The following is a 56,848-nucleotide window of genomic DNA, read 5'->3' as shown; positions in this document are numbered from 1 at the left end:
AACGCCGCGCTGCGCACCTCGCCGACGCGGCCCGCGCTGGAGCGCTACACCGGCGTGCTCTACGACGCGCTCGACGCGCGCTCGTTCACCAAGGCGCAGCGGGCCAAGGCGGATGCCCGGCTCGGTATCGGCTCCGCGTTGTTCGGCGCGGTCCGCGCCGGTGACCCGATTCCCGCATACCGTCTGTCCGGCGGCTCGAAACTACCCGGTCTGCCGACTCTTTCGGCCGTCTGGCGCGACGAGCTCGCGGCGGCGCTGCACGCCGAGGCGGCGGGCGAACTCGTCGTCGACCTGCGCTCGGGCACCTATCAGCAGTTGGGGCGGGTGCCCGGCGCGATCACCGCCAACGTCCTCACCGAGCATCCGGACGGGTCGCGCACGGTGGTGAGTCATTTCAACAAACACCACAAGGGTCTGCTGGCGCGTGCCCTCGTGCTCACCAGAGCCGAACCAGCCGACGTGCGGGGCGTCGCACGGGTGGCGGCCAAAGCGGGGTTGCGCGCCGAGATCGCCTCTGCCACCGAACTTCTGATCATCACCTGAACGCGTCCGGCGGTTCCGTGGTGAGCGCGGCCAGTTCGGCCGCGAGGTTGGCTCGGGCCGCCTCTGAGCCGTTCGTAGAGGGTGGGGCGGCTGCGCGCCCGTGCGGTCGGCACGCCGTCGGCGCGCAGGATCAACCGTCCCCAGCGCTGCGGGTGCGGGCCGACGGCCACCGCGTTCCAGTCGTCCGGCAGCAAGCGGGAGGTGGCCTCCCAGTTCTCCAGCACCGCCGAGGCGGACGCGTGGCGCGCGGGCAGGGCCAGCACCCGGTGGACCAGGTCCTCCAGCACCACCGACGCGTCGAGCATCGCCGCCGCGGTCTGCACGATCTCGGCCAGCGCGGCGCGGCGCACACTCGGCTCCGTGAACGTCTCGTGCACGGTGCGCGCGAACTCCACTGCGGCGTACTGCTCGGCGACGATCACCCTGTGTACCGCCTCGGTGATCTCCACGAATCGGGTCACCCGGTGCAGCGCGATCAAAGGAAGCCCCAGCGCGTCGGCCGTCGCCGCGACAGCGGGCGACACCCCGGGCACGACGAATCGTAATACTCGCTCACGAATTCCTTACTGATCGTCGGCACACCGAGAAGGGTGTATGCCGGACAGTGGTAGTCAGGCCGCGTTCTCGCCCCCCGATCCGGTCCAGGCGGGAGCCACGGCACCGCCGATGCTCACCGATCGAATCGAGGAGACATGCAAACCATCGCGCACTGGCTCGACGGCAAAGCTTTCGCGGGCACCGGCGAGACGACGGCGCCGGTGACCAACCCGGCGACCGGCGAAGTGACCGGGCAGGTCGCGCTGGCGACTGTCGCCGATACCCGCGCGGCCATCGATTCCGCCGCGAAGGCCTTTCCGGCTTGGCGGGACACCTCGCTGACCCGGCGCACCCAGATCCTGTTCCGCTTCCGTGAGCTGCTGAACGAACGCAAGCAGGAGCTGGCCCGGCTGATCACCGCCGAACACGGCAAGGTCGTCGCCGATGCCGTCGGCGAGGTGAGCCGCGGCCTGGAAGTCGTAGAATTCGCCTGCGGCATACCGCATCTACTCCAGGGCTGCTACACCGAGAACGCCTCGACCAAGGTCGACATCTTCTCCATCCGCCAGCCGCTCGGGCCGGTCGCGATCATCTCGCCGTTCAACTTTCCCGCGATGGTGCCGATGTGGTTCTTCCCGATCGCCATCGCGGCGGGCAACACGGTGGTGCTCAAACCGAGCGAGAAGGACCCTTCCCCGTCGCTGTGGCTGGCGCGGCTGTGGGCCGAAGCCGAACTGCCCGCGGGCCTGTTCACCGTGCTGCAAGGCGACAAGGTGGCGGTCGACGAACTGCTGGACAACCCGGGCGTCAAGGCCGTCTCGTTCGTCGGCTCGACGCCGATCGCCCGGTACGTCTACCAGCGCGGCACCGCCGCGGGCAAGCGGGTGCAGGCGCTCGGCGGCGCGAAGAACCACATGGTGGTACTGCCGGACGCGGACCTGGATCTGGCCGCCGACGCCGCGGTGAACGCCGGGTTCGGCTCGGCGGGCGAGCGGTGCATGGCGATCAGCGTGGTGGTCGCCGTTGGCGGGGCGGGCGACGCGCTGGTCGGCAAGATCGCCGAGCGGGCGGGGACCATCAGGACCGGCGACGGCACCCGGGGCGCCGACATGGGTCCGCTGGTCACCCGGGCGCACCGCGACCGGGTCGCCGAGTACATCTCGGCGGGTGAATCCGCCGGAGCCACCGTGGTTCTCGACGGCCGGGGCGTCGAAGCGGACGGCGCGGCCGACGGCTTCTGGCTCGGTCCGACGATTCTGGACCGGGTCACCACCGACATGAGCGTCTACACCGACGAGATCTTCGGACCCGTGCTGTCGGTGGTGCGCGCCGACAGCTACGACGACGCGCTGGCGCTGATCAACGCCAATCCCTACGGCAACGGCACCGCCCTGTTCACCAACGACGGCGGCGCCGCGCGCCGCTTCCACAACGAGGTCGAAGTCGGGATGGTCGGCATCAACGTGCCGATCCCGGTTCCGATGTCCTACTTCAGCTTCGGCGGCTGGAAGAACTCGCTGTTCGGCGACGCGCACGCGCACGGCACCGACGGCGTGCGGTTCTTCACCCGCACCAAAGCGGTCACCACCCGCTGGCTCGATCCCAGCCACGGTGGACTGAACCTCGGCTTCCCCCAGAACAGGTAGGCGGAGACCGAGGCGAAGGAGGGGCTGGCGATTCTGGACCACGCGTTGGCGGCGGCGGACCGGCACACCGTCTGAGTGGCAGCGTCTTTCGCGGCCGACGGGAATGCGGTGCCGTCTCGCGCTGTTCGCTCAGAGCGTGACCATCACCGCAGAGTTCTCCGACGAACTGAAGAAGTACCTGGACGAAGAGAAGGTCTTCGCCACCGCGGCCACGATCGGTCCCAACGGGCAGCCGCACCTGACCGTGATCTGGCTGAAGCGCGACGGCAACGACCTGCTCTTCTCCACCACCACAGATCGCCAGCAGGGCAAGAACCTCGCGCGCGACCCGCGCATCACCGTGCTGATCAATCCGCCGGACAACCCGTACGTCTACGCGGAGATCCGGGGCAGCGCGACCCTCACGCCCGATCCGGAGAAGACGCTGCCCAACGAGCTGTCGGCGAAGTACACCGGACAGAAGTACGTGGATTTCAATCCCGCCTCCGTCAACGACGGCCCGCGCGTCATCGTGCGCGTGACACCCCGTCGAGTAGCGGGGAGGTTCTGAGTTCAGGCCTGCTGGGCTTCTTCTTGGGCGTGCTGGGCCATGGCCAGTTGCTGCGGGGTGAAGCGCAGGGTCAGGGCGACCAGCCCGGCCGCGAATGCGGCGAAGGCGCAGACGAACAGCACCAAGGTGTAGCCGTTGCCGAGCGCGGCGATCTCCGCGGACGTCATCCCGGCCACCTTCTCGGTGCGGCCGCCGAGTGAGAGGGTGCGGGAGGCGGCGATCGGGGTGAGCAGGCCGATGGCCACGGGGGTGGCCAGGTTCATGAACATCTGCCCGACCGCGGCCAGCGGGCCGATATTGGCGGGCGGCACGCCGACCAGCACGCACAGCGGTGCGAGCACCATGGCGATGCCGACGCCGAAGCCGATCACCACCAGCAGCGGCAGCAGCGTGGCGAAATACATGACCTCGCCGTCGAGGGTCGAGCCGAACAGCAGACCGACGCCGAGCACCGCGGCCGCGCCCGCGAGCAGCCAGCGCGGCGCGATGTAGAGCGCCGCCTTGGAGGCCACCGCGCCGCCGATGCCGATGCCGACGGTGAACGGGATCGCCGCGACGCCCGCTTTGAGCGGCCCGTACCCGATGACGTTCTGCATGAACTGGGCGACGAAGAAGGTCATCGCGCCCAGGACCCCACCGGCCAGGAAGATCAGGAGGAAGGTGGCGACGCGGTCACGGCTGTCGAACAGCGACCACGGCAGCAGCGGGTCGTCCACCCGCCGTTCCAGCGCCACGAAGACGATCAGCAGCACGACGCCCGCGATCAGCGAACCGATGATCGCCGGGTGCCCCCACCCCATCTCCGGTCCCTCGGTCGCGCCGAACACGATCGATGCGCAGGCGAAGGTGCCGAGCACCGCGCCGGGGATGTCGAGGGCCGAACGGTGATGTTCGGTATCGGCGAGCTTGTAGGCCGCGCCGAGGATGATCAGCGCGCCGATCGGGACGTTGATCAGGAAGATCCACCGCCACGACAACTGGGTCAGCGCGCCGCCGACCACGAGGCCGCCGACGGAGCCGATGCCGACCATCGACCCGACGATCGCGATCGCCTGGTTGCGTGCCTTGCCCGGCGCGAAGGTCGTCGCCACGAGCGCGAACGCGGTCGGTGCCGCGACGGCCGCGCCCGCGCCCTGGAAGGCCCGCGCGGCGAGCAGCATCGCCTGGTTCTGCGCCAATCCGCACAACAGCGAGGCCAGCGTGAACACCGCGACACCGACCACGAGCATGCGCTTGCGGCCGAACGCGTCACCGAGCCTGCCGCCGAGCAGCATCAGACCCGCGAAGGTGAGCCCGTAGGAGGTCACCGTCCACGCGCTGCCCGCGCTGGACAACCCCATCTCCTCTTGCAGCCGCGGCAGCGCGAAGATCACGACCGTGCCGTCGAGCACGACCATGAGCTGCAATCCGCTCAGGACTAGGATCGCGAGCCCGAAGGCCCGCTGCGTCACTGGATACTGCATCGTCGCAGCGGGGTTCCGAAGCACAGTGAGTCACTGTAATTGATGCCGCTGCCGTATTTGTCCGCCCACCGACCCGACCGCACCCCACGACGAGGAGCTGACCCTGTGATCCGGGCGGGCCGGATGGTCTCCGGCTCGTCCGCTCCACTGCCGGCCCTCGGCCGACTGGGCGACCTGCTGTGCGGCACGTCGCGGGGCGGATCGGGGGCCCGCGAGCGACGACGCGCACTCAGCGGGCGGCCACCGGCACGGGTGCCACCGGGACCGGGACGGGCGGCGGTCGATGTGGCCATGGTCTCGCGGAATCGGATCGCCGCACCGCCGCGGACGCTAGCCCGCCGCGGAGTCGGCGTGCGGAACGAGCGCGTCGGCGGAGAAACCGGCGGTCGGGCCGATCACCACGATCGCGGGTGGGCGGATGCCCTCGGCGCGCACGCCGGCGGCCACTGTGCCGAGATCGGCGCGCAGCACGCGCTGCGTGCGCAGCGTGCCCTCCTGGATGACGGTGGCGGGGGTACCCGCCGGACGACCGCCCTCCAGCAGCGCGGCGGCGAATTGTTCGATCCGCTCCACCGCCATCATCAGCACCAGGGTGCCGCGCAGCCGGGCCAGTGCGGGCCAGTCCACCAGCGAATCCGGGTGATCCGGCGCGACGTGCCCGCTCACCACCACGAACTCGTGGGTGACGCCGCGATGGGTCACCGGGATACCCGCCGCGGCCGGCACCGAGATGGGACTGGTGACGCCGGGCACCACCGTGACCGGGACCCCGGCGGCCATACAGGCCTCCAGCTCCTCGTACCCGCGCCCGAACACGTACGGGTCGCCGCCCTTGAGCCGCACCACGAACTTGCCCGCCTTCGCACCTTCGATCAGCGCGTTGTTGATCGCCTCCTGCGCCATCGCCCGCCCGTACGGGATCTTGGCGGCGTCGACCACCTCGACCTCGGGCCCGAGCTCGGCGAGCAGTTCCGGCGGCGCGAGCCGGTCGGCCACCACCAGATCCGCCCTGGCCAGCAGCCGCCGTCCGCGCACGGTGATCAGGTCCGGATCACCGGGGCCACCGCCCACCAGGGCGACACCGGGCGCGATCGGCGTCGAGTCGTCGCTCACGACACCGGATTGCAGCGCTTCCAGCAACGCGTTGCGCACGGCCGCCGAGCGCCGGTGCTGCCCGCTCGCGAGCACACCGAGGGTGAGCCCGTCGTAGCGTGCGGTGGCCGGGGTGACCGCCGTGCCCAGCCGTGCCGTGTCGGCCCGCACGCAGAAGACCCGCCGCCGGGTCGCCTCGGCCACCACCGCCGCGTTGGTCTCGGGTTCGTCGGTGCACGCGATCGCGTACCAGGCGCCGTCGAGGTCGCCGTCGGCGTAATCGCGCAGCGTGACCGTGATCTGCCCGGAGCTCGCCATTCCCTCGACCGCGGGCGTGACGGCACGACTCACCACGTGGACGTCCGCGCCGGAGGCGATCAGCAGGCCCAGCCTGCGCTGCGCCACCGACCCACCGCCGACCACCACGACACGCCGTCCGTGCAGATCGAGCCCGACCAGGTAGTTCGGGTCGCCGGTGGGCTGATCTTGCGTTGCGTCTGACGTGTTCGGCACAAGTTTCGAGCCTACGGCGTGACCGTCGGGCACCGGCAATCGACCGGCACGCCCGCACGGACGACGCAACGACCACGCGGCCGGGCAAACCTACTGTGACCAGCGGTAACAAGCGATTCGGTGGTCCGCGGCGGTAGGTTGCGGTGTAGTCGTCCAGCTCGGAAAGGCGGACCGATGAAGCAGCCGACACCGGCACGACTGCTCGACGTGGCCTACGACGAGGCGCTGCGCGGGCTCGCCGAGGGCGGGATCCCGATCGGCGCCGCCCTCTTCGACGCGGGCGGCGCCCTGCTCGGGCGTGGCCGCAACCGCCGGGTGCAGTCCGGCGACCCCAGCATGCACGCCGAGACCGACGCCTTCCGCGCGGCGGGACGTCGTCGCGATTGCCGCGACACCATCATGGTCACCACGCTCTCGCCGTGCTGGTATTGCAGCGGCCTGGTCCGTCAGTTCGGCATCGGCTCGGTGGTGGTCGGGGAGTCGCAGACCTTCTCCGGCGGGCACGAATGGCTCGCCGGGCACGGCGTCGCCGTCACCGTCCTGGAAGACCGGCGCTGCATCGAACTGATGACCCGCTTCATCGCCGAGCATCCCGCGCTATGGCACGAGGACATCGGATTCGCCGACGATCTCGAGGCTTGACCCGAGCCGAGGGCGGCTCAGCGAAAATACGGATATTCCTGCACCCAATGAAAACCCCGGCTGCGCAACGGGAAGTCCTCGAGCGCGACCGAGGTCAATGCCACCGAGACCGGCTGCCCGGCGAACGTGCCCGTCAAGGTCAGCCGCTCGGGCGCGGGCCGGTCGAAGCCGAAACTGCCCAGCGGTTGCGGTCCCGCGCCGACGGCCGTCGGCGGCGCGGCCATGACAAGCGTGCGCGCGCCGGGATCGACCATGGCGAGCACCGGGACCAACTGACCGTCCATTCGTTGCACGGTCGCCCCGTCCCGGTCGAAAACGATTTTCTGCCAACGTAATTGATCGGTGCTCAACGGTGGAAGCGGTTTGCCGTCCACGCTGAAGTCGGTGACCGCCCAGATGCCGTACAGCGGAGGTTCCGGCCGCCCGGCTCCCTGTTCGTTCCACCTTTCCCAGGCGGTGTAGGCGTTCGAGAACACCAGCCACACCCCGAGCGCGATCTGCACCGCGGCCGCGATCCGGCGGGCCCGGGGCGAATGCAGCAACGGCGGTGTCGTCGACGGTCCGGTGGGCCGGTCAAGTACGAGCACGTTCGCCAGACGCCCGGCCTCCGGAACGAGCAGCACCAGGCACAGCAGCATCAGGTGGAACGACAGGATTTTCGCGGGCACGTCGTAGGTCATGTCCAGCACGAACACCTGTGTCGTGCACACCAAGGCGAGCATCGCGCCCACCAGCGCGGTGCGCGGCACGAACAGCAGCACACCGGCGAGCAGTTCTGCCGAGCCCAGCAGGATCTCGTACTGCGGCGACACCCCGATGTGGTTCCAGAGCACCGCCATCGGACTGAAGTTCCCGTAGGGCTCGAGCAATCGGCTCAGCGGTGTGGGCGGCATCTGGGTCGGGACGGCCTTCGCCATGCCGTAGGAGATCAGCTGCCCCGCCAGACACAAACGCACGAACAGCAGGAACCACGGTTGCACGGCGCGGTAATGCGGCCGCTGCCGATCCAGCACGCTCCAGAGCAGGGTTCCGAACACCGCGGCCACCAGGACGACGAACACCAGCACCCAGAAGTACGCCTGGTCACCGCTGATCGAAGCGGTGTTCGCCGCGACGGACGCGCCGAACACGCGCGTCCCGGCCCCCTCCACCACCGGACGCAGCGCGCGGGCTGCGCCGTAGTTCACCCAGTCCGGCAGCCATTCGCGGGTCAGTCCGAGGAACTCCGGGACGATCGACGGAAACACCAGGCAGAACAGTCCGAAGTACAGGAAGCCGAAACGGAACGTCACCCGGGTCGCCCCGCTCCACGGCCGGACCCCGGCGTCCTCCGCGCCGGCGGCGGCGTCTGTCCGATCCACGATCGCTTCGGTCACGGCGGCCCTCCAGTCCGAGTCGATGCAGACCGAAGGTATCGAAAAGAGCCGTGGCCGTACGGGATTTCAGCGGAAGTACGGGTATTCCTGAACGAAGTGGAATCCCCGGCCGCGCAGCGGGAAGGAATTCAGGTCCATCCGGTCCAGCGACAAGGTCACCGGCGTTCCGTTCAGCTCACCCGTCAACGACAGCGTGTCCGTACCGGGCCGGGTGAAGGTGAAGGCGCCGAGGCGGGCGGGCGGAGCGCCTGCCGACTCGGGAGCCTCCGACAGAACAATGGTGTGCGCGGCCTCGTCGACCACCGCCACGACGGGCACGAACGAGTCGTCCATCTTCTGCACGGTCGTGCCCTTGCGGTCGAAGACGAGCCGCCGCCAGCGGCCCTCGTCGGTGAGCAACGGCGGCGCCGGATGCCCGTCCCTGGTGAACTCGCCGACGGTCCAGATGCCGTAGAGCGCAGGCTTCGGCGCGCCGTCACCCGACTCGCGCCAGGTGTGCCAGCCGATGTACACACCGCCGATCAGCACCCACAGGCCCAGCGCCACTTGCGCCACCGCCGCGATCCGGTTCGCGCGGCGGGAACCGAACAGCGGCGGCTGCGCGGCCGGTTCGGACGGACGTTCCAGCACGAGCAGGTTCGCCAACCGCCCGGCCTGCGGCGCCAGCACCACCAGCGAGAGCAACAGCAAGTGGAACGAGAGAATCTTCACCGGCACGTCGTAGGTCATGTTCAGCACGAAGACCTGCGCCATGCTCACCACACAGAGCAACGCGCCCGCCGTCGCGGTGCGCGGGAGGAACAGCAGCAGGCCACCGAGCACCTCGGCCGTACCGAGGAGGATTTCGTACATGGGCGCGGCGCCGACCTGGTTCCAGAGCACCGACGCCGGGCTCATCGTCCCGTACGGTTGCAGCAGCGCGGTCAGCGAAGGCGCGGGCATCTGCGACGGAATCGCCTTGGCCAGACCGTAGAAGAGCATTTGGCCGCCCAGGCACAGCCGGATGAACACCAGGAACCAGTTGCGCAGGGCCGTGTAGTCCCGACGGCGGCGGTCGAGGATCGACCAGGCGATCGTGATCAGCGCCGCGGCGACGAGTTCGCAGAAGATCAGCAGCCAGATCGCGGCCTGGTCGCCACTGCCCGAATTCTCGTGCAAGACGGCTTCGACTCCGAAGACATGCTCGCCGACCCACCCGACCAGCGGGCTCGTCATGCGCATCTGCCACAGGATCGCGCTCTCGGGCAGCCACTTGCTCAGTATCCCGGTGAAGACGAAGAGGATCTGGGCGAACAGCAGGCAGAACAGACCGAAGTAGGCGAAGACGAAGCGGAACGCGATCCGGGCCGGCAGGCTCCACGGCCGCCGCTCGTCACCGGTTCGCGCCTCGCCGCTCGTCAGGACTTCCATTTCGACGGTACGCACACCGCTCCCCTCACAGGCCGACAGATTGGCCAGCCGAAAGTATCCGACCAGGTCATGGGATGACCTCCGGGAAAACCCTGGATTTCCGAGTACTTCTTTCGGCCTACATGCCGCCGCACCGAGCGGCGCCGGGATTCGTTCCCGGTTCCGGCCCGTCAATAACTAGAACGCGTTACAGTCGCGTATCCCGGCGCACCGCCAGCGGTGCACCCGGGCCGCACGTGTCAGGAGGACAATGATGACCGACGATCCGGACCCGGCACAGCGACAGCAGCTGACCGTCAGCGAACGCGACCTGGACACGCTCGCCGGATCTTTGGCGCGCTGGCTGAACACGAAGGTCGCCGCGGACGAGTTGCCGCGCATCTCGGATCTGTCGCGTCCGCAGTCCGGCGGCATGTCCAGCACCTCGATCCTGTTCGACGCCGAATGGAGCACCGGGGGTCGGGCGGAGCGCGGGTCGTTCGTGGCGCGGATGGCGCCCGAGGCCGGATCGTTCCCGGTCTTCGAGACCTACGACCTGACCACCCAGTACCAGGTGATGGCCGGCGTCGCCGCGGCCACCGACGTGCCGGTGCCGGGCCTGTGCTGGCTGGAGAACGACGAAAAGCCGCTCGGCGCACCGTTCTTCGTCATGCGCCGGGTGGACGGACGGGTGCCGACGGACAACCCGCCGTACGTGTTCATCGGCTGGCTGTTCGATGCCGATCCCGCCGACCGCCTTCGGCTCACCCACAACACCGTCGAGGTGATCGCGAAGGTCCACGGCATCCCCGACCCGGCGGCGCACTTCCCGATGCTGAGCGGGCCGGGCGACTCGCTGCGCAGGCATGTCGCCGCGCAGCGCTCCTGGTACCGGTGGGGGCTCGCGGACGACGGCTACGAGATCCCACTCATCGAGCGGAGTTTCACCTGGCTGGAGGAGCACTGGCCCGCCGACCCGGGCCCGGATGTGCTCACTTGGGGCGACGCCCGCCCGGGCAACATCATCTACCGCGAATTCGACCCGGTGGCGGTGCTGGACTGGGAGATGGCCGCCCTCGGGCCGCGGGAACTCGACCTGGGGTGGGTGATCTTCATCCACCGGTTCTTCCAGGACCTGGCCACCCGCTTCGGGCAGCCGGGGCTCCCCGATTTCCTCCGCCGCGACGACGTGGTGTCGAAATACGAGGAGCTGACCGGCTACTCGGTGCGCGATCTCGATTTCTACATCGTGTACGCCGCGCTGCGGCACGCGATCGTGATGGCGCGGGTGAAACGCAGGATGATCCACTTCGGCGAGGACACCGACACGCCGGACCGCGACGACTACGTCATGCACCGGGCAAGCCTGGAAGCGCTGCTCGACGGAACCTACGAATGGGACTGATCATGCCTGTGCCCTTGGACGAGTACCCGATCCACCAGACCCCGTTGTCGCTGGCGCGGGTGGCCAGTAGCGATCGGAACTTCTACGACCGCAGCTACTTCAACGCCCACGACCGCGACGGCGGCACGTTTTTGATCACCGGTCTCGGCGTGTACCCCAACCTCGGGGTGACCGACGCCTACGCCGCCGTCCGGCGCGGCGACACGGTGCGCGCGGTGCGCTTCTCCGACGCGCTCGGCGACCGGAGCCTCGACCAGCGCGTCGGCGGCTACCGGGTCGAAGTGATCGAACCGCTGCGGCGCATCCGGGTGGTCTGCGAGCACGACGATCTCGGCTTCGACCTGACCTGGAGCGGGGCCTTCCCCGCCGTGCAGGAACAACCGCACCTGATCCTCGCGGGCAACCGGCCGATCATCGACGCGTCCCGATTCGCACAGGTCGGGTCGTGGGCGGGAACGCTGCGTGTGGACGGCGACGACATCACGGTCGACCCGGCGGTGTGGACCGGGACCAGGGATCGCTCGTGGGGCATCCGCCCGGTCGGCGAGACCGAGCCGCCAGGACGCGCGGCCGCCGAGCCCCCGGGCGGATTCTGGTGGCTGTACGTGCCGCTGCGGTTCGACGACTTCGCCGTCGTGGTCATCGTGCAGGAGGAGCCGGACGGCAGGCGCACCCTCAACGACGCGACCCGGATCTGGCCGGACGGACGCACCGAACAGCTCGGCTGGCCCCGCATCGCCATCGACTATCGTTCCGGCACCAGGCTTCCCGTCGGGGCGCGACTGGAGCTGACCACGCCGGACGGCAAACCCCTGGAGATCGAGATCACGCCGGGCACGGGCGTTCCCTTGCACGTCGGCTGCGGCTACGGCGGCGATCCCGATTGGCAGCACGGCCAGTGGAAGGGCCGCGACTGGTCCTCCTCCAGCCGCTACGACCTCACCGATCCGGGGATCGCCGCCCGCATCCCCTACGGCGTCACCGACCACGTGGCCCGCGCCCGCTGCGGCGACGCCGAAGGCTGGGGCCTGTTCGAGCACGCCAGCATCGGCCGCCACGACCCGACCGGCTTCGCCGACTGGGGCTCGGTCGCACCCTGAAACAGGGGCCGGAGCGGCCCTCGCGTGGGTGCTGCGCGCCGCCGCGTCAACGGACCGGGACGGCGGTCGCCTCGCCGCCGGAGCATCCCGAGCACCTTGTGGGATCTTCCGCCAGGAGCGAGTGTTCAGCGGTGCCGGCGCCGCATTCGCGCAGTGACCGGCCTGCGGGGCGACCATCCCAATGACCCCGTCCGGAGGTCGTTCATACGTCGAGACGCGGGCGGACCTCGCGATCCGTGAGTTCCACTCGCGCGGTCGGCCGCGCAGGCGCATCGGGGCTGACGAGGTGCAGTCGGTGCACATCGCTCGGTCGGGAGCCAAGTAGACGGCCCGCATCCATGCGGCGATCGTGCGGAAGTCCGTGCAACCGGTCGAACGGCTCTACCGCTCGTACAGCGCTGCCGCGAGCACCACGCCGTGCAGGACGTGCTTGGGCAGCACCAGCGGCCCGCCTTCGGCGGCGAGCAGCGCCGCGGCCTCCGCGACGCTTGCCGTGCCGATGGCGGCACGCGTCCGGTCTCCCGGGTTCGGGACGGTGATCGCCGCCAGTTCGTCGGCGGAGTAGGACCGTAGCGGCACCCGGAGGTCAGCGGCGACCGTGCGCAGTCCGGGTTCGGCGGAGCGCTGCGTGATGGTGGCGAGGCACACGATCCGATGGTCGCCCACGCCCTCGTGCAGTGCAGCGCGAATCGTGCGGGCCGAAGTGAGCGGTCGCAGGCCGATGCCGACGACGACCTCAGCGGACGGCACGGGAACTCGCGAAACGGGCTGTCTCCGTGACGAATCGACGTACCGCCCGGGGATTCCCCGCCGGATGGGTATGCAGGTACGAGGCATGCACGTTGCCGCTGAGGGCCCCTTCCTGGACGCGTTCTCCCGCGCTTCCGCGCCATCCCCACGCCGGATTCCGTGGGGGCGCGGACACCAGGCGCGTGCGGTGGAATTCGTGCCCACGGACCCGTTCCCCGGCCCGCCACAACGGCGAGTCGGCGAGCGCGACGGCGTCTCGGTAACCGAGCGTCAGGCGCGGCCCGAACGCGGCGTCGGCCTCCACCACCCCGGCCATCGGGTGCCCGTCCAGCGAACGGGTCAGATACAGCAGCCCGGCGCATTCGGCATGAACCGGCATCCCGTCGCGGGCGGCTTCGGCCAACGCCCGCAACAGGCCGGAATTGGCGGCCAGCGCCGCGGCGTGCTCCTCTGGGAAGCCACCTGGCAGCACCAATCCCGCTGTCCCGGCGGGCAATTCGTCGTGCAGCGGATCGAAGACGACCACTTGCGCCCCCGCGGCCGTCAGCAACTCGCGGTGCTCGGCATAGCCGAACGTGAACGCCGGGCCACCCGCCACGGCGATCAGCGGACCCTCCCGATCGGCGGGGCCACCGATGACGATCGCGCCGTCCGCGCTTTCGACGGCTCGCGAGAAACCACCAGGCTCCGTGGAGACGCGCGAGTCCCGATCACCGGCGGCAAATGTCGACGCCACCATGTCACCGGCTTCACCGAGCGACGCCGCGGTGTCCTCTACCCCTTCGAGCCCACGCACGGCCGCGACGGGATCCCACGCGGGTCCCGCCACCGACGAGCGAGCAAGTGCGGCGACGGCGCGCAGGTCCACATGCGCGGCGACGAGGTCCGTCATCGCCGCCACCGCCGCTGTCGCGGCCGAACCGTGTTCCACGGCCGGGATCAAGCCGAGATGCCGGGAGGGCACCTCGAGTTCGGCTAGGCGCGGCAACGACCCGAGCACCGGCAACCCGACGCGATCGCAGGCGGCGCGCAGCACTTGCTCGTGCCGTTCGCTGCCGACCCGATTCAGGATCACACCGCCGAGCCGGACGCCGCTGTCGAAGGTCGCGAATCCGTGCAGCAGCGCCGCCAGGCTCTGGCTGTGCCCGCGCGCGTCGACCACCAGCACCACCGGCGCCCCGAGCAGGGCCGCGACCTGCGCCGTCGAACCCTCCGCCACCGCACCGGAATAGTGTTCGTCGATCCGCCCGTCGAACAGCCCCATCACGCCCTCGACCACGGCGAGATCGCACCCCCGCGCGCCGTGCTGGTACAACGGCACAACCCGTTCCTCCCCCACCAGCACCGGATCCAGATTTCTCCCCGGCCGCCCCGCCGCCAACCCGTGATATCCCGGATCGATGTAATCCGGCCCCACCTTGAACGGCGCCACCCGATGCCCCACCCGGCGCAACGCCCCCACCAATCCGGTCGCCACCGTCGTCTTCCCGCTCCCCGACGCCGGCGCCGCCACCACAACGGCTCTCATCCCCGCCTCCGCTTCGCGAATGGCACACCCTCGTGCGGCCCTCTCGCGATTCGCCGCGGCCATGTGCCACTCGCGGAAATCACCATTCGATGCCTCGTTGGCCTTTGCGGCCCGCATCCATGGGGTGTTTGAGTTTGGTCATTTCGGTGACCAGGTCGGCGGCTTCGAGGAGGGGTTGGGGAGCGTCGCGGCCGGTGATGACGACGTGTTGGTTTCCGGGGCGGGTGCGGAGGGTTTCGACTACTTCGGCGGTGTCCACCCAGCCCCATTTGAGGGGGTAGGTGAATTCGTCGAGGACGTAGAAACGGTGTTGTTCGGTTTTCAGGCGGCGGGCGATCTCCTGCCAGCCCGCCAGCGCGGCCGCGGCGTGGTCGTCTTCGGTGCCCTGCTTGCGGGTCCAGGACCAGCCCTCGCCCATCTTGTGCCATTCGACCGGCCCGCCCGCGCCGGTCTGCTCGTGCAGTGTGCCGAGAGCGCGGAAGGCGGCTTCCTCCCCGACCTTCCACTTGGCGCTCTTCACGAATTGGAACACCGCGACGTCGAAACCTTGGTTCCAGGCCCGCAGCGCCATCCCGAACGCGGCCGTCGACTTGCCCTTGCCCGGCCCCGTGTGCACGGCGAGCACCGGCTGGTTGCGCCGCTGCCGCGTGGTCAGCCCGTCGTCGGGAACGGTCTCGGGAACACCCTTGGGCATCGAAACTCCTTGCTCTCGGATCACTCCGACCTACAGCGTGTCCTGGCCGGAAGCCACGACCTCACGCAACCGGCACGAACCGAAGGGGCGCGTGCTCGTTCGACCGATCGCGCCGCCCACCAGGCGAGTGCCGCCGAGCGGCTCGCAGCGGACACACCGATCGAAAGTCGTGCTCACGCCGCTCGAGCCGCACCGCTCGGGCGTGCGGAACTCGACCGCACGACATCGGCGACCGAATCGTCGGTCAGCTCGGCCAACCGCAGATATCCGCCGCGCAGGTCGCGAGCCAGATCCGCGGCGAGACCGAGGCGGATCATGCCGCGTTCGCAGTCGACCACGATCGAGGTGACCGCGTCCCTGGCGAGCAAGCGGGCCGCGGCGCGGGCGCGGGGAACCGGGTCCGCGCCGCCGGTGGCGCGACCGTCGGTGAGCAGCACCAGCATGGGCCTGCGGCGCGGATCCCGCACCCGCTCGCGCAGCACGATCTCGCGCGCCTTCAGCAGGCCGGCGGCCAGCGGCGTCTTCCCGCCCGTGCGCATCCCGGACAACCGGCGCACCGCGATGTCGACCGACGAGGTGGGCGGCAGCACGAGTTCGGCCTCCGCACCCCGCACGGTGACGACGGCGACCTTGTCACGGCGCTGGTAGGCATCGCGCAGCAGCGTGACGACCGCGCCGGTGACCGCGGACAACCGGTCGCGGGCGGCCATCGAGCCGGACGCGTCGACGACGAACACGACCAGATTCCCCTCGCGGCCTTCCCGATACGCACCACGGAGGTCCTCGGCGGCCAGCCGCAACGGCCCGGCGGCCCGCCCGCGCGCATGCTGATGCGGCGCGGCCGCGAACACGGTGCCGAGCAGGTGCAGCCCCGAGGCGGTGTCGGTGCTGGAACGCACCGCTCGCCCGTGCCGGGACTCCGCGCGTGAGCGGCGCCCCGGAGCGCCCTCGCCGACTCCGGGCACTTCCCAGCGCGGTGTCCGCGCACCAGCGGAAACCGGTGTGCCGGTGCGGCCTTCACCCGAACGGCCGCCGCCCGGACCGTCCGGCGGCGACGGGTCTTCATGACCTCCGCCAGGACCTTCCGGCGGTAGGGGGTCGTCCGGGTCGTCCCCCGGATGAGCCCGTCTTTCGTCGTCCGTCACCGCACCGTCGGCCTCCCCGGTGTCCTGCTGCGCGGACGACGGCTGCTCGCGTTGCGCCTCCGCGGCGGCGTCGCGCATGGCGTCGTCGAGCTGTTGCTCGCTGATGCCGGGCTCGTCGAACGGATCGCGCCTGCGCCGGTGCGGCAACGCCAGTTCGGCGGCCACCCGCACGTCGTCCTCGGTCACCGCGTCGCCGCCGCGCCATGCGGCATGCGCTGTCGCGGTGCGCGCGACGACCAGGTCGGCGCGCATGCCGTCGACGTCGAACGCGGCGCACAGCGCGGCGATCCGGCGCAGCTCCACATCGTCGAGCGCCACCTGTCCCAGCCGGTCGCGAGCGGCGAGAATCCGTTCGGCCACTTCCCGGTCGGCCTCGGCGTACCCCGCGGCGAATCGGGCCGGGTCGGCCTCGTAGTCCAGCCTGCGGCGCACCACGGCCATGCGCACGTCCACGTCCCGGGAGGCGGCCACGTCCACGGTCAGGCCGAATCGGTCCAGCAGCTGGGGACGCAGCTCGCCCTCTTCTGGATTCATGGTGCCTACCAGAACGAATCGCGCGGGGTGCGAATGCGACACACCGTCGCGCTCGATGTGCACCCGGCCCATCGCCGCGGCGTCCAGCAGCACGTCCACCAGATGGTCGTGCAGCAGATTGACCTCGTCGACGTACAGCACACCGTGATGGGCGGCGGCCAGCAGGCCGGGACGGAACGCCTGCTCCCCGTCGCGCAGCACTCGCTCCAAGTCCAGCGAGCCGACCACGCGGTCCTCGGTCGCGCCCACCGGCAACTCCACCAAGCGAGCGGGCCGTGCGCCGGTCTCGTCCACCACCGGCGGCAGCAACTGCGCCAGCGCGCGCACAACGGTCGATTTCGCGGTGCCCTTCTCGCCGCGCACCAGCACGCCGCCGATACCGGGATGCACCGCGCAGAGAATCAGCGCCAGTTGCAGCCGTTCCTGCCCGACCACCGCCGAGAAGGGAAATCCCGCCTCACCGTCCGAGGTGGAAAGTGTTCGGCCGCGCTGATCGGACGTAGGCACTGTTTCGGCATGGGACAGGGACACGCCCCAACTCTAAGGGCGCGCCCGCACCCATCCGACAGGGCCCTTCGATTCAGAACCGATGCGGGCGGGCCCCGAAAGCGCCGCACCCGCCCCGGAGACTTCCGGAGCGGGTGCGAATGGCGGATGGAGTGGCTACTCGCCTCCCCTGCGCATCGGCACGTGCGCGATGCCGTCTTCCTCGAACTCCGGGCCGTCGACCTTGAAGCCGTGCTTGGTGTACAGGTCGATCAGGTAGCTCTGCGCGCTCAGTCGCACCGTCGCCGAGCCCACCTCGGCCAGCGCCGCCTGCAGCAGTCGCGTGGTGTACCCGTGTCCGCGAGCGGGAGCCGCGGTGCAGAGCCTGCCGATGCGGAAGCTCTTCACACCGTCGCGGTGCTCTTCGCACAACCGCAGCGTGGCGATGACCTCGCCCTCGTCATCGAGCCAGAAGTGCCGAGTCTCGGGAAGCAGGTCCTTCCCGTCCAGTTCGGGGTACGCGCACTTCTGTTCGACGACGAAGACTTCGACGCGAAGTTTCAACAGCTGGTAGAGCGTCGCGGTATCGAGATCCTGCGCCCAGGAGCGTTTGAGAGCAACCGTTGACATCATCGCGCCTTGCTATCACAACCTAGGCGTTCGCCGCGACCCCTGCACGTCTCGGCGTGTTGTCGCCGCCGTCGACGAGGTTGAGCGCCTTGGAGGTCCAATCCCACACTTCGTGGAACAGCGCCGGGTCCTCCGAGAGCTTGATGCCCAGCGAGGGCACCATCTCCTTCAGCTTCGGCGTCCATTCCGCGTACTCCTGCGGGAAGCACCGCTGCAGCACGTCCAGCATGGCGGTCACGCAGGTGGAGGCGCCCGGGGACGCACCGAGCAGGCCGGCGATCGTGCCGTCCTGGGCCGCGATCACGGCGGTGCCGAACTCGAGCACGCCACCCGCGCCCTTGCGCCGGATCACCTGCACGCGCTGGCCCGCGGTGATCAGTTCCCAGTCCTTGGCCTCGGCGCGCGGGATGAACTCCGACAGGGTGATCACCTTGCCCGCCTCCGACTTCAGCAGCTCGCTGACCAGGTACTTGGTCAAGCCGAGTTCGGTGACGCCGACGCCGAGCAGCGAGAAGATGTTGTTCGGCCGCACCGACTTGAACAGGTCGGTGTTCTTGCCGTCCTTGAGGAACTTCGGCGTCCAGCCCGCGTACGGGCCGAACAGCAGGCCCGGCTTGCCCTTGATGACGCGAGTGTCCAAGTGCGGCACCGACATCGGCGGAGCGCCGACCGCGGCCTTGCCGTACACCTTGGCCTCGTGCTGGTTGATCAGTGCCGGGTTCACGCAGCGGAAGAACTGACCGCTCACCGGGAACCCGCCGAAGCCCTTCGCTTCCTTGATATTCGCCTTCTGCAGTAGCGGCAGCGCGCCGCCGCCCGCGCCGACGAAGACGAATTTGCTGTTCAGCGTGCGACTTTCACGGGTGCGTACATTGCGGACCGTGACCAGCCAGGAGCCGTCGGACTGCTTGGACAGGTCACGCACCTCGTGCCCGAAGGCCAGGTCGGCGCCGGAGGCGCCGAGGTAGGCGAGCAGTTCCTGGGTGAGCGAGCCGAAGTCGATGTCTGTGCCGCCGTCGGTCCAGTTCAACGCGATCGGATCGGAGAAGTCGCGCCCGCGCGCCATCAGCGGCAGGCGGCGGGAGAACTCGTCGGGGCTGTCGATGTACTCCATGCCCTCGAACAGCGGGTGCGGCGCCAGCGCCTCGTACCGCTTGCGCAGGTACTGCACGTCGTCGGCGCCGTGCACGAAGCTGACGTGCGGGATGGGGTTGATGAAGCCGGACGGATCGCCCAGGATGCCGTTCTCCACGCCGTAGGACCAGAACTGGCGGGAGACCTGGAAGCGCTCGTTGATGTCGACGGCCTTGGTGATGTCCACCGAGCCGTCGGGCCGCTGCGGGCTGTAGTTCAGCTCGCACAGCGCCGAGTGTCCGGTGCCCGCGTTGTTCCACGGATCGCTGCTCTCCGCGGCGGCGGCGTCGAGCCGCTCGAACAGGGAGATCGACCAGTCCGGCTGCAGCTGCCGCAGCAGCGCGCCGAGGGTGGCACTCATGATGCCGGCACCGATGAGTACTACATCGGTCTTTTCAGTCATGGCAGCGTTCGGCACGGGTAGATCGACTTCCTTGTCTGCGCGGGCCCACCGGGCGGGTGGACCAGCCTGGGCACGGTGTAGTTGTGGCTCGGTTCCGGCGTCCGCCGGTTCCGAACGGCATGGCGGGAGTCAGGTTACCCGCCGTTCACCTAAGCCCAATTGTGCACCTCACCACGCCGCCACCCCGCAGCGAACCTGCGGAATGTGCGGAATGCGACAGAGACGGTCGTCACTTCGGCGGCCGGGCGGCGGCTGCGGACTGTCCGCGTTCGACACCGTCCAATAGATTGGTCGCGTGACGAACGAACAGTCGCTTGCCGAGCCGGTCAGCACCTCCCCGGATGGCGCAGGCTGGCGCCCCGACGTCCTCGGCCCGCACTATCAGCAGCGCACGTTGGACCTCGGTCCCGACCCCGACGGCGAGGGCGAGGTGGTCGCCACGCTGGTGCGCTACGTCCCCTCCGGCGACGTCGAGCAGACTGCGGGCGCGGTGCTCTACGTCCATGGCTTCACCGACTACTTCTTCCAAGAGCACCTCGCCGAGCACTTCACCGCGCGCGGGTTCCAGTTCTATGCTCTCGACCTGCGCAAATGCGGGCGGTCGCTGCGTGAAGGGCAGACCCCCCACTATGTGACGGATCTCGCTTTCTACGACCGCGAGCTGGCGGAGTCGCTGCGGATCGTCCGGGCCGAGACCGGTGCTCCCGTCGTGCTCAACGCCCACTCCACCGGCGGCCTGGTCGTGTCGCTGTGGCTGGATCGGCTCAACCGAGCCCAGGGAACGGCCGCCGCGGGGATCACCGGCGTCGTGCTCAACAGCCCGTGGTTCGACCTGCAGGGTCCCGCGTACTACCGGACCATCGGAACGCCGATCATCAAGGCCGTGGGACGGTTCCGGAAGATGGTCCAGCTGCCCGGCGGCAAGGTCAGCACGTACGGTGACAGCCTGCACCACTCGGTGTCGGGTGAGTGGGAGTACAACCTGGACTGGAAGCCGTTGGAGGGCTTCCCGGTCCGGCTCGGCTGGCTGCGCGCGATCCGCAACGGCCACGCGCGGCTGCACCAGGGCCTGGACATCGGGGTACCCTCCCTCATCCTGCGCTCCCGGATGACCAAGTTCGCCAAACAGTACGGTCCCGCCGTGGCCGTGGCCGACGCGGTGCTCGACGTCAAACAGATCCAGCGCTGGTCGGGCTGCCTGGGCGACCGCACCAACATGGTGCCGATCGACGGCGCCAAGCACGACGTGTTCCTGTCCGGCCCGGAACCGCTGGCCCAGGCGTTCCGCGAGCTCGACAGCTGGCTCGACTGGCTCGCGGACTACCAGGGCGCGAAATCACCAGAGGCTGGTGCGTAGCACGATCTCGGTGGCCAGCTCGTGGTCGGCTTCGGTGGCCACGTCGGTGACGTCGACCTCGACCACCCGGAATTCGCCGTAGACGAACCGCCCCGACGTGTCGGCCACCGAGCGCGGCAGATTCTTGGTCACCAAGAGCGTGGTGGGCACCTCGACCGGACCGGTGGACGCGTCCACTACCGTTCCGTCGGCGCCGGGAGTCGCCGGGTGGCCGCGATCGGCAACGACCAGGCTCTGGAAGCGGCCGAAGCCGTGTGCGCAGGCCTGCCAGGCCAGCACGGCGCCCGCGCCGCATCCGGCCACGTTGACCCACGGCAACCCCAGCTCATCGAGGATCGCGGTCACACCGTCCGCGTCGAGGCCGTCGATCGACTCCACCGCGAAGGTGCGCAGATCCGAGGTGTGCAGGCGGTCGCACACCCGATCGAAGACGTCCGCCGACTCGCCCGCGTCGGGCAGCAGCAGCACGCTGTGCCGGGATTCCGGTCCGCCGATCCGCACGGTCCACGCCCGGTCACCCACCGTGATCTGCCGAGATTCCATGCCGATTCACGCTACACGGCTCGCGGCGCCGTGGCGGCGGGTCCGGGGCAGCGGAATCAGGCGAGCAGGCGCATTCCGGCCCGCTCACCTGCGTTGTGGTCGAAGGTGACGGTCAGGTCACACCCGGCCTCCTGTCCGAGCTGCTGGATCAGCGCGTCGGCGAAGTCCGCGCCGTCGGCGGCTCGGCGCAGCGCCTGGCGAACGGTGTCGGCGCGCTCGACCACGATCTCGCTGGAATCGAGCAGTCCGAGCAGCACGTCGGTAACCGCTTCGGGATCCTGTTTGTAGCCGCGGCGCAGCACCCAGTGGATCTCGGCGAGCACGATCATCGTGATGTAGCCGGGCTTGCTCTCGCTGAGCCCGTCGATCACCTGATTGGCCCGGGCGGACTGCTCCGGGTCGTCCTGGGTGAGGTACCGAATCAGCACGTTCGCGTCCAGGCCGATCATTGCGCCTTCCCTTCCACCACGTTGCCCGCGATGGCCTCGTTCATCTCCGCGAGGCCGATCGGCGAGCCCGACCAGCCCACGATGCCCTTCAGCGACTTGATCGTGCGCGTTTCGGGCACCAGTTCGTAGGTGCCGCTGGACGTGGGGACGAAGGCGACCCGCACTCCGGTACGCAATCCCATCGCCACACGCACGTCGATCGGGATGGTGATCTGCCCCTTACTGGTCACCGTCGCCGACACCACATTGCCCCCTCGGCTGTTCGGTCTCTTCTCCGCCGCCATCATCCTCGCACCCGACCGCACTCGCTCGGCCCAGCCTTACCTGGAGCCGAATTCCTTACTGCAAGGTAAGGCGCGGGGTGGCTCCCGTCAACCGATACGCTCGCTCGCGAGCACCACGTCGGTGGCCATGATCGGCAGACCGGCGGGCGCGCCTTCGGCGACCAGGCGCTCGAGCGCGACGAGGTCGAGGTGACCTTCGATCAGGTCGGCCAGCAGGTCGAGTTGCGCGGCGCGCACTCCCGCGACCGAAACATCCTCGGCCACAGTGAATCCCGATCGGCCCGCGGCGGCGGCGACCGCGCGGAGCCACCCGCGGCGGAACTCGTCGGACTCGAGCAGCCCGTGCAGGTGGGTGCCCCACACCGTGCCGCGAACGCTGCCCTCCGGCTCGCCGTCCATCGTGAGCCACGCCGGGTCGCCGCGGTGCGTGACGCGGCCGTGATGGATCTCGTAACCGCGCACCGCGACTCCCGCCGCGTGCCCCGCGCTGCGGCGCAACACCTTCGGCTCGGCGAAATCGACGGTCAGGTCGAGCAGCCCGAGTCCGTCCACCGCACCGGCGCCGGACTCGACGCGGTCGATAATGCGGGTGCCGAGCATCTGATATCCGCCGCACACGCCGAGGATCGGCCCGCCCGCGGCGGCGCGCGCCACCAGCGCGTCGGCGATGCCGGTACGCCGCAACCAACGCAGATCCGACACCGTCGCCTTACTACCGGGCAGCACCACCAGATCGGCGTTCGGCAGCCGGGACGGCTCGGTCACCCAGCGCACCGCGACGCCCGGTTCGCAGGCGAGCGCCTCGACGTCGGTGGAGTTGGAGATGCGCGGCAGCCGGATCGCGGCGACGGTCAGCCATTCGTCGCCCACCGGCGGCCGGGGACGGCCCACCGGCGCGTCGGCGAGGGTACCCAGCGAGTCCTCCGCATCGATCCAGAGGTCTTCGGCGTACGGCAGCACGCCGAGGGTGGGGCGGCCCGTGAGTTCGGTGAGACGCTCCAGTCCCGGCTGTAGCAGCTCCACCGCGCCGCGGAACTTGTTCACGATGAAACCCGAGATCAGTTGCTGGTCCTCGGGTTCCAGGATGGCGACGGTGCCGAACAGGTGGGCGAGCACGCCGCCGCGATCGATGTCCCCGACCAGCAGCACCGGCAGGCCCGCCGCGCGCGCGAGGCCCATGTTCGCCAGATCCGTCGCGCGCAAGTTGATCTCGGCGGGCGATCCGGCGCCTTCGCAGACGACCACGTCGAATTCGGCGCGCAGCGCTGCGAGTTCCGCGGCCACCACATCGCGCAATTCCCGCCGATGCCGGAAGTAGTCCTCGGCGCCGACGGTGCCGATCGCCTTGCCCCGCACCACCAGCTGGGAACGGCGGTCGCTGCCGGGCTTGAGCAGGACAGGGTTGAACCGCACGCTCGGCTCCAGTCCGCACGCTCGAGCCTGCAACGCCTGCGCCCGCCCGATCTCCCCGCCGTCGAGCGTGACCACGGAATTGTTGGACATGTTCTGCGCCTTGAACGGCGCGACCCGCACGCCACGCCGCGCCAGCATCCGGCAGATCCCGGCCACGACGACGCTCTTCCCCGCGTCCGAGGTCGTGCCCGCGACCAGCAGCGCGCCCTTCATCGCGGGCCGTTCTTCCGGCGCACGGCCGGGCCCCCGGTCACGGGAGGGTCAGGATCTCGGTCCCGGACTCGGTGACGACCAAGGTGTGCTCGAACTGCGCGGTCCACTTGCGGTCCTTGGTCACCACGGTCCAGCCGTCGTCCCAGATCTCGTAGTCGATGCCGCCGAGGTTGATCATCGGCTCGATGGTGAACGTCATGCCGGGTTCGATGATGGTCTCCACCGCGGGCTGGTCGTAGTGCAGCACCACGAGCCCGCTGTGAAAGGTCGGGCCGACGCCGTGGCCGGTGAAGTCGCGCACCACGCCGTACCCGAAACGGTTGGCATAGGACTCGATGACGCGACCGATCACGTTCAGCGCCCGACCGGGACGCACCGCTTTGATGGCCCGCATGGTGGCCTCCTCGGTCCGCTCGACCAGCAGGCGCACCTCCTCGTCGACGTCACCGGCGAGGAAGGTCTTGTTGGTGTCGCCGTGCACGCCGTCGATGTAGGCGGTGACGTCGATGTTGACGATGTCGCCGTCCTCGATCACGGTCGAGTCGGGAATGCCGTGGCAGATCACCTCGTTCAGCGAGGTGCAGCACGACTTCGGGAAACCCTTGTAACCAAGGGTCGACGGGTAGGCGCCGTGGTCGCACATGTACTCGTGCGCGATGCGGTCCAGCTCGTCGGTGGTCACACCGGGGGCGACCGCCTTGCCCGCCTCCTCCAGCGCCTGCGCGGCGATCTTGCCCGCGATGCGCATCTTCTCGATCGTCTCGGCGGTCTGCACCCAGGGCTCGCGCCCCTCGTTGGCGGTCTTCTTCCACGCGTATTCCGGGCGCTCGATGGTGCGCGGTACTTCGCGGGTGGGCGACAGCGTTCCGGGGACGAGGGGCTTGCGCGTGCGGACAGACATAGCGAACAGCGTAATCGGCCGACCGCGCCGATGCCGAGGGCCTGCGGGAACAGGGCCGGACCACGGGCACCGTGCTCATAGGCACACCCTCGGAACGAGTCATCCCCGGCACGTCGGCATAGGCGACACCCGAGCGAGTAATTCCGCGGACCACGTCCTCCGTCCACATAAGATCATCTGTAGAAGAAAGCCCTCTTCCGGTGGGAGTGAAAATGGCCACTGAACCAGCTTCTCCACCGCACCGAGACGGAAATGAAGCGGCTTCGTCGCCCGAGATCCCCCCCGACCGGTCCGATGAAAACTCCACGACCGCGCCGGCCGCGCAAGAGGACGTGCACCCCCGCGAGGCGGACGCGACCACCAGAAGTGGCCGCTACGCGCTCATAGCGGCTCTGTGCGCTGCGCTGATCTCCAGCATCGTGTCGGCCTCGGCGGCGGTGTACGTCACGGTCGACAAGGCAGACAGAGACCAGCGACTAGCGTTGATACAGGTGACTCGCGAGAATCGCCAAAAGTCATACTACGAATTTATCGCGAGCACTTTCGATTTCGTGGAGCAGACGGGAAAGATGGCCGGTCTCCTTCGCGTGGACAACCTCGACGGGTTCCGCTCCGCGACAGTCGAGTTCAGCCAGCGCATGAACAAGTTCCTGTCCACTCTCTATATGGCCTGCATGACATCCAGCGAAGACATGATCCGCCTGTTGAACAAATTTCCCGAAGAGACCAAAGAATTACTGGACAAGCACTACATGCCCTTCGTACAGAAATACACGGCCAGGACCGCGGCCCCTTCCGACAGCGATGAACGGAAGCTCGACAGCGCCGCCCTCGATACGGTGCTCATGAATTTCATCGACAAGCTCGATTCTTTGGTGAGCGACTTCATCGAGCAGGGCCGCAGGGACCTCGGCTAGCCTGCCGGTCCGTGATCGTACGGAATGGGCATGCACTGCCTCTGAGCCGAGCCTGTAGGGTCGCCGCCTCAACCCGGTAGCCGCGGCGGGCACCAGAGTCCACCCCTTGCTCGGCTCGGCAGCCTGGCAACGAGATCACGCCGCCGACACCGCACTCCCGGTCCCCCTACCATGGGCGCGTGTCCGCACTACCTCTCATCTTCACCGCAGGCTGGGCCAGCGGCGTGAACGCATACGCGGTGGTCCTGCTGCTCGGAATCCTGGGCCGGTTCGGATTCACCGATTCGGTACCGGAAGGATTGCAGCGCACCGATGTCCTGATCGCGGCGGCGGCATTGTTCCTGATCGAGGCCGTGGCCGACAAGATCCCGTATCTCGACTCGTTCTGGGACGCCGTACACACTGTGGTGCGGCCGATCGCGGGAGCCGTGGTCGCGGCGCTGCTGGCCGGACAGGACGGTTCGCTGCCACAACTCGCCGCGGGCGCGGTCGGCGGTACGGCCGCGCTGGTGAGCCACCTGGTGAAGGCCGGAACGCGCATGGCCGTCAACACCTCGCCCGAGCCCGCCAGCAACATCGTGGTCAGCACCGCCGAGGACGTGACCGTCGCGGGCGTGGTCACCCTGGCGGTGTTCCACCCCGTGGCGGCGGCAGTGATCGCGGCGGTGCTGCTGATCATCGGCCTGGCGCTGGTGTACTTCTGCGCGAGCCGGATCCGTCGCTATCTGCGCCGACGGCGCGCCCGCCGGGCAGCGCGCGCGGGCAACCGAGTCGGAGTCGCTGAACAATTGCCACGCGGGTGAGTCCGTCACGGGCGTGCCGCGCCAGTCGACCACGCGGCACGCCGGGCGGGGCGCCCCGTTGCGCCCGCCGTCACTGTGCCGGCGACAAGAGCGCCCGGCTGGAGCGGAACTCGGCACCGGGACGTCGCCATTCGGACGAGTGACGCTGCGGGGCAGTGTCACTATCGCGGACGAGACCACCGTCGCGGCGAACTCATTGTTCGGGCAAACGGCGGCGGCCACCGGCCACGTCGGTTACCAGGTCAGTGTACCCGTCGACGAGTTCAGCCAGTTGGTACCAATGTTTATGGGTATTGTCGCTGCGTCCGCCCTCGACGTGGATGACTTGATTGGCATCCACCCAGCTACGCGCCATCCGGTCCACCACGGCGCCCAGGCTTTCGGTGTGCAACGAGGCGCCGTTGCGATGCTGCGGGATCTCCTGCGCGACCCAGTCGTTGATGTCGTCGACCAGTTCGAGGCGACGGCAGTCGATTTCGGCGATGAGTGCGGCATCCACCACCTGCGCGCGGCGCTGGTGCAGCTCGGCGAGCGCGTGTGCGGACCGCAGCAGTTCCCGGTCTTGGAAACGCCGCCCCTGGAAAGCACACAACAATTGCGGCGCGGTCGGTAAGGCGCCGATCGTCGGGGCGCTCACCGCCGCACTCCGAGTTGACCCGACCCCAACGCTCTTTGTACCAACATAATTGGCTCTCGATTCGGTTATCCCGGCCATCGGATGGGTTGTCACAACTAGGCTAGCTGGATCATGCACGTACAGATGCAAGAACGCAAGATTGCGTCTGCATTTCTGCGGTCAAGGGCTCCTTACGGCGCGCGGAGGCCCAGAGCAGACTGGTCGCAACCCTTTTCGGCTCACCGATCGGGTGCTTCCGGTGCCGATCGGCGGTGACGAGCACCACCACTCGTTCCCGCGTTCCGGCCGCACCACCGCCGGTCGCAGATCCGTGCGCACGAATTCGCCCACCGCCGCGTACCTTCGGTAGCCGACAGTGCGCTGTCGACCTTCCCTACGACGTGGAAACCCCCTCGCCGAGCGCCGTGCCACGCGCGCCGATACCGAAGCGTCGCACCGATCCTCAGCCGCTCGCCGACTACGCGGCCACGTTCACAGTTGGGTCACGGCGGCGAGCAACGTCAGTGCGGGCAACGCGCCCTGTACCACCGCGCCTCTGGCGAACCGGCGGTCGTGCGCCACCAGCACCACCGCGGCGGCCAGCATCGACCCGCAACCGGCGAGCACCAGTGCCCATCCCGCCGCGGGCACCGTCCGCAGGATGGCCACGCCGACCAGTGTCGTCACCGCGAGAAACAGGTTGTAGAAACCCTGATTGAACGCCCACGGCCGGGCCGCGGGCAGTTCGGCTCCGGAAACCCGGAATACCCCCTGGTACACCTTGGGGTCGCCGAACCGCACGGACTCCATGACGAAGATGCCGACATGGAGTAGGGCGGCCGCGACGGCGAACACCTGTACGACCCAGAGCATTCGACCTCCTCACGATGCGCGCCGGGGAATCCTATGGCCCCCAGCCGCGGAACGCCGCGCAACACACCGCCGACACGCCGCCGTGTTAGTCGGTCAACCGGCCAGTCCGAAAACGCGTCGGGCGTTGCCGCCCAGGTACAGTTCGCGAGTCTCGTCGTCCAGGCCGAGCGCGGCGAGGCCGTCGAGCGCGTGCTGCGGGAAGATCATCGGATAATTCGTACCGAACAGCACCTTGCGGCGGCCGCTACCGGACTTCAGGTACGACACCAGTTCCGCGGGAAGGCGTTTCGTCGTGTATGCCGAGGTGTCGATGACGACGTTCTCGTGCTTGCGCGCGACCGCGATCATCTCCTCGGTCCACGGATAGCCGATATGCCCGCAGACGATCGTCAGCTCCGGGAAGTCGAGCGCGACCTGATCGATGTACGGGATGGGGCGCCCGGTTTCCGACGGCCGCAACGGTCCCGTGTGCCCTACCTGCGTGCAGAACGGGATTCCGGCATCGACGCACGCGGCGAACAACGGATAGAAGCGCCGATCGGTCGGCGGTACTTCCCACAGCCACGGGAGCACCCGCAGCCCCTTGAAGCCCTGGTCCACGCGGCGGCGCAATTCCCGTACCGCGTCCATCGGCCTGCGCAGATCCACCGACGCGATGGGGAGCAGGCGCTCCGGTGCCTCGGCCACCCAGGCCGCGACCTCGTCGTTGGAGATGAGGACGCCTTCCGGCGCGTGCCACGCCGAGATGAGCGCTCGGTCGACGCCTGCGGCATCCATCGCGTCGAGAGTGAACGACAGCGGGATCTCGTCGGTCGGTATCACGGCCCCGGTCCACCGCCGCAGCGAGGCGAACATGTCGTGGGCGAGGAATCGCCGAGTCGGATGCTGCGCCCAGACGTCGATGGTCATGCGCGGATTCTGACATACGTCATAGCGCCTGGGACACCCCCGCTATGACGTGCGCCCCCGAAAGGTACTTTCGCGACAAATGGTGCGAGACAGCGACTTCCATCGCGACGGACAGACATTGCCGAGTCGCGTCAGCCACATCGCACCCGCCCCCGAAACCGCGCGATAATACCCTTCCCACCTCCTGGTCTATATCAGCCGTAATAACCAGGGACAGGGTTCGCTGGGCATAAACTGGGTATCTACCGCAGGACCACAGACAGCCGACAAGAGCAGGGCCATGGCAGGTTCGGACCCGTTCGCCACACAGCACGATCGACCTCCAGGTATCGAGCGGGAACTGGAGGGCGCGGGTCTCGACGACCCCGAAGTGATCGGCAAAGGCGGGTTCGGCGTCGTCTACCGCTGCAGGCAGCGGGCGTTGAACCGCAGCGTCGCGGTCAAGGTCCTCACCGCCCGGCCGGATCTGGAGCCGGAGAACGTCGAGCGATTCCTGCGCGAGCAGCAGGCCATGGGCGCCCTGTCCGGGCATCCGAACATCGTGCCGATCCTCCAAGTGGGTACCACCCGCAGCGGACGCCCCTACTTGGTGATGCCGTATCACTCGCACGGTTCGCTGGAGAACCGTATCCGCCGGGAAGGCTTTCTGCCGTTGCCCGAGGCGATCGGGATCACCGTCAAGCTGGCGGGCGCTCTGGAGACCGCGCACCGGGCCGGGATCTTGCACCGCGACATCAAACCGGGGAACGTCCTGCTCACCGACTACGGCGAGCCGCAACTGACCGATTTCGGGATCGCCCGCGTCGAAGGCGGATTCGAGACCACCACGGGAGTGGTGACCGGCTCGCCCGCGTTCACCGCCCCGGAGGTGCTGCGCTCCGGCGTTCCATCCGTCGCCTCGGACGTCTACGGACTCGGCGCGACGCTGTTCGCCATGATCACCGGCCACGCGGCCTACGAGCGCCGTTCGGGCGAGCAGATCGTCGCGCAGTTCCTGCGCATCTCCGCCGATCCGCTGCCGGACCTGCGGCTCGACGGCATCCCCGACGAGGTCGCGGCCGCCATCGAGGCCAGCATGGCGCACAATCCCGCGGATCGTCCGCCCTCGGCCGCCGCGTTCGGCGAGATGTTGCGCGAGATCCAGCGCGGCAACGACATGCCGGTCGAGCACATGACCCTGCCCACCGGCGAGCAGCCCCCGCCCGAAGACCTCAGTACGCGGCCGCTCACCGCCACCGCGCGTTTTCCCACTCCTCACCCCAAGACGCCGCCGACACCCGAGACCAAGTTCCGCCCGGCGATGTCCACTCGGCCACTGGTCCAGCGCGAACGCCTGATCGACGCGTTGCAGACCGAGCCGCGGCCCCGCCTCGCCGTCATCCACGCCCCGGCCGGGTTCGGCAAGAGCACGCTCGCGGCCCAGTGGGCCAAGCGTCTCGCCGACACCGAGAAAGTGGCGGTGGCCTGGTTGAACGTCGACCGCGACGACAACAACGTGGTGTGGTTGCTGACCCATCTGATCGAGGCGTTCAACCGCGTGAGCCCCGCGCTGGCGCCCGGTCTGGCCCCGGTCCTCGAAGAGGGCGACACCAGCGCAGCGCGCTACGTGCTCACCACGCTGATCAACGCCATCGACGAACGCGACGAGCGGTTCGCGCTGGTGATCGACGACTGGGACCGGATCACCGACCCCGCCGCGGTCGATGCCCTGCTCTACCTGATCGACCAGGGGCCGCGGCACCTGCAGATCATCCTGACCAGCCGATCGCTGGAGGGCCTGCCGCTGGGCACCCTGCGCGTTCGTCACCAACTCGTCGAAATCGACGCCGCCGCACTGCGTTTCGACGCCGCGGAGGCGCAGGCCTTCCTCACCGAGCAGACCGGTCTCACCCTGGCCGACACCGAAAGCGCCGAGCTGCGCGACTACACCGAGGGCTGGGCGGCGGCCTTGCAGCTGGCCTCGCTGTCGCTGCGTGAGCACCCCGATCCGGCCTCGCTGATCGCCCACCTGTCCGGGCGTCATCACGCCATCGCGGAGTACCTGGCCGAGAACGTGCTCGACACCGTCGAGCCCGAACTGCGCGAGGTCCTGCTCGCCACCTCGCTTCCCGAACGGATCTCCGGCAGCCTCGCCACGGCGCTGACCGGCGAACCGCACGGGCAGGCCCTCCTGGAGAACCTCGAACGCCGTAACCTGTTCCTGCGCCGCGTCGACGAGGGCGGCGAATGGTTCCGCTACCACCATCTGTTCGCGGAGTTCCTGCGCCAGCGACTGGAGCGCGACCATCCCGAACGCGTGCGCGAACTGCACTGCAAGGCGGCCTCGTGGTTCGGCGACAACAGGATGCTCAGCGAGGCCATCGACCACGCGCTGGCCGCCGACGACGGCGACATGGCCGTCGACCTCCTCGAGGCGAAATCCCGCGCTCTGGTGCAGGACGGGCAGCTCGCCACGTTCCTGGGACTGCTCGACAAGCTTCCGCCCGCCATCGCCGCCGCCCGCCCGATGCTCCAAGTCGGTGTCGCCTGGACGCACGTGCTGCTGCGGCGGCCCACCGAACTGCATGCCGCGTTACGGCTGGTGCGGGCATCGCTGGAGAACGACCCCGCCGCCGATCCCGATGTCGCGCTCGAAGCCGACCTCATCGAGAGCGTGGAGCGCGCCTTCGGCGACCACCCGGAAGGACTGGACGCCGTGGTCGGCAAATGCCTCAGCCGGGCCGACACGTTGGGACCGTGGGCGCTGTGCGCGGCCGCCAACCTCGCCGCGTTCTCCGCGATCAGCAAGTTCGACTACGAGCGGGCACGGGAGTGGAACGACTGGGCCACCCCCTTCTATCGGAAAAACCGCAGCACGTTCACGTTGATGTACAGCCACTGCCTGGTCGGCATCGCGGCCAGGGAACAACTCGACATCGCCACGGCGGAACACAGCTTCCGTACGGCGGTCGAGATATCCACCACCTCGTCGGGCCCGCGGTCCTATGCCGCTCGCTTGGCCGGCGCCCTGCTCGGCGAGCTGCTCTACGAACGCGACCAGGTCGCCGCGGCCGAGCGCCTGCTCGACGAAGCGGGCAGGCTCGGCACCGAGGGCGGCCCGGTCGACCTGCTGATGGCCAACTACGCCACCGGCGCGCGGATCAAAGCCCTGCGCGGTGACCTGGCCGCCGCCGCGCGACGGCTGGACGAAGGCGCCGAGGTGGCGCGGGCCATGAAGCTGCCGCGACTGGCCACCCGCGTGGCCAACGAGCAGGTCCGGCTGGGCCTGACGGCCACCTACGTCACCGAACCGCCGGCCGGAGAGGGCGGTATCGCCACGATGGCCGCGGAAATGCGTGAGGACTCCGCTATCCGCATGCTGCTGCGTTCGGGAGCCGCCAAAAGGGTGACCGCCGCGTCCGCGCGCGCCCGTCAGCTGCGGGATTCCATCGACCCCGATCGACGTCCCCGCGCCGCGGCACAGGCATCGCTGCTGCTCGCCTCTTGCCTCGCGGCGGCGGGAAAGACCGAAGCGGCCAAGGACGAGCTGGCCCCGGTGGTGGTCCGGTACGCCGATGCCGGTCTCATCCGGCCGCTGCTCGACGAAGGACCCTGGATCATGTCGTTGCTGCACAGCTTGGACTACGACCTCCGCGAAGGCCTCTGGGACGAGGAACGACCGATGATCCCGCCCGCGTTCCTGCGCAGGTTGCTGGCCCGCTGAGCGCCTCGGCCGCCTGCGCCGCCACCCGCCGCGATACCTCTGCTCGAACGCGGACGCAGGCCATCGCTCGTCCGCGACAGTTACGCGCCGACGGCGGTGGATCGCTTCCGCCGCTCACAACACCGGTTGCGGACCGAGCGAAGTATCGGTGTCCAAAATATGCAACACCCACCGGCCCTTGCCGTCGGCCTTCGCCCGGTAGAGGCCGGTGTCGGCCGCGTCGAGCAGCGATTCGGCGTCCGCGCCCGCGACCGCGGTGACGACCGCGCCGATGCTGATCGACATGCGTAGTCGCCGGTCACCGGCCGTGATCGGGTCGACCAACGCCTCGAGCAGGCTGTTCGCCACGGTGGCCACCCGGTGATCGCTGGCGGGCGGCGGGATCAGCGCGACGAACTCGTCCCCGCCGATGCGGGCGACCAGACACCCGGATCCGCGCACACTGTCCTGCAGGCGTCCGGCGACCGCGGTCAATATCTGGTCGCCCGTGCCGTGGCCGTAGCGGTCGTTGATGTGCTTGAAGCGGTCGATGTCGACGAAACACAATCCCGCCCGATCGCCGTTGCGCGCCTCGTCGATCATCGCGTCGATCCGTTCGATGAGATGCCGCCGGTTCGGCAGTCCGGTGAGCGGATCGTGCCGGGCCTGCCGGTGCAGTTCCTCGCGCATCCGGTGCTGTTCGGTGACATCCTCGCCGACCGCGAGCAGGTAATCGCTCTGCCCCTCCGCGCCCTTGACGAAGGTGATGGCGAACGACGCCCACCCGTAGCTGTCGTCGGCGCGCCGGATGCGCTGTTCCAGTTTCACCGTGCCCGCACCGGCCGGGACCAGTTTCTCGTACACCAGCGTGCGGATGCCCTCGCGGTCGTTGGGGTGCGCGAAGTCGTAGACCGATACCCCGCGCAAGCTTTCCACCGGGACTCCGATCATCTCGGCCAGACCCCGGTTGACATCCAGCAACGTACCGTCGGTGTCACCGATGGCGATCGCGATCGCCGCGTTGTCGAACACCACACGGAACCGCTCGTCATCGGATCGGTGCGCGTCCTCGTTCGCACGCTGCTGCGCTTCGTATCCCTGACCGACCTCCGCGAGCAGCGCCGCGAGCCGCCGGCCGGCCTCCGGGGCCGTCGCCTGTTCGGCCAGCCCGTACAGGACCTGGGCCGACGTACTGGGCACGGCCGGGTCGTCCAGTCCCGCGGAGGCCAGCGACGCGCCGACACGCCTGCCGACGCTCGCGTCGAAGGGTTCGGCTTCCAAGCCGGAAGCCAGCTCCTCCACCATTCCGAGGAGCGCGAGCTCGAGGTCCGGTACAGACGCGGACCCACCGGCGACGGCCTGCAGGGCGCGCCACCACATGTTCGCCATCCTGGCGAGTTCGATCTGTTCCACCGCAACCCCCTCACCATTCAGGCCGGAGATAGCCCCCGACGCATCGTATCCACACATGTTCGAGACCGTCGAGTACTGCCGCCTGGAAGCATTCCCAGGAATGGTGAGAGTGGAGCTATAACTGCAACCCGTTCTCCCGGAAGATCGACGCCCCCTTGTACCGCAGAGTCTTCACCTGCCAGACCCAGGTCGCCTGGACGCAGGCGATCAGATCGGCGAGGTGGGTCGCGACGGTGGACGCCAAGGCGGCGTCCGCGGCTGCCAGTCGGTCGCATCGTTCGGTGGCGACCGCGCACAGTTCCCGGAACTCGGCCAGGCGGGCGCGCACGATCTCGGTGGCGCCCCGCACGGCGTCCTCCAGCGAGTATCCGGGGTGGTTCAGCAACACCGCGGGGATCAAGTTGAAATCCGCCAGATCGACGATGCACTCCTTTTCGAAGGAGAACACGTCGTTCATCAACGCGCCGATCTCGACGGTCAGCACCCGCAGCCGGAGGAGGTCCCCGGCCAGCCCCGTCCGCCGGATCAGCTCCCAGGGCAGATAGTCGTCCCGGCCGAACTCGCACAGCGCGATCGCCGGATACATACCCGAGACCTGAGCCCGCAGATCGATGTACTCCGCGACGCTGAGCAACCCACCGCGCGCCCGGGCGTTCTGGTCCTGGATCGCGGGCCGCAGGTGCGCGACGGTGGCTTCGATGAACCGATCGAGCCAGTCCGCGTCAGCGCGGGCGGACAGCATCGCGAGGAACGCCGAGGTCGAGGTCTCCAACGGGGTGGCGTCCGCCGGTGCCGACCCCGTGCACAGGAGCGCGCACAGCCGATCGATCGCCACCCGCGCCTGTCGCTGTTCGTCGTCGCCGAGGTGCCCGAACTTCTCCCGGCCGACAGTGTCGTTGAGCCAGAACAGGATCGCGTTGTACAGGCCGATAATCGTCATCCGCTCGGCGCTGACGGCGCCGGGGTGCAGATAGGGCGTCATGCTGTTGTAGTGCGGGCCCGCGCGCTCGAGCCAGATGCCGTGCTCGCGGCAGAAACGTTCCACCTCCGCACAGGCTTGCTCCCCGAACCGATTGGGCCGGAAGTCGCGGCAGTACTCGATGATGTCCCAGTCGGGTGTGCCGAACATCGCGCGCAACGACCACTGCCGCCCGGTCCGCAGCAACATCTCGTGTTGCCCGCGCATGTCGACGATTTCCCGCTCGAGTGCCGATGTGTACTCACTGACCACAACGACTCCCTCCCACTATGGTTACTTCTAATGAATTGTCTCCGACTTATCGGTAGTGGGACCGGTCGAAGGGCGAAGATCACGCAACCCCGCGCCCTGAATGACCTTGGCGCATCGGGTATTTGACGGCGACACCGCGGCAAAGGGCGAGTTCGGTCCGCGATGCGGCGCCACGGCGCGAGAGTCGGCATGGCGCATGGAGGCAAGCGGCCGGTTCGGGACGCGCAGGGTACTCCGGCGCCGATGTCGCCGGACGCGACCTCCCCGCAGGACCGCCTATCGGGTAGCGGTCACAGGTACGGCGCTCACTTCGACGCTAGGACGTCGTGCATGGTCAGCAGCAGATGGTCGAAGCGCGCCCGTTGCGCCGCAGGACCGCCACCCATCGCGGGAACCTCGCCGACCAGTTGTTGCGCCAGGGTCCGCAACTTGATGTTGGTTTCCTGGGAGCGCCATTGCAGCACCCGGAAGGCCTGTTCGGCGTTGATGCCGTAGACCACCATGAGCACACCCTTGGCCTGCTCGATCACCGCCCGTGATTGCACGAGTTCGGGCAGCGTGTCATCGAGGATCTCCTGCCGGTTCTCCTCGAGCGTCCCGGACACGTCGATGAAATAGCCCGCGGTGCCGACCACCGAGTCCTGGTCGTCGAGCATGCGATCGGCGACGACGATGACGTGATGGGTGCGCCCGGCGGTGTCGATGACGCGGTGACGTCCGCAGAACGGCTCACCGGTTCGCACGGCGGTGGCGATGGACTCGGCGACCAGAGCGCGGTCGTCGGGATGCTTGTGCGCCAGCAACAGCTCCGTACTGGGTAGCGCACTCCCCTCGGTGTAGCCGTATATCGCGGCGGCCGCGTCCGACCATTCCCATCGCTGATCCTCGAACCAGAAGCGGAAGCTACCCACGCTCTGCGGCGTGCCCGCGATGACGCTCTCGATCGCGGAGGCGCTTCTCAGCGCGAGGTCGTCCATCCTCGTCACGCGGTCATTATCCATCGGCGCCCGAGGGCCACGGCCGGGAACACGAGATGAAACCAAATTGTGGCAAACTCTCGGCATCATCAAGAAAATGCCCTCTAGCCCGACACTATGGGCCTATTGCCTATACATGAATGCGCTGGCAATTAATCCGCAATGGGCGTGATGCGGGGCGGTCAGCGCTAGTGCCCACGGCCCCGAGCCGGAATCCACAGCGGCCGCGTCGCGTCGCGCAGGCGCGGCAGCCGGGCCTCTCCCGGCCCGCACGGACGCGCGGCGTCGTCCGGCGATCACGTTCGAGCGTGGCGTTCCCACCGCCCGGAAAGCGGCTCCGCACAGTTCGGCGAGTATCGACACACCCCCGCGACCGAGCGGTCGGTCCGGTTCGCCCCGCGATATCGCCCAGCGGCCGTAAACGCACACGAAAACACCGACCATAACTTGCATCACGGGAGGTAGTCTCTGTTGCTGTGCCCACACCAGGCACAGATCCGCTGCACGCAGGCCGCATTCGACGTCGAACGTCAGAACACGTTCCAGCAAGTGCGCACACCGAAGGGGTTGGACTGATGGCAGGCAAGCGCACCGTACTGACCGTCCGGTTGCGGCGGCTGGCGGCGATGCTGCACGAGATGCGCGAGAACGCTCAGCTCAGCAAGGAAGAGGTCAGCGCGAAGACCGGGATCAACGTCACCACGCTGTACCGGATCGAGACCGCGCAGGCGCGGCCGCAGCGGCGCACCCTCATGGCGATGCTCGACCTCTACCGCATCGGCGACGAGCAGCGCGAGGACGCGCTGGAGCTGCTGTCCGACGCGCTGAAGCCCGGCATGTCACGCGCCTACGAGGGCAGCGTGTCGGAGGTCTACGCCGCCTACATCAATTTCGAGTCCGAGGCGTTGTCCGCGCGGCACTACCAAACCTCGTTCATTCCAGGCCTTTTGCAGACCTACGAGTACGCCACCGCCGTGATCGACACCTCCATGCCGAAGCTGGAGGCGTCGGTCATGGAGAGCAGGGCGAAGGCGAGGATGGATCGCGCCGTCAACCTGACCAAGGACGACCCGCTCGAACTCTGGGTCGTTCTGGACGAGGCCGCCATCCGCCGCACCGTCGGCGGGCCCGCGGTGATGCGGGGGCAGCTCGAGCGACTGCTGCAAGAAATCAAGCGCAAGAACGTGATCCTGCAGATCATGCCGTTCGACGCGGGCGCGCACCCCGGCATGGCGGGTTCGTTCACCTTGCTGGACTTCCCCGACCCCGCCGATCCCGAGCTGGTCTATGTGGAGGGCATCGCGGGTGACGAGCTGATCGAGGGCCACTCCGAGATCCGTCGCTTCGGCGTGATCTTCGATCAGCTGCGCGCCATGGCGCTGAGCCCGCGCGACTCCGCGGCCATGATCGTGGAGGCCGCGGGGCAGCTGGATCGGGAGGGATAGCAGCCCGCCCCTGGCAGGTGAAATCCAGGCGAAACACGGCCCGGTGCACGACTATTCCGTATCGGAATGGGTACCCTCGCCCTACTGCCGAGGGGAGGACGCATGTCCGAAGTCACAGCCGATCCGACGTCCGACTCCGGGCCCGAACTCAAACGGGTAATGGGGCCGGGATTGCTGTTGTTGTTCGTCGTCGGCGACATCCTCGGCACCGGCATCTATGCGCTCACCGGCAAGGTGGCCAACGAAGTCGGCGGGGCGGTCTGGGTGCCCTTCCTGGTGGCGTTCCTGGTCGCGCTCATCACCGGTCTCAGCTATCTGGAGCTGGTCACCAAGTACCCGCACGCCGCGGGTGCGGCCCTCTACACGCACAAAGCGTTCGGCATCCACTTCCTCACGTTCATGGTCGCTTTCGCGGTGATGAGTTCCGGCATCACTTCCGCGTCCACGGCCTCGCGGGCTTTCGCGGCCAACTTCGCCGAGGCCTTCGATCCGGATCTCGGCAGCGGCACCGCGGTGACGGTGATCGCACTGCTGTTCATGGGCGTGGTGGCGGCGATCAACCTGCGCGGGGTGAGCGAGGGTGTGAAGCTCAACGTGGTGCTCACCTGCGTGGAGCTGACCGGACTGCTGATCGTCATCGGGATCGGCTGCTGGGCGTTGGGCGTGGGCGACGGCGACTTCTCCCGCATCGTCGAATTCGACACCGGGGAGCGCAACGCGGTCGGCGGCGTCATCGTGGCCACCACGCTCGCGTTCTACGCGATGGTCGGTTTCGAAGACTCGGTGAACATGGCCGAGGAGTGCAAGGAACCCACCCGGATCTTCCCGAAGGTGCTGCTCGCGGGACTGATCATCACCGGGCTCATCTACGTGCTGGTATCGATCAGCGCGGTCGCGCTCGTGCCCGCCGACCAACTCGGGCAGGGCGACACACCACTGCTCAAGGTGGTCCAGGTCGGCGCGCCGAGCTTCCCGACCCACATCTTCGCCTACATCACCATGTTCGCCGTCGCCAATTCGGCGCTGATCAACATGCTGATGGCCAGCCGACTGATCTACGGCATGGCCCGCCAAGGCGTGTTGCCCCGGCCGTTCGGCCGCGTGCACCAGCGGCGCCGGACACCCGTCAACGCCATCGTCTTCACCACGCTGCTCGCGCTGGGATTGATTCTGTTCGTCGGCGAGGTACCCGAACTCGGTGGCACCACGGCCCTGCTTCTGCTGGCGGTGTTCACGGTGGTCAATGTCGCGGTGCTGGTGTTGCGCCGAGACCCTGTGTCGCACAAGCACTTCAAGACGCCCACGCCGCTGCCGGTCGTCGGTGCGCTCAGCTGCGGCTTTCTCGTCACACCCTTCACCGACCGCAATCCGGCGCAGTACGCCATCGCCGGCGTGCTGCTGGCCATCGGGGTCGCGCTGTGGGGCCTGAACTACCTGGCCGTTCGGGCCATGCGGGCACAACCCTTGGACAGCGGGTCATCCGCTGAGTGACCGATCGCGTTGTCGCGCCGCGGATCACCTTTGCCGGTATGCCCGGATTCCGCAGATGACTAGTCGCCGACCGATGGGTAAGGTGGGCGCCGATGACCAGCATGGAAGCCCGTTTCGGCGATGCCACCCGGACCGTGCCCCTCCCGAACCCGTGGAATCTGACCGCTTACCTGGCCGCGGTGGCCGCCCATCGCGGACGCTCGATCAGCCTGCATCCGGTGCCCAAGGCGATGTTGGCGGACACGGGTTGCGGTGGAGGCGGCCTGTGGGTGGCACGCAAGCACGACGACATCATCGTCTACGACGCCGCGGCGACCGGCCGCAACGCCGATCACGTCATCCTGCACGAGATCGGTCACATGCTCTTGGGTCACCACAGAGACCAGGAACGCGGCGATCCGTTGCCGCCCTCGTTGGCCGTCGTCCTGCCCTCGATTTCGCCGCAATCGATCGAACACGTCCTCGGCCGTGCCGATTTCGGCGCCGATCGCGAGCGGGAGGCGGAGGTCTTCGCCGACATGACCATGGTGTACGCGACTCTGCCACGTCGGCGCCGCCGCTCGTTCCGGCTGTTCGGGCGGGGCCGGTAGCTACCAGCGGTCGTAGCGCCCGTCGGGTAGTCGTCTGGCTCCGGCGCGCAGGTCGTCGATGAGATCCTGGTAGCCGTCGGCCAATTCGTCGATTCGGACCCACGCGTCGTAGAAGACCGATTCCGGCGCGTGCGCCAGCGCAACGAACGCCTGAGCGGCCAGCATGGCCAGCCGGTCGACGATGTGGCCCACGGTCTCGGCGTGTTCGGGCGCGGCCGGCGGCGGGATCGGCGTCGCCAGGGTGACCCAGCGGTCGATGCCGCGCACGAGTTGCACTCGACGCCGGTCGAGTTTGTCGCACCGGCTCGCGGGAGTGCGTTCGCGTGTCTGGTGCAGCTGAGCCAGTTCTCCGGCCGCTTCCAGCATCGGATGATCCATGTGCGGCAAGCCCCGGAAGGCAGCCAGCAGGAGTTCCTTGCCCGGAATGACCCGGGCCTCGGACACCTGTTCCATTCTCCGGACCCCCATTCCGACCAGCGCGGACGCGTCTCGGTCGCGCCCTCGATGCCTTGCCTCGCCGGTGTCCCGGCACTGCCCGAACATCCACATCTGCCCAGCGTGACCGAGAGTGGCGCGGGTCGCGTCGAATTCGATCACTTCCGCGCACGCGACACGCCCATTGACCGATTTATCCGGTCACGCACCACCCTCCAAAGCTTTGGCAAATATCCAGTGACCTTGCGTTTTTCAACGATAGAGCCATATCTCCTGGGGTTATCGCCAGCCGAGACGACACGCCAGCCACGCTCCGGCGTGCCGGGCAAACACCGACTGATGCTCACGCAACAGCGGCGAACGGGCGGTCCCGGCTTCCGGCAAGCCGCCGCCCAATACCCCGTGAGCGCGCAGACGAAAGCGTCGACCGCCACGGGGTCCGCATCGCGAGTCACCGGATGGGTGGCGATGATCGGATCCGGATCCACACCGGCGGCCGCGATCGACGGCGCGAGCGCGACGAGGTCGATCCACGCGGCGCCCCGGCAGGCCCACGCCCAATCGACCGCCAGCACCGCACCGTCGGCCCGCCGCACCATATTGTCCGGCCGAAGATCGGTGTGCAGCAGGGTGTCTCCTACCGCGGCCGTCGGCCATGCGGCTTCCAGCTCGGCCAATTTCGTCAGGTGACGCATGGACCAACCGTCCAAGTCCGCCGGAGGCCCTTCCGTCACGAACGTTCGCCAGCCGGTCAGCTCCGGTCCGTAGGCTTCCACAACCGTCGGCACATCATCCAGTGGGCTCGGAGTCAGCTCCGTCGCCAATCGCGTCACCAGCTCGAGAGTGTCACGCAACTCCCCCGGCTCGCCGAGTCGGGGAAACGCTCCCTCGACATCGTCGAAAACCGCGACGAACCACCCCGCGATCTCCGTCGCGAACCGGCATCGCGATGCGGGCACCGTCGCCGGGAGCCGAGCCGCGATCCGCGCTTCCCGCCGATACATCACCGCGAGACCGTCTTCCGCCTCGATCGCTTTCACGAAGGCAGCGCCACCGCCGACGGCGCGCAAGCGCGCTGCCACCCCGTGACTGAACCCTCCGCCCTGGTCCTCGGCAGTGTGGACGGCGTCTCCGAGCACGCGCGCTACTTCCGCTCGCACCGGCTCCGGCACCTCGGCCCATCCGATCCGCAGAGCGGTGCCCAGGTAATCCACCATCATTCGATCGTCCAAGCCGCACCGGGAACTCACCACCGAATTACGCGCCCACATGAGCTCGGATCGGCAGTGCACCGCCGCACTTCTTCATGAGGCAAGGCCGAACGCAAGGGCGACCTCGTCACACATGGGCAAGCGCTTCGACTCCGGGCAGTTCAGCTTTCGCGCCGCAGGGCGTCTCCGCGCTCTCGTCGGATGGGGATTGGTGCGAAATTCGAAGCGCGTTCCGGAGGGTTCGCCCGGCACTACCGGAGCGCTTCCATCCCCCGCGGCGGGATCGACACCCGGCGTGGCCGGTTGCCGCCAACGGCCGGAGTGCGCCGCGCCTGCGGATCGGCGTCGTTTCAGGATGTGATCTCTCGCGCGTCGAGGTAATCCAGACCGCCGATGTAGATGGTGTGGCCGGGGTCAGCGGTGGCGGCGGTGGCATCGGCGACCGCGGTGGCGAACTCGGTGACGGTGGGCAAGTCGCCGTGCTCGCGGCGCGCGGCGACGGCGTCGGGATTTCGGCGTTCCAGCAGTTGGACGATGATCGTGCCATCGATCATGTCGCCGGAGACCACGTGCAGGGCGATGCCCCTGGCATCGAGTTCCGGGATCATGGCGCGCAGCGCGTCCTCGCCTGCGCGCTTGCTGGCGGCGATGGGTTCGTAGTCGGCGGGGACGGGCTTGCGGCCGTGAAAGTGCGCCTGATGGCTGGTCACGAAAACGATCCGCGCACCGGAAGGCATGTGCGGCAGGGCAAGCCGCACGAGCCGTTCCTGCGCGTCACGATTGAGGGCCATGGCGTAGTCGGGCCGGGCATTGCGCTCCAGCCCACCCGACGCGTTCAGCACCAGCACATCCAGACGGCCGAACTCCTCCGCGACCTGGGCGACCAGCGCCCGGGCCGAATCCGCGTCGGCGATGTCGGCGCCCGCAGTGGCGGCACTGCCGCCCGCCTGCCGGATCGACTCCGCCAGCGCGTCGGCCCGCCTGGCCTTCTCCCGGTAGTTGATCACGACGTGGTCGCCGCGCGCCGCGAGCACCCGGGCGGTCTCCGCGCCGATCCCGCGGGAGGCGCCCGTGATCAGAACGATTCGTCGACCGGTCCGCTCGTCCACCGTCTCCCTTTCGGTCCGCCCGGCACCCGGGCCAGTGCTTCTGATTCAGAACCACTATGCTGGTTCTAAATGAGAAGCGCAAACGAACCCAAGCCGCCGCGTGGGCGGGACAACCCGGCGAACGCGCCGTTGCTGGCCACGATGGACTTACTCGGCCAACGCTGGATCCTGCGCATCCTGTGGGAATTGGAACCCGACCGCCTCGGCTTCCTCGAACTGCGCCGACGCATGGGCAACTGCTCATCGAGCATGCTTTCGGTCCGCCTGCAACACCTGCAATCCGCGGGCCTGATCGCGAAGAACCCCGACAAGTCCTATGAACTGACCACCGCGGGCGCCGAACTCGGCACGGCGCTCGGATCGGTCTGGGACTGGTCGCGCCGCTGGCGCGTGACCCCCACCGAGGCCGGGGCCGACTGACTCGCGCCAGACTCGACGTTCTACGGTTCGGCGAGGGGCGACCTTGTACGCACGAGACGCGAATCACAGCATGGTCAGGGCGAAGGAAGGCGCGTTTTCCCACACCCCTGCGCGTGCACTGCACCCTGGCGGGCTGCGAGAACTTCGGCTCCTCACGCAGCTCAGCGGAGTGCGCGTCGTGTTCCCACGGCGGAACACATGGACTGCGGTTCGTTGCCCCGGCCGGGAAGTTGACCTTCGAGTTGGTTGAGGCTCCATGATGGCCGGGTGGTGAGTACGGAGTCGACAGGGTTGATCACGATCGGCGTGCTCGCGCGGGCCAGCGGGCTCACGGCGAGCGCGCTGCGGTTCTACGACGACTGCGGCCTGCTCGTTCCAGCCAGAGTCGATCCACTGACCGGATACCGCTACTACTCCGAGGCGCAGCGGGAGCGGGCGGTGCTCATCCGGCAGCTGCGCTCGATCGACCTGCCGCTGGACACCATCGCGGAGATTCTCGCCGGTGACACCGGCCGGGCACGATGCCTGCTCGACCGTCACGTCGCGGAACTGGCGCGGCGAGCGGACGAGGCCGCGCGCGTCGCCGCCGTGGTCGTACAGTCGCTCGGCGCGCACGTGGCGATCGATGCGGCGACGCTGGCCGAGGCGCTCGATCAGGTCCGCACCGCCGTCGCCCGTACGCGCGAGATACCCGTGCTGGCGGGCGTTCTGCTGGAAGCGGGCGCCAACGCGGTAACCCTCACCGCGACCGATCGCTACCGGCTGTCCACGCGCAGCGTGGTGGCGAACCGGCAGCACGGCGGCGAGTGGTCCGTGGTACTCGATTCGAACGGACTCGAGTCGATCACCGACCGATTGCGCGGCATGGACGAGGTCGTCGCCGCACCGTCCGGCGGCGGGCTGCTTCTGACGGGAGGCGGCGCGGAACACCGACCGGCCGTCATCGACGCTCCCTTCCCCGACCACCGCGCCTTACTGGCGGGGCTGGGACCGGTGCGCGCCAGGGCGGTCGTCGCCCGGCATCTGCTGCTGCATCTTCTCGAAAAATCGGACGAATCAGTGCGATTCGCGATTCAGCCGACGGAAATCTCGATATCGGTGTCGGGAGATGTGCACTGCCTGCCCGCCAAGGTCACCGGCTCCGCCGTCACACTGTCGTTCGACCCCGCGACACTGCTGCCCGCCGTCCACACCGCGCTCGGCCCCGATCTCATGCTCGACATCATCGCAGCCGATCAGCCGGTGATTCTGCGCTCCGCCACCGACGGCGACCTCACCACCCTGGCCATGCCGGTCCGGCCCCCGCACCACGACGCCGCCGAATAAGTCATCCGCGCCTACGGCCATTACTCGCGCAACCGCGTCCCTCCCACCCCGGCGGCACCACGATCCGAACGCCCATCTCGCGGTCGCGGTTGCCCGCCCGCGGCCACTATTTCCGATCGATCACCCTTCTCGGGATCGCAAGCGCCCGCCACTACTTCCGATCGATCGGCCGCCCGACGCCGAAGCCGGCTATCCGGCCTCGCACACGAAACGATCCGCGTCCATCCCCCACCTGAAGGAGATCCGCATGAACCCGGCCCACGACCACACCATGAACACCATCACCAGCGCTGTCGCGCTCGGCCGCGAGGGCCGTCCGGACGACGCGCGGGAAGCTCTGCTCGCCGTATGGGCGTCGCTCGGCCCACAGGGCGACCCACTGCACCGGTGCACCCTCGCCCACTACCTGGCCGACTTGTACGACGACGCCGCCGAAGCGCTCACCTGGGACCTCCGCGCACTGGACGCCGCCGACAGCCTTTCGGACGCTCGCGCTCGAACATTCGACGGATCACTGCGGGTGGCGGCGTTCTACCCGTCGCTGCACCTCAATCTCGCCGACGACTATCGCAGGCTCGGCTCGTTCGACGCGGCACAGCGCGAAATCGATGCCGCTCATACATGTCTGCACACGCTCGCCGACGACGGCTACGGGGCGACGATCCGAACGGCGGTCGACGAAGTCGAGTCGGCTATCCGCGAACGGCGCACCGAACCCAGGGCCTCGGCGCCGACCGGAGGCCGCTGAAGCGCGAGCAGCCCGCACCGATTCGGTGCGGGCTGCCGCGGAGCGCGGCTACTTCAAGCGAAGCTTGCCGAACAGACCGTCCTTCTCGTCGTCGGGTCCCGCGGTGAAGTACAGCGAGTCGGCGTCACCGAGGCTCTCGCCGTTGCCGAACATCAGCGCCCACAGTCCTTCGATGGCGACCGGCTTGCCGTCGGCATCGCGCAGGTAGTCGGCGAACTTGCCGGTGGTGTCGTCGTAGGCCAGCACGTGCCCGGCGCCGCCGAAGTTGCCGACCAGCAGTTTGCCGCTGAGCGGACCGAACCCGTCCGGCGCGATCGTCACCGCCCACGGGGCGTTGAGGCGCTTGCCGTCGTCGATGATGCGCACCAGTTTGCCGTTGGCGTCGAACTCGGCGAGCTTGCCCTTGTCCGGCTTGCCGCCCTCTTTGTCCTTGTCCAGCGAGTCCTCCTCACCGGCATCGAACTTGGTCGCGTCCTTCTCGTCCGGCTGGGTGGTGGCATAGGCGACGAAGACCCGGTTGCCGATGGTCGAGACGTTGAACGGCGCGGGATCGCCGGGCTTGGCCTTCTTGCCCTTTTCCGGCGCGGCCGGGTCGATCGCGTCGCCGGTGGCGAACGGGTTGGCGAAGCCGGTGGTCGGGATCAACTGCCAGTTCTTGTCGAACGTCCGCACCTGCGGGTCGGCGCCGAAATCCGCGGCAAGCAGCTTGTCACCGGAGGGAGCCAGCGCGATCCCGAAGAACTGCATCCCCTGCGACTGACCGTCGAAGACCAGGTTGGCGGGGCCGTCATGACGCACGATCCGGCCCTCGAAGCCCAGCTCGGTCCAGGCGGAGATCTTGCCGGAGTCGGTCGCGAAGATGAACCGCGCCGATCCGTTCAGCGGCCCGCCTTCCTCCTCCACCGGCTGATCGTGGACGACGAACAGATCGGAGGTGATCGGCGCCGGGTTGAACACCACGCCGGTGGTCTTGCCCGCGCTCTTGTCCGAGGTGTCGGCGTCGGCGCCGGGGATGGTGACGATCTTCAGCGGGTCCTGGAACAGCTTGTGCACTTTGTCGTCCGAGGACTTGGTCACGTCGCCGACGAACTGGAACGACTTGCCGCCCGCGCCGACCCAGAAGTGCCCACCGGCGCCCTTGGGGCGGTTGGCCAGCCCCCAGGCGTTCACCAGGTCGGGGAAAACGAACTGCGCCTTGTACTCCGCGTTGTTGGCCGCGAGATTGGTCTGGACGTATTTGTTGCCGTCGAGCGCGGGCACCTCGTCCGACTTCGAGTCCGAGCAGCCGGCCGCCACGACCAGCGCGACGCCAAGCGCCGACGCGCGCAGCAGACCACTTCGGGTCCGCGACCGGGGCGTACCGCCACGGCGCGACTCATTCCAGCGTCCGTTCAACTTCTTGTTTCCTTTCCGACCACACCACATTGGTGATAAGGCGAAGCTAACCTTAGCCTGAGGCAAATTAGGGAGTACCCGAACGGTTCGACAAGTACGGGTTTAGGCTGTTCGCCGTGGCCGAACCCCAGCCTGCGATTGCCCTGCACCCCGATATCGCTCCGCTCGCTCCACTGCTCGGCACGTGGCGCGGTAATGGGCAGGGTGAATACCCGACCATTCAGCCGTTCGGCTATGTCGAGGAAATCCGGTTCGGCCATCTCGGCCGCCCGTTCCTCACCTACCGGCAGAAGACCCGCGCCACCGACGACGGCAGGCCGCTGCACGCCGAGACGGGCTATCTGCGTTGCCCGCGCCCCGACCGCGTCGAATTGATCCTCGCCCATCCCACCGGCATCACCGAAATCTGCGAGGGCTCACTCGCCGTCGAGGACGGCACGCTGCGCATGGAATTGGACTCCACCGCCCTCGGCCGCAGCGGCACGGCGAAACTCGTGACCGCCCTCGGCCGGTCGCTGCACCTGTCCGGCGACACCATCGACTACACACTTCGGATGGCGGCGGTCGGCGAACCCCTGCAACATCACCTCGCCGCCACCCTGCTACGGAATTGACCCGGGCCGGAAAGTACTCGGCAACCGGCGCCGCCCACTGCTCAGCTCGCTGACCAGGTCTTCATAAGCGACCGCCGATTCGGCCAGCCGCTCCCACGCGAACCAGAGGTCCCATTCCTGGTCGTCGGCCATGGCGGCGTACGCGCACGCGCTGAGGCGCGCCAGACGGTCGACCACCGAGCCGAACGACTCGGTGTGCAGATAGGCTCCGCCGCGCGCCGTGGGCAAGCGAACCTCGATCCAGCGGTCGATGTCCCGAATCAACTGGGCCCGGTGCCCATCGCCCCCGCAGCCACATTCCCTGTTCACCCGGATGCGGCGAATATGCAGTTCAGTCAGGGTGCGGGCCCGCAGCAGCACCGGATGCCCCGGCGGCGGGGAGTCCTCCCGGCAAGCGTGCAGCAGTTGACTTCGCGTCGGCAGTCCCTCGCTCATACCGCACCCTTTCCGCCCGCGCGGGCCAGCACGCAGTTCACGATCACCATCCCGGAAGGACGAAACGTATCCCGTGGCGCCACCACCCATCGGCGGAATACGCCGTTCGCGTCGGCGGGTGACGGCAGCGCGATTTCACTGCCGAACGGCACGATCGAAACGTCGATCCGGAACAACGCGGCGAACAACCGCACGTCGTCGGGTAGATCCGGCCTGCAGAGGAAAGTCCATCGGTGAGAACGGATATGCGCGACCACCGGGCCGATCGCCTGGCCGCGAAAAAGCATGTCGTCGCGCACGCACTGCCCTAGCCTGTCGGGCATCGTGATCCCGCCCACCACCCCCGCCTTCACGACGATGCGGCCGATCTCCGGATGTATCCCGGCGGGCAGCCCACAGGTGCGGCGGTAAAACGCGCAGCGGGATGCGGGAGTGTCCGCGAATGCCGCATGATTCATTCGCCAGCCTCGATTCCCCTAGTTCGATACGTGAAAAATCCCGGTCGCTGGACCTGGAACCGTTGGCGCGGTTAAGGTTTCAGCACTTCTTCGATTCGGACCGGTGGCGATCAGTAGAGCACCGGACATTGCTGGGCGGGAACGTTCTCAGTGGTGGAATCGGGCGTAAATCGCCCAGGTTCCAAGGCCCCCCGCCACAAGGTTCCAGTTAGGTACCCGACAACTAGTTCGGCTACGAAAGGGATTAGTCGTGACTTCAACAGGTTCCACCCTGCCTCGCCGGATGCTGGGGCGTCAGCTTCGGGCGCTGCGAATCAACGCGGGCATCAGCGCGGAGTACGCCCGTGACGCGATCGACGTGAGCAAACAGACCCTGTGGCGGATCGAGACCGGGCAGTCCGTCCGGCTGTATCCGCTGGTCATCGAAGGACTGTGCAAGCTGTACGGGGCATCCGACGAGCGCACCGCCATCCTGCTCAACCTGGTCGAGGAGACCAAGCACACCGGCTGGTGGCATGCGTTCAATGACATCATTCTCGAGGACTTCAACCTCTTCGTGGAGTTGGAGGCGACAGCCAAACGCATCTTCTCCTTCCAAACGACCCTGCTCCCGGGATTACTGCAAACCGAGGAGTATCGGCGCGCCTTGATCTGGGTCCGCTTCGCGGCGATGTCCGGGTCGGAGGTCGAACGAAAGATCGCGGCATTCAGGCAGCGGAAGTCGCGCTTGGACAACGACTCCGACCCGGTGCGCTTCGAAGCTGTCATCGATGAGTCCGCACTGCGCCGGGCGATCGGCGGACCCTCGGTCATGGAAGGTCAGCTCCGACACCTGCTGCAAGTCGGTGAACGATCCCATGTTTCGGTACGGGTGGTTCCTCTCGCAGCGGAGGCCTACGAAGGACTGAATGTCGGCTCGTTCGTGATTCTCGACTTTCCTGAGCACCCGATCGCCCATCTCACCGAACCACCGATCGTTTACGTGCAGGGATTCACCGGGGACCTGTATCTTGAGAAGCTTGACGAGGTCCGGCGATACCGTCAGGCGTACGCCGACATCCTGCGATCGGCCCTCGACCAGGAGAGCAGCCGATCCCTCATCCGCAATATCGCCGAGGAGTATGCCGAATGAGCGCCATCGCACCCGCTGCTACCTGGTTCAAGAGCAGCTTCAGCAGCGCGGATAGGGACTGCGTCGAGGTCGCGTTCCTCCGCGAGGGCTGCGTGGGTGTACGTGACTCGAAGAATCCCACCGGCCCGGTTCTGGTGTTCGGACCGAGCGAGTGGGACTCGTTCACTGTGCGCATAGCCTGCGGCGAACTAGAACTCCCGCAGTCCTGACCAAGCCGCTCGCCCACAGCCCCGGCCTGCTCCTCGCGCGAGGCCGGGGCATTCGCTGAACTGGACGGGTTCCTCGTGTTCGATGCATGTCAGGTCGCTTGCACCCGCGAAATCGCGCCGGTAGCGTCAACATTCACTGCAGGGGGCGGAGGAGCCGGTCCGGCCCTGGAGAGGCCAGGTACAACAAACCGGTGCGCGAGGGGACTAGATGACATCAGGGCGGAATTCGCGGCGACTGACCATCCTCGCCGTTGGTATCACACTCATTCTGACAGGCTGCGATTCCACAGCCGATGATGCCGCGCCGACCAGAGCCACGTCCACCAGCCCGACCATTGCCTCGGACGTGCCCACCGGCTACGACCCGTGCAGCGACGTCCCCCAGAGCGTGCTCGATTCAGAAAGTCTGCGCCACAGAACCAATGAAGACCACAACGCATCGGGGGGAATCAAGTGGCGCGGTTGCGGCTGGGTCCAGCCCGACGGATACGCACCCGCCATAACCACAACAAATATCACTGTAGACATGGTGCGAGACAAAAAGTTCGCAGATACGCACGAATACACCATCAACGGTCGCCGGGCCATCTCCACACGGCAGGTCGAAGAGCACCCTGACGCGGTTTGCACGATCAATGTGGAGATGAAGGGCGGAAGCCTCGAGTTCTTCCTGAGTAACCCACCGTCGAACCGTAAGACCGGTCAACTCGACACATGCGCGCTCGCGAAGACTTTGGCAGAGAAGGTAGTGCCGACAATGCCTGCCACAGTTTGAAATACGCTGATGCGATCGAACTCACCGGGAGGGAAGTAGCACATGGGTGACGACAGCACGCAGCCGCCTCGGCCGATGGCCAACATCTTGAACGCAGCGCAGGAGGGACAACTAGGCATCCAGATGTCCGCGGAGGATTTCATCTACATAGACCGCGACTGCGAGTACTTCAAAATCGCTATTCGATCGATTCAGAGGTCCATGGACTTCATATCCCGGCAAGATCACTGGGGCTTGGGTGAGGGCGACGGCGACATGGTCTCGGCACAAACCTTGGTCGATAGATTCAAAAAGAAGGCCCGCGGCGCGGAAGACAACAACAGCGTCTATCAGATCATGGAAGATCACTATCGGATCGTCGAGGACATCCAAGAGGTGCATCGGCTCGCCCGTGATCGAATCATGCAGGTAGACAGCGACTTTGCCGCAGATTTCAACCGCTTGAACACTACCCTGCCCGAGCGCCCGCCCGTCGGAGTCCAGTTCTCACCGCCCAGGCTCCCGAATGGAACGGACAAATGAACGGCTACGAGGACAAGCGCATCCCGAACGGTGGTGAGCACCCCGACAGCTGGGAACACTCCCGTATCAACGACACGTTCAAGCCGCTCGACCCCACCGACACGTTCACCCAAGCTGACACGTACTGGCAAGCTCGCAACGAGTGGGAGCGAGGTGTTGAGACTTTCGCGCGCTCCATCCAGACTTCCATTGCGCAAGCCTGGTCCGGCCCCGCAGCGGAGCAGTCCAAGAGCTCCATCGCCAAATACACCAGCGACGCGCAGAATCTGACGACTTCCCTCGAGGAGCTGTACTACCGGGTTCGCGACGCCGCCACCGCGATCACCGATACGAAGAAGGCCGTACCCGACCTCGTCAACATCCCGTTCGAGGATCGCATTTTCCATCCGAGGCGCTGGAACCTGTCGAGCGAACGCTTCCTGGCCGAACAATCCGCGCGCGTCGCGATGCAGGAATACTACGTACAGCCGTTCAGCGAGATGGACGGCAAGATTCCGGTGCTGCCCACGCCGGTCGGCCCGACCGCGTCGGTGGACATCCCAGCGCCTCCGCCTGGCGGATACCACAGCGACGACAGCGGCGGCCCCTCGTCGAACGACTCCGGCAACGGTCCTACCAGTACCGATTCCGGCACTCCCGGCGACAAGGACGGCGACGGCAAGCCCGACGCGACGAGCACCGAAGAGCAGCAGCAGTCCACCGACGAGTCGACTCAGAACCAGCAATCCTCCGACACGACGGCGTCCGATACCACGACCAAGCCCGCCGGCGTGGACCCCACGTCGACCACTCCCGCCTCCACCACGGACCCGACGAAAACCACGTCGACGGGCACCCCGACCCCGCACAGCCCGGGCACACCGAGCAGCCCCGGCACGCCCGGCACAACGAACCAGCCGCAACCGGGACGCAGCATCGCGGGCGCACCGGGAACGCCGAACACATCGGTGAATCCAGCAACCGCGGCGCGGACGACCTCCGGACTGCGAGGCACGAACGGAACGTCGGGCATGATGCCGCACGGCTCTCGCGGCAGCGGCAAGGACGACGAATCCGAGCACAAGACACCGGACTACCTGATCACCCAGGAGAACACCGACGAGCTGCTCGGCGAGCCCCCGAGAACGCTGCCCGGCGGCGTCATCGGTGGCAACCCCGACTGATCGCCCGCATACTTCTCGACTCGGCGCACGCCCGCATCCACAGGTAGCGGGCGTGCGTGGATAGTGGCCGCTCCGACGCGGCCGGATTGGACCCCACATGGCTGAATGGATTTGGGAACCGGACGATTTCGCCGCTCTCTGGTACGGCGACGCGCACGACCGCATCCCCAGCCCCTTGCGCTACACCAGCCGTTTCGCCTTCCGCGACGACTTCGCCGCCCACCGCACCGCAGTCTGGGACCGCTACTCCGTGGACGAACTAGACGAGATCGCCGCGGCCTTCCGCACCCTCGGCGACTCAGATCTCCGAATCGAAATCCTCGGCGGCACCTGCAAGCACAAGAACAGCACCGGCCCCGACGACATCCGCGAGTACCGGATCCTCGGCGCCCGCGACAGCTACCGCGCCGTCATCCTCAGCCAAGCGGGCAACCAACACGAGCACGGCCCCATCCGCGCCCGCATGTTCCCCGCCGAACAACTCCCGGCACGCCTCGTGAACGCCATCCCCGCCTGCGCCCCCGGAGCGGAGAAACCCGCCACCTTCCACCCCGACGACCTGATCCCCCGCCCCGACACCTACCTCCAAGACAACGCCCGCAACACCCCCCGCGAGCAATACCAACGCCTCCTCGGCCGCCCCGTCGACGGCGGCGGCACCGCCGTCCTCATCACCGCCCCCCTGCACACCCACACCAAACCCACCAAAGTCCTCCAGTGGCACGACATCTCCGCCGACGGCCGCTACACCGAACACCGCACCGACCACATCACCGTCCGCCCCACCACCCCCACCGACCTGACCACCCACTTCACAACCTGGATCGACCAAGCCCTCCAACGCCTCGCGGCCGCCCGCCCCGAAAGTTGGTAGCGATCCACTGGAACCGAACCCGGTCACACAACGTCCAAGTAGTACAGAGAACCGCTGTAGGTCGACCGACAGCACCGAGGAGAGGATGCCGCAGTGAGGACTGAAGGTGCACATGCCCCCGATGCGAGGTGGTATTGGTGACTGAGCAGGTGGATATTCGCTTGATCGGTGCGGGCTTGTTCACGATGAATCTGGATGACGGCCGCCTTCCTATCACCGTCGACGCGGACCGGAACCTGCACGCCCGCTTGGATCCACCGGATCTCTCCGCCGCCGCGATGACCTGCTACTACATCGCCCTCTGGCGCCATGATGCGCCGACCATCGCCCAGGGGAAGTTCGCCGCGCTGAGCGCATCCCCCTCCCGCCGGGCGCAAATGATCACACTGCTGGATACACAGACGCTCACCGAATTCGAAACTGTAGAGCGAGTTGTCCGCGGACATGACGAATTCATCGGCCGAGGCCCGTGGACAGATTTCGGATCGCATTCTGTTACGGTGACCGCAAGCATCTCCCGTATCAGTAGCATCGATATCGATTCGAAGTGGGCGGCAACCGTAAGCCCATCGTATATAGCCCACGATATCATCGACTGCGCGAATCAAATACGCGGTCAGCGTCCGAAATTTCATGAAGATGGATCGTGGTCCCAGCGCTCCGACGACGAACTCGAATACGAACTCGAAGAGTACAAGAAATACCTGATGAGGAGTGTCTGATGGTCGATTTCTCGGCGGATCTCAATCAGCTGATTTCCGCATCCAATGCTTGGGCACACGCATCCGATCACCTCGGCGACGCCGCCCAAAAAGCACAAGAAATCCGAGACAGTAATAAAGAAGTCGTATGGGCATTGTATCAGGAGGCTTGGGCTGCCCAGGTCGCAGCCGCACAATACATGCAGGACAGACTGACCGAGGGACATGCTGAGACACAATCGATCGGAGACGTCCTCGCGCACGTCGCCAAAGTGTATGCGGAGCAAGATCAAAGCTTCGCAAATGTTCTGATCAAACTCGACGAGGAATAGTTGTGGGAGCCACGAAGAGTCTCGACGATCTGAATGCCGTGCTCGACCAGTTCGCCGACAAGGTTGAGGAGATCCGAAATCAGCCGGCCGAAGTCGACGCGGCATTCGATAAGGCTGCGACAGCCGTAGCCGCACTGGAAGGGGCAGGCCTCGGAATACCATTCCTCCTCTCACCGATCACCGGAGTCGCCGGAGCAGCTTATGGGGCGATCACTCATGACGACCTTACAGGCTACATGCAAGAACATAAAGAGAGAATCAAAAATTCCATCCGAGAGCTTCTGGACGACTTGCACGACGGCATACAGGGTTTACGGGCACCTATTGCCTTTCTGCAAACCAGCGAACAATGGCTGAGCCTGAAGGCCACGATTGGCGAGGCCCAGAACAACGAAGTCAACAAAGGTTCCATTCTCGGCTACTGGCAGGGATCGGCAGCCCTTCGGTACGGGGCGACACGTCTACTGCAGGACACGGCGCTGGATTCTGCCAAAGCGGTCTGCGACAAGCTTAGTGACTGCCTGGCATCTATATCGGACTCCGCCTGGGATTTCCATTCCGGCATTGTCGAGGACATCGTCGGATTTCTCGCAGATTTCGGCGCAGCTCTGACCAAGATAGGCTCCGGAGCCGCGACTCCGTGGGGAATTTCGGATGCCATCGATGCTCTGGCCAATATCATCAAGAAGACCGTCGCATATGGGAATAGGCTGGTCAAAGCCCTTAGCGCCGAAAGGCAGAATATCGCGAAAATCACCGATTCCACCCAGGACCCCAAAGGATTCCTCAACAATAGTTGGCCTCAGAGCTGTTCCAACGACTTCGACACCGATTCCCCCGGACCCCGATGGGCGGCGATGTGACGGCCCGTCAACTTGTACCCATTGCGATCATCTCGTTAGTTCTTTCGGGTTGCAGCTTGCTGTCGCATTCCGATCATGATAAATCTTCTGCAGTCGAGAGCAACCACACCCTCCAGGAACTGTGCGATTTTCCGAAAAATTTCTTCTCCACCCGGTATGGCACCTCGAATCTCGAGATCACCGTGGACGCCACCAGGCCGATGAGCACGAAAATCGGGGGCGGCAATGGATGCAGCTATCAGACACCTGGACGGAAGGAGTACCTCGGTAATGTTTCCCTGTTTTACATGAATTCGGGCACGTCGTCATCAATACCGAAGCAACCCCCGTCGCACGTCCTGCAAGTCGGCGGCGTAGCCGTAACAGAGGTCGTGGAGCCTATACCGGATTATCTGGATCCGACCACTGCGCGCCCGTACTACAAACTAACGGCAAGCATCGACGGGTGGGAGGGCCAAATCGAATTCAAGAATGGCGACGACGAAGGCGCCCTGCTGGGCGCGCAGGTGCTCGTCGACATGATTCACACTCTGAAAAGATGAGTAACTGATAGTGCCCGCGACATCAAAGCATAGGTGTGCGGGTAAACGAGGGCGAAAATCAGATTGGAAACTCCTACTGTGATCGAGATCGTTCGGGTCATGGTGGTGGCCGTAAGCGCTGCCGCACTTGCGACCGGGTGCTCTGAGTCTCATTCCCCTTCGCCACCACTCCCGGAGCCGCTGACTACCATCACGCAGGGCAGCTTGTGCGATTCGCTGCTGACTTTCTTCGGTAAACAACTGGGCGCAGTTGGCTCGACTTCGGTCCCGCTCTTTGGATTGAATGAAGCGATTTCGCCAAGCGGAAGTTGCACCGTAATCAACACGGACAGCCAGAGATCGAATGGCTCGATATCGTTACGGAATGCCCCGAACGCCCTGGACCCGACCGACGGTGCCGTAGGGTTTACGAGGAAGACAGAACTAAATGAATCGATTTTGGTTCAAGATATGCGTACAGATACGAAGAATCCCGGTATCGAAGTCGTTTCGCCACCCGAATCGGAGAGTGGAATGGTCAACTGAGAATAACTGAGTCCGAAACCCGAACGGCGAGTGGCATCCTGCATCTGACGGACGAGGACATACATAGGGCTGCTCAGTTCCTCATCGAGCTGACCAGAAAAGTGTCGAAGTCGTAGCGATCGACTCCGCAGTGGAAGCTACCGGCGAGCGGCTGAAGCTGTTGATGGTGAGGCGATTTCGACCGAAGGAGAGGGGGATTCCCATGGGGTATCCATATGGCGGCGTCAGCCGCGAGCTGCCGCCGCCGGGGTTCGGCCGTCCTGAACCACCCCCGCCCAGCGGTGCCACCGCGATCTTCGCGGCTGCGATAACACTGGGCATAGGGCTGATGTGCGCCGTCGGAACCTTCTCTGGGGCCACGTTCGCATACGACAACCGGAAGTACTGGTCGGGCGAAATGGCCGTGACCCTCGAGTTGGTCGGGGGCGCGGCCATCCTCTATGTACTCGGAGCGGTCCTGCTGATCTTTCGCACCACAGTCGGCAGGGTACTGGTGATCATCGATTCCGTGCTCGGGGTGATCTACGTCGTCGCCATGGTCGACCACACGGGGAAACCGGCCTTGCTCATCCTTGCGACGCCCGTGCTGATCGCTCTTGTCCTTGCCGCGATGAAGCCGACCGGACGCTGGATCGCCGCCAAACGGACCGTCCACAACCGGAGGTGGTAGGGCCGGACGGCTGTGCGTTTCTTCGGCCGACCATGGTCGCCGAACAGCGCAGCCGGATCGGCGAAGTGAGGTTCAAACCTGCTGATGCGGGGCTCGACGCCGCAGCATCGCGTGGTGGATGTAGTACTTGTCGACCTGGCGGGTGAAGACGCTCACCAGCTCCCAGCCGAAGTAGACGTCCAGCCATTCGATGCAGGCGGTCAGAGTCGACAGGGTTCCGTTGTGGTCGGGCTTGGTCAGGCCCATGTCCCATGCCAGATTGCGTCGGGGCTGTGCGCAGATGACCAAGTATTTGCGCCGGTAGGTGCTCATGTCTACGGTTCCGTCCAGGATGGCCTTGACGTCGAGGACCCGCCCGGGGCCGGCCGGGAGCAGTGGAGGCCGACCGTTCATGCTTCGATTCCTGCCTGCGCGGATCGACGGGTAGGACAAACCCGCGTGGGAGCCCAGCCGAGTCCGGCTCGGCTGCCCCACATAACGATTCCGGCACCGCTCCGCTCGGTCAACGTATCCCCCTCCGACGCAACGCGCTCGACAGCACGGTTGAGGTCCACGATAGCGGGCTCGAAACAGGTGCTCTCGGAGAGAGGTTGCGCCCGCGGCGCTTCGGAACAGTCGCTATGTCCACTAGCTTGAGTTTTAACCTCTGAGCTGGGTTTTTATCCTGTTCGGCGGGGTCGTGGCCCGGGGGGTTTGGATGGCTTCTGGTTGCTGGGTGTTTT

Annotated in this window: 57 protein-coding genes (1 of these 57 cut by a window edge); 29 read left to right on the top strand and 28 right to left on the bottom strand. The window is 67.3% G+C overall.

The features are described 5' to 3' along the window. From yaaA to ACWEO7_RS21510, 3 genes are all read left to right on the top strand, one after another. A protein-coding gene (yaaA, locus tag ACWEO7_RS21520) for a peroxide stress protein YaaA (protein ID WP_452425601.1) crosses the window boundary here: on the top strand, window positions 1–543 show its 3' portion. The gene continues 201 nt to the left of window position 1, outside the view; only the last 543 of its 744 coding nucleotides appear in the window; its start codon lies beyond the left edge, outside the window; it ends in the stop codon at window positions 541–543. A gap of 692 nt (window positions 544–1,235) precedes the next feature. Continuing rightward, a complete protein-coding gene (locus ACWEO7_RS21515) occupies window positions 1,236–2,726 on the top strand; it encodes a CoA-acylating methylmalonate-semialdehyde dehydrogenase (RefSeq protein WP_452425574.1) in 1,491 nt (496 codons plus the stop codon). A 136-nt stretch (window positions 2,727–2,862) separates the two neighbouring features. Continuing rightward, window positions 2,863–3,276 (top strand): PPOX class F420-dependent oxidoreductase, encoded by a 414-nt coding sequence (locus ACWEO7_RS21510; RefSeq protein ID WP_452425572.1) that lies wholly within the window; start codon window positions 2,863–2,865, stop codon window positions 3,274–3,276. A gap of 2 nt (window positions 3,277–3,278) precedes the next feature. Here ACWEO7_RS21510 and ACWEO7_RS21505 read toward each other — a convergent pair whose 3' ends face one another. Together ACWEO7_RS21505 and cobA are read right to left on the bottom strand one after the other, a co-directional pair. Next, complete coding sequence (locus ACWEO7_RS21505) at window positions 3,279–4,739, bottom strand: MFS transporter (protein WP_452425570.1); 1,461 nt, start codon at window positions 4,737–4,739, stop codon at window positions 3,279–3,281. Between the two features lie 330 nt (window positions 4,740–5,069). Beyond that, entirely contained in the window at window positions 5,070–6,344 is a 1,275-nt protein-coding gene (cobA, locus tag ACWEO7_RS21500) for a uroporphyrinogen-III C-methyltransferase (protein ID WP_452425568.1), read from the bottom strand. Window positions 6,345–6,542: 198 nt separating this feature from the next. On the opposite strand from cobA, the gene ACWEO7_RS21495 reads away from it, so the two are divergent. Beyond that, complete coding sequence (locus ACWEO7_RS21495) at window positions 6,543–6,986, top strand: nucleoside deaminase (RefSeq protein ID WP_452425599.1); 444 nt, start codon at window positions 6,543–6,545, stop codon at window positions 6,984–6,986. A gap of 17 nt (window positions 6,987–7,003) precedes the next feature. On the opposite strand, the gene ACWEO7_RS21490 is transcribed toward ACWEO7_RS21495, so the two are convergent. Together ACWEO7_RS21490 and ACWEO7_RS21485 are read right to left on the bottom strand one after the other, a co-directional pair. After that, on the bottom strand, window positions 7,004–8,362 hold the full coding sequence (locus ACWEO7_RS21490) for a DoxX family protein (RefSeq protein ID WP_452425566.1): 1,359 nt from the start codon (window positions 8,360–8,362) through the stop codon (window positions 7,004–7,006). Window positions 8,363–8,428: 66 nt separating this feature from the next. Continuing rightward, on the bottom strand, window positions 8,429–9,787 hold the full coding sequence (locus ACWEO7_RS21485; protein ID WP_452425564.1) for a DoxX family protein: 1,359 nt from the start codon (window positions 9,785–9,787) through the stop codon (window positions 8,429–8,431). 238 nt (window positions 9,788–10,025) lie between these two features. Between ACWEO7_RS21485 and ACWEO7_RS21480 the strand changes: the two genes are divergently transcribed. Continuing rightward, entirely contained in the window at window positions 10,026–11,156 is a 1,131-nt protein-coding gene (locus ACWEO7_RS21480; protein ID WP_452425562.1) for a phosphotransferase family protein, read from the top strand. Window positions 11,157–11,158: 2 nt separating this feature from the next. After that, the gene (locus tag ACWEO7_RS21475; protein WP_452425560.1) at window positions 11,159–12,256 is read left to right on the top strand and encodes a hypothetical protein; all 1,098 of its coding nucleotides are present in this window, start codon (window positions 11,159–11,161) and stop codon (window positions 12,254–12,256) included. Between the two features lie 381 nt (window positions 12,257–12,637). Here the strand turns inward: ACWEO7_RS21475 and ACWEO7_RS21470 are convergent, their stop codons facing one another. From ACWEO7_RS21470 to mqo, 6 genes are all read right to left on the bottom strand, one after another. Then, on the bottom strand, window positions 12,638–13,006 hold the full coding sequence (locus tag ACWEO7_RS21470; protein ID WP_452425558.1) for a cobalamin biosynthesis protein: 369 nt from the start codon (window positions 13,004–13,006) through the stop codon (window positions 12,638–12,640). Next, on the bottom strand, window positions 12,993–14,534 hold the full coding sequence (locus ACWEO7_RS21465) for a cobyrinate a,c-diamide synthase (RefSeq protein WP_452425556.1): 1,542 nt from the start codon (window positions 14,532–14,534) through the stop codon (window positions 12,993–12,995). Before ACWEO7_RS21465 ends, ACWEO7_RS21470 begins: the two co-directional genes overlap by 14 nt. Window positions 14,535–14,613: 79 nt before the next feature. After that, a complete protein-coding gene (cobO, locus tag ACWEO7_RS21460; RefSeq protein ID WP_450019181.1) occupies window positions 14,614–15,228 on the bottom strand; it encodes a cob(I)yrinic acid a,c-diamide adenosyltransferase in 615 nt (204 codons plus the stop codon). A 173-nt stretch (window positions 15,229–15,401) separates the two neighbouring features. Beyond that, window positions 15,402–17,414: a VWA domain-containing protein gene (locus ACWEO7_RS21455; protein WP_452425597.1), complete on the bottom strand. Its 2,013-nt coding sequence runs from the start codon at window positions 17,412–17,414 to the stop codon at window positions 15,402–15,404. Between the two features lie 156 nt (window positions 17,415–17,570). Beyond that, complete coding sequence (locus ACWEO7_RS21450) at window positions 17,571–18,026, bottom strand: GNAT family N-acetyltransferase (RefSeq protein WP_379251410.1); 456 nt, start codon at window positions 18,024–18,026, stop codon at window positions 17,571–17,573. Window positions 18,027–18,045: 19 nt separating this feature from the next. Further along, complete coding sequence (mqo, locus tag ACWEO7_RS21445; RefSeq protein WP_452425554.1) at window positions 18,046–19,560, bottom strand: malate dehydrogenase (quinone); 1,515 nt, start codon at window positions 19,558–19,560, stop codon at window positions 18,046–18,048. A gap of 295 nt (window positions 19,561–19,855) precedes the next feature. Between mqo and ACWEO7_RS21440 the strand changes: the two genes are divergently transcribed. Then, window positions 19,856–20,917: an alpha/beta hydrolase gene (locus ACWEO7_RS21440; protein ID WP_452425552.1), complete on the top strand. Its 1,062-nt coding sequence runs from the start codon at window positions 19,856–19,858 to the stop codon at window positions 20,915–20,917. Here the strand turns inward: ACWEO7_RS21440 and ACWEO7_RS21435 are convergent. The 5 genes from ACWEO7_RS21435 to map all read right to left on the bottom strand — a co-directional run bounded on the left by ACWEO7_RS21435 (window position 20,897) and on the right by map (window position 24,720). Next, entirely contained in the window at window positions 20,897–21,460 is a 564-nt protein-coding gene (locus ACWEO7_RS21435) for an alpha/beta fold hydrolase (protein ID WP_452425550.1), read from the bottom strand. The two genes, ACWEO7_RS21440 and ACWEO7_RS21435, sit on opposite strands and share 21 nt — an antisense overlap. Window positions 21,461–21,516: 56 nt before the next feature. Further along, window positions 21,517–21,909: a PIN domain-containing protein gene (locus ACWEO7_RS21430; RefSeq protein WP_195149221.1), complete on the bottom strand. Its 393-nt coding sequence runs from the start codon at window positions 21,907–21,909 to the stop codon at window positions 21,517–21,519. Continuing rightward, complete coding sequence (locus ACWEO7_RS21425; RefSeq protein WP_452425548.1) at window positions 21,906–22,139, bottom strand: AbrB/MazE/SpoVT family DNA-binding domain-containing protein; 234 nt, start codon at window positions 22,137–22,139, stop codon at window positions 21,906–21,908. The genes ACWEO7_RS21430 and ACWEO7_RS21425 overlap by 4 nt, the downstream gene beginning before the upstream one ends. Window positions 22,140–22,280: 141 nt before the next feature. Further along, the gene (locus tag ACWEO7_RS21420; RefSeq protein WP_452425546.1) at window positions 22,281–23,819 is read right to left on the bottom strand and encodes a cobyric acid synthase; all 1,539 of its coding nucleotides are present in this window, start codon (window positions 23,817–23,819) and stop codon (window positions 22,281–22,283) included. Window positions 23,820–23,856: 37 nt separating this feature from the next. Next, complete coding sequence (gene map, locus ACWEO7_RS21415) at window positions 23,857–24,720, bottom strand: type I methionyl aminopeptidase (protein ID WP_450019191.1); 864 nt, start codon at window positions 24,718–24,720, stop codon at window positions 23,857–23,859. Window positions 24,721–24,932: 212 nt separating this feature from the next. On the opposite strand from map, the gene ACWEO7_RS21410 reads away from it, so the two are divergent. Both ACWEO7_RS21410 and ACWEO7_RS21405 read left to right on the top strand, forming a co-directional pair. Then, the gene (locus ACWEO7_RS21410) at window positions 24,933–25,637 is read left to right on the top strand and encodes a hypothetical protein (protein WP_452425544.1); all 705 of its coding nucleotides are present in this window, start codon (window positions 24,933–24,935) and stop codon (window positions 25,635–25,637) included. A 179-nt stretch (window positions 25,638–25,816) separates the two neighbouring features. Next, window positions 25,817–26,440, top strand: coding sequence for a DUF4126 domain-containing protein (locus tag ACWEO7_RS21405; RefSeq protein ID WP_452425542.1), 624 nt, complete (start codon window positions 25,817–25,819; stop codon window positions 26,438–26,440). A 193-nt stretch (window positions 26,441–26,633) separates the two neighbouring features. Here ACWEO7_RS21405 and ACWEO7_RS21400 read toward each other — a convergent pair whose 3' ends face one another. The 3 genes from ACWEO7_RS21400 to ACWEO7_RS21390 form a co-directional block, all read right to left on the bottom strand. Continuing rightward, entirely contained in the window at window positions 26,634–26,993 is a 360-nt protein-coding gene (locus ACWEO7_RS21400; protein ID WP_412805200.1) for a DUF4254 domain-containing protein, read from the bottom strand. Window positions 26,994–27,548: 555 nt separating this feature from the next. After that, window positions 27,549–27,929: a DUF1304 domain-containing protein gene (locus ACWEO7_RS21395; RefSeq protein WP_356961375.1), complete on the bottom strand. Its 381-nt coding sequence runs from the start codon at window positions 27,927–27,929 to the stop codon at window positions 27,549–27,551. A gap of 93 nt (window positions 27,930–28,022) precedes the next feature. Beyond that, window positions 28,023–28,838, bottom strand: coding sequence for an amidohydrolase family protein (locus ACWEO7_RS21390; RefSeq protein WP_452425540.1), 816 nt, complete (start codon window positions 28,836–28,838; stop codon window positions 28,023–28,025). A gap of 280 nt (window positions 28,839–29,118) precedes the next feature. Between ACWEO7_RS21390 and ACWEO7_RS21385 the strand changes: the two genes are divergently transcribed. Next, on the top strand, window positions 29,119–32,541 hold the full coding sequence (locus ACWEO7_RS21385) for a protein kinase domain-containing protein (RefSeq protein WP_452425538.1): 3,423 nt from the start codon (window positions 29,119–29,121) through the stop codon (window positions 32,539–32,541). Between the two features lie 114 nt (window positions 32,542–32,655). On the opposite strand, the gene ACWEO7_RS21380 is transcribed toward ACWEO7_RS21385, so the two are convergent. The 3 genes from ACWEO7_RS21380 to ACWEO7_RS21370 form a co-directional block, all read right to left on the bottom strand. Then, window positions 32,656–33,933 carry a diguanylate cyclase domain-containing protein gene (locus ACWEO7_RS21380; protein WP_452425536.1) on the bottom strand — a complete coding sequence of 426 codons (1,278 nt, stop codon included), beginning with the start codon at window positions 33,931–33,933 and terminating at the stop codon, window positions 32,656–32,658. 115 nt (window positions 33,934–34,048) lie between these two features. Continuing rightward, window positions 34,049–35,164 carry a terpene synthase family protein gene (locus tag ACWEO7_RS21375; RefSeq protein WP_452425534.1) on the bottom strand — a complete coding sequence of 372 codons (1,116 nt, stop codon included), beginning with the start codon at window positions 35,162–35,164 and terminating at the stop codon, window positions 34,049–34,051. A 305-nt stretch (window positions 35,165–35,469) separates the two neighbouring features. Next, on the bottom strand, window positions 35,470–36,141 hold the full coding sequence (locus ACWEO7_RS21370) for a PAS and ANTAR domain-containing protein (RefSeq protein WP_450019282.1): 672 nt from the start codon (window positions 36,139–36,141) through the stop codon (window positions 35,470–35,472). Between the two features lie 575 nt (window positions 36,142–36,716). Here ACWEO7_RS21370 and ACWEO7_RS21365 point away from each other — a divergent pair. The 3 genes from ACWEO7_RS21365 to ACWEO7_RS21355 all read left to right on the top strand — a co-directional run bounded on the left by ACWEO7_RS21365 (window position 36,717) and on the right by ACWEO7_RS21355 (window position 39,667). Next, window positions 36,717–37,586, top strand: coding sequence for a helix-turn-helix domain-containing protein (locus ACWEO7_RS21365; RefSeq protein WP_452425532.1), 870 nt, complete (start codon window positions 36,717–36,719; stop codon window positions 37,584–37,586). A 102-nt stretch (window positions 37,587–37,688) separates the two neighbouring features. Continuing rightward, window positions 37,689–39,077, top strand: coding sequence for an APC family permease (locus ACWEO7_RS21360; RefSeq protein WP_452425530.1), 1,389 nt, complete (start codon window positions 37,689–37,691; stop codon window positions 39,075–39,077). 92 nt (window positions 39,078–39,169) lie between these two features. Then, window positions 39,170–39,667, top strand: a complete 498-nt coding sequence (locus ACWEO7_RS21355; RefSeq protein ID WP_450019213.1) for a hypothetical protein — start codon at window positions 39,170–39,172, stop codon at window positions 39,665–39,667. Here the strand turns inward: ACWEO7_RS21355 and ACWEO7_RS21350 are convergent, their stop codons facing one another. From ACWEO7_RS21350 to ACWEO7_RS21340, 3 genes are all read right to left on the bottom strand, one after another. Beyond that, window positions 39,668–40,111 carry a DUF4254 domain-containing protein gene (locus tag ACWEO7_RS21350; protein WP_356961367.1) on the bottom strand — a complete coding sequence of 148 codons (444 nt, stop codon included), beginning with the start codon at window positions 40,109–40,111 and terminating at the stop codon, window positions 39,668–39,670. It abuts the gene before it with no gap. A 149-nt stretch (window positions 40,112–40,260) separates the two neighbouring features. Beyond that, window positions 40,261–41,172 carry a phosphotransferase gene (locus ACWEO7_RS21345; protein WP_452425528.1) on the bottom strand — a complete coding sequence of 304 codons (912 nt, stop codon included), beginning with the start codon at window positions 41,170–41,172 and terminating at the stop codon, window positions 40,261–40,263. Window positions 41,173–41,663: 491 nt separating this feature from the next. After that, entirely contained in the window at window positions 41,664–42,422 is a 759-nt protein-coding gene (locus ACWEO7_RS21340) for an SDR family oxidoreductase (protein WP_452425526.1), read from the bottom strand. Window positions 42,423–42,491: 69 nt separating this feature from the next. Between ACWEO7_RS21340 and ACWEO7_RS21335 the strand changes: the two genes are divergently transcribed. The 3 genes from ACWEO7_RS21335 to ACWEO7_RS21325 all read left to right on the top strand — a co-directional run bounded on the left by ACWEO7_RS21335 (window position 42,492) and on the right by ACWEO7_RS21325 (window position 44,916). Beyond that, window positions 42,492–42,842 carry a winged helix-turn-helix transcriptional regulator gene (locus tag ACWEO7_RS21335; protein ID WP_452425524.1) on the top strand — a complete coding sequence of 117 codons (351 nt, stop codon included), beginning with the start codon at window positions 42,492–42,494 and terminating at the stop codon, window positions 42,840–42,842. Window positions 42,843–43,109: 267 nt separating this feature from the next. Beyond that, window positions 43,110–44,168, top strand: a complete 1,059-nt coding sequence (locus tag ACWEO7_RS21330; RefSeq protein WP_452425522.1) for a DNA polymerase III subunit beta family protein — start codon at window positions 43,110–43,112, stop codon at window positions 44,166–44,168. 247 nt (window positions 44,169–44,415) lie between these two features. Continuing rightward, a complete protein-coding gene (locus ACWEO7_RS21325) occupies window positions 44,416–44,916 on the top strand; it encodes a hypothetical protein (protein ID WP_452425520.1) in 501 nt (166 codons plus the stop codon). Window positions 44,917–44,964: 48 nt separating this feature from the next. Here ACWEO7_RS21325 and ACWEO7_RS21320 read toward each other — a convergent pair whose 3' ends face one another. Next, window positions 44,965–46,311 (bottom strand): TIGR03118 family protein, encoded by a 1,347-nt coding sequence (locus ACWEO7_RS21320; RefSeq protein ID WP_450019225.1) that lies wholly within the window; start codon window positions 46,309–46,311, stop codon window positions 44,965–44,967. 107 nt (window positions 46,312–46,418) lie between these two features. Between ACWEO7_RS21320 and ACWEO7_RS21315 the strand changes: the two genes are divergently transcribed. Continuing rightward, window positions 46,419–46,925, top strand: coding sequence for a peroxynitrite isomerase (locus ACWEO7_RS21315; RefSeq protein ID WP_412805199.1), 507 nt, complete (start codon window positions 46,419–46,421; stop codon window positions 46,923–46,925). Here ACWEO7_RS21315 and ACWEO7_RS21310 read toward each other — a convergent pair. Together ACWEO7_RS21310 and ACWEO7_RS21305 are read right to left on the bottom strand one after the other, a co-directional pair. Further along, window positions 46,914–47,360 (bottom strand): DUF4254 domain-containing protein, encoded by a 447-nt coding sequence (locus tag ACWEO7_RS21310; RefSeq protein WP_452425518.1) that lies wholly within the window; start codon window positions 47,358–47,360, stop codon window positions 46,914–46,916. The two genes, ACWEO7_RS21315 and ACWEO7_RS21310, sit on opposite strands and share 12 nt — an antisense overlap. Continuing rightward, complete coding sequence (locus tag ACWEO7_RS21305) at window positions 47,357–47,818, bottom strand: DNA-directed RNA polymerase subunit beta (protein ID WP_452425516.1); 462 nt, start codon at window positions 47,816–47,818, stop codon at window positions 47,357–47,359. Before ACWEO7_RS21305 ends, ACWEO7_RS21310 begins: the two co-directional genes overlap by 4 nt. A gap of 250 nt (window positions 47,819–48,068) precedes the next feature. Here ACWEO7_RS21305 and ACWEO7_RS21300 point away from each other — a divergent pair, with 250 nt between their 5' ends. The 12 genes from ACWEO7_RS21300 (at window position 48,069) to ACWEO7_RS21245 (ending at window position 56,126) form a co-directional block, all read left to right on the top strand. Further along, window positions 48,069–48,950 carry a helix-turn-helix domain-containing protein gene (locus tag ACWEO7_RS21300; RefSeq protein WP_452425514.1) on the top strand — a complete coding sequence of 294 codons (882 nt, stop codon included), beginning with the start codon at window positions 48,069–48,071 and terminating at the stop codon, window positions 48,948–48,950. Continuing rightward, the gene (locus ACWEO7_RS21295; RefSeq protein WP_452425512.1) at window positions 48,947–49,159 is read left to right on the top strand and encodes a DUF397 domain-containing protein; all 213 of its coding nucleotides are present in this window, start codon (window positions 48,947–48,949) and stop codon (window positions 49,157–49,159) included. The genes ACWEO7_RS21300 and ACWEO7_RS21295 overlap by 4 nt, the downstream gene beginning before the upstream one ends. Window positions 49,160–49,367: 208 nt before the next feature. After that, window positions 49,368–49,934, top strand: coding sequence for a DUF3558 domain-containing protein (locus ACWEO7_RS21290; protein WP_452425510.1), 567 nt, complete (start codon window positions 49,368–49,370; stop codon window positions 49,932–49,934). 42 nt (window positions 49,935–49,976) lie between these two features. Continuing rightward, the gene (locus ACWEO7_RS21285) at window positions 49,977–50,456 is read left to right on the top strand and encodes a hypothetical protein (RefSeq protein ID WP_452425508.1); all 480 of its coding nucleotides are present in this window, start codon (window positions 49,977–49,979) and stop codon (window positions 50,454–50,456) included. After that, window positions 50,453–51,619 (top strand): WXG100 family type VII secretion target, encoded by a 1,167-nt coding sequence (locus ACWEO7_RS21280; protein ID WP_452425506.1) that lies wholly within the window; start codon window positions 50,453–50,455, stop codon window positions 51,617–51,619. Before ACWEO7_RS21285 ends, ACWEO7_RS21280 begins: the two co-directional genes overlap by 4 nt. A 97-nt stretch (window positions 51,620–51,716) precedes the next feature. Next, window positions 51,717–52,493, top strand: coding sequence for an ESX secretion-associated protein EspG (locus ACWEO7_RS21275; RefSeq protein ID WP_452425504.1), 777 nt, complete (start codon window positions 51,717–51,719; stop codon window positions 52,491–52,493). A 137-nt stretch (window positions 52,494–52,630) separates the two neighbouring features. After that, window positions 52,631–53,215, top strand: coding sequence for a hypothetical protein (locus tag ACWEO7_RS21270; RefSeq protein WP_452425502.1), 585 nt, complete (start codon window positions 52,631–52,633; stop codon window positions 53,213–53,215). Further along, complete coding sequence (locus ACWEO7_RS21265) at window positions 53,215–53,526, top strand: hypothetical protein (protein ID WP_452425500.1); 312 nt, start codon at window positions 53,215–53,217, stop codon at window positions 53,524–53,526. Before ACWEO7_RS21270 ends, ACWEO7_RS21265 begins: the two co-directional genes overlap by 1 nt. A 2-nt stretch (window positions 53,527–53,528) precedes the next feature. Then, entirely contained in the window at window positions 53,529–54,389 is an 861-nt protein-coding gene (locus tag ACWEO7_RS21260; RefSeq protein WP_452425498.1) for a hypothetical protein, read from the top strand. Beyond that, on the top strand, window positions 54,374–54,931 hold the full coding sequence (locus tag ACWEO7_RS21255; protein ID WP_452425496.1) for a hypothetical protein: 558 nt from the start codon (window positions 54,374–54,376) through the stop codon (window positions 54,929–54,931). The genes ACWEO7_RS21260 and ACWEO7_RS21255 overlap by 16 nt, the downstream gene beginning before the upstream one ends. Window positions 54,932–55,009: 78 nt before the next feature. Continuing rightward, window positions 55,010–55,456, top strand: coding sequence for a hypothetical protein (locus tag ACWEO7_RS21250; RefSeq protein WP_452425494.1), 447 nt, complete (start codon window positions 55,010–55,012; stop codon window positions 55,454–55,456). Between the two features lie 130 nt (window positions 55,457–55,586). Next, window positions 55,587–56,126 carry a hypothetical protein gene (locus ACWEO7_RS21245; RefSeq protein ID WP_452425492.1) on the top strand — a complete coding sequence of 180 codons (540 nt, stop codon included), beginning with the start codon at window positions 55,587–55,589 and terminating at the stop codon, window positions 56,124–56,126. A gap of 72 nt (window positions 56,127–56,198) precedes the next feature. Here ACWEO7_RS21245 and ACWEO7_RS21240 read toward each other — a convergent pair whose 3' ends face one another. Next, the gene (locus ACWEO7_RS21240) at window positions 56,199–56,519 is read right to left on the bottom strand and encodes a hypothetical protein (RefSeq protein WP_452425490.1); all 321 of its coding nucleotides are present in this window, start codon (window positions 56,517–56,519) and stop codon (window positions 56,199–56,201) included. Window positions 56,520–56,848: the final 329 nt, after the last annotated feature.

This window comes from Nocardia sp. NPDC004260, assembly GCF_053603155.1.
Note: the sequence above shows the minus strand (reverse complement) of the source record. Positions and strands in the feature narration are given on the sequence as shown.

Excerpts from the sequence above, each read along its gene's own strand:
- ACWEO7_RS21385 (WP_452425538.1), top strand. The coding sequence starts at position 29,119 with ATGGCAGGTTCGGACCCGTTCGCCACACAGCACGATCGACCTCCAGGT.
- ACWEO7_RS21515 (WP_452425574.1), top strand. The coding sequence starts at position 1,236 with ATGCAAACCATCGCGCACTGGCTCGACGGCAAAGCTTTCGCGGGCACC.
- ACWEO7_RS21275 (WP_452425504.1), top strand. The coding sequence starts at position 51,717 with ATGGCTGAATGGATTTGGGAACCGGACGATTTCGCCGCTCTCTGGTAC.
- ACWEO7_RS21365 (WP_452425532.1), top strand. The coding sequence starts at position 36,717 with ATGGCAGGCAAGCGCACCGTACTGACCGTCCGGTTGCGGCGGCTGGCG.
- ACWEO7_RS21325 (WP_452425520.1), top strand. The coding sequence starts at position 44,416 with ATGAACCCGGCCCACGACCACACCATGAACACCATCACCAGCGCTGTC.
- ACWEO7_RS21505 (WP_452425570.1), bottom strand. The coding sequence starts at position 4,739 with ATGCAGTATCCAGTGACGCAGCGGGCCTTCGGGCTCGCGATCCTAGTC.
- ACWEO7_RS21480 (WP_452425562.1), top strand. The coding sequence starts at position 10,026 with ATGACCGACGATCCGGACCCGGCACAGCGACAGCAGCTGACCGTCAGC.
- ACWEO7_RS21335 (WP_452425524.1), top strand. The coding sequence starts at position 42,492 with ATGAGAAGCGCAAACGAACCCAAGCCGCCGCGTGGGCGGGACAACCCG.
- ACWEO7_RS21285 (WP_452425508.1), top strand. The coding sequence starts at position 49,977 with ATGGGTGACGACAGCACGCAGCCGCCTCGGCCGATGGCCAACATCTTG.
- ACWEO7_RS21390 (WP_452425540.1), bottom strand. The coding sequence starts at position 28,838 with ATGACCATCGACGTCTGGGCGCAGCATCCGACTCGGCGATTCCTCGCC.
- ACWEO7_RS21240 (WP_452425490.1), bottom strand. The coding sequence starts at position 56,519 with ATGAACGGTCGGCCTCCACTGCTCCCGGCCGGCCCCGGGCGGGTCCTC.
- cobO (WP_450019181.1), bottom strand. The coding sequence starts at position 15,228 with ATGCCCAAGGGTGTTCCCGAGACCGTTCCCGACGACGGGCTGACCACG.
- ACWEO7_RS21395 (WP_356961375.1), bottom strand. The coding sequence starts at position 27,929 with ATGCTCTGGGTCGTACAGGTGTTCGCCGTCGCGGCCGCCCTACTCCAT.
- ACWEO7_RS21280 (WP_452425506.1), top strand. The coding sequence starts at position 50,453 with ATGAACGGCTACGAGGACAAGCGCATCCCGAACGGTGGTGAGCACCCC.
- ACWEO7_RS21255 (WP_452425496.1), top strand. The coding sequence starts at position 54,374 with ATGGGCGGCGATGTGACGGCCCGTCAACTTGTACCCATTGCGATCATC.
- ACWEO7_RS21420 (WP_452425546.1), bottom strand. The coding sequence starts at position 23,819 with ATGAAGGGCGCGCTGCTGGTCGCGGGCACGACCTCGGACGCGGGGAAG.
- ACWEO7_RS21450 (WP_379251410.1), bottom strand. The coding sequence starts at position 18,026 with ATGATGTCAACGGTTGCTCTCAAACGCTCCTGGGCGCAGGATCTCGAT.
- ACWEO7_RS21435 (WP_452425550.1), bottom strand. The coding sequence starts at position 21,460 with ATGGAATCTCGGCAGATCACGGTGGGTGACCGGGCGTGGACCGTGCGG.
- ACWEO7_RS21370 (WP_450019282.1), bottom strand. The coding sequence starts at position 36,141 with ATGGACGACCTCGCGCTGAGAAGCGCCTCCGCGATCGAGAGCGTCATC.
- ACWEO7_RS21305 (WP_452425516.1), bottom strand. The coding sequence starts at position 47,818 with ATGAATCATGCGGCATTCGCGGACACTCCCGCATCCCGCTGCGCGTTT.
- ACWEO7_RS21265 (WP_452425500.1), top strand. The coding sequence starts at position 53,215 with ATGGTCGATTTCTCGGCGGATCTCAATCAGCTGATTTCCGCATCCAAT.
- ACWEO7_RS21355 (WP_450019213.1), top strand. The coding sequence starts at position 39,170 with ATGACCAGCATGGAAGCCCGTTTCGGCGATGCCACCCGGACCGTGCCC.
- ACWEO7_RS21410 (WP_452425544.1), top strand. The coding sequence starts at position 24,933 with ATGGCCACTGAACCAGCTTCTCCACCGCACCGAGACGGAAATGAAGCG.
- map (WP_450019191.1), bottom strand. The coding sequence starts at position 24,720 with ATGTCTGTCCGCACGCGCAAGCCCCTCGTCCCCGGAACGCTGTCGCCC.
- ACWEO7_RS21310 (WP_452425518.1), bottom strand. The coding sequence starts at position 47,360 with ATGAGCGAGGGACTGCCGACGCGAAGTCAACTGCTGCACGCTTGCCGG.
- ACWEO7_RS21295 (WP_452425512.1), top strand. The coding sequence starts at position 48,947 with ATGAGCGCCATCGCACCCGCTGCTACCTGGTTCAAGAGCAGCTTCAGC.
- ACWEO7_RS21475 (WP_452425560.1), top strand. The coding sequence starts at position 11,159 with ATGCCTGTGCCCTTGGACGAGTACCCGATCCACCAGACCCCGTTGTCG.
- mqo (WP_452425554.1), bottom strand. The coding sequence starts at position 19,560 with ATGACTGAAAAGACCGATGTAGTACTCATCGGTGCCGGCATCATGAGT.
- ACWEO7_RS21290 (WP_452425510.1), top strand. The coding sequence starts at position 49,368 with ATGACATCAGGGCGGAATTCGCGGCGACTGACCATCCTCGCCGTTGGT.
- ACWEO7_RS21465 (WP_452425556.1), bottom strand. The coding sequence starts at position 14,534 with ATGAGAGCCGTTGTGGTGGCGGCGCCGGCGTCGGGGAGCGGGAAGACG.
- ACWEO7_RS21360 (WP_452425530.1), top strand. The coding sequence starts at position 37,689 with ATGTCCGAAGTCACAGCCGATCCGACGTCCGACTCCGGGCCCGAACTC.
- ACWEO7_RS21430 (WP_195149221.1), bottom strand. The coding sequence starts at position 21,909 with ATGATCGGCCTGGACGCGAACGTGCTGATTCGGTACCTCACCCAGGAC.